This window comes from Sphingomonas kyungheensis (genome assembly GCF_037120395.1).
Taxonomy (GTDB): Bacteria; Pseudomonadota; Alphaproteobacteria; order Sphingomonadales; family Sphingomonadaceae; genus Sphingomonas; species Sphingomonas kyungheensis.
The window spans coordinates 1-54,365 of the sequence record NZ_JBBBDM010000006.1; the positions used below are offsets into that span (position 1 = coordinate 1).

At 69.5% G+C, this 54,365-nt stretch carries 58 protein-coding genes (1 of these 58 running past the window's edge); 25 read left to right on the top strand and 33 right to left on the bottom strand.

Annotated features, from left to right (window positions below; genetic code table 11):
- The coding region (locus V8201_RS12535) for a hypothetical protein (RefSeq protein WP_336545518.1) at positions 1 to 267 on the top strand (267 nt) is incomplete at its 5' end.
- 24 nt (positions 268 to 291) lie between these two features.
- The gene (locus tag V8201_RS12540; RefSeq protein ID WP_336545519.1) at positions 292 to 1,764 is read left to right on the top strand and encodes a lipopolysaccharide biosynthesis protein; all 1,473 of its coding nucleotides are present in this window, start codon (positions 292 to 294) and stop codon (positions 1,762 to 1,764) included.
- Here V8201_RS12540 and V8201_RS12545 read toward each other — a convergent pair whose 3' ends face one another.
- From V8201_RS12545 to hisS, 5 genes are all read right to left on the bottom strand, one after another.
- The gene (locus tag V8201_RS12545; protein ID WP_037536136.1) at positions 1,765 to 2,193 is read right to left on the bottom strand and encodes a CBS domain-containing protein; all 429 of its coding nucleotides are present in this window, start codon (positions 2,191 to 2,193) and stop codon (positions 1,765 to 1,767) included.
- A gap of 158 nt (positions 2,194 to 2,351) precedes the next feature.
- Positions 2,352 to 3,257 carry a DUF4167 domain-containing protein gene (locus tag V8201_RS12550; protein ID WP_037536133.1) on the bottom strand — a complete coding sequence of 302 codons (906 nt, stop codon included), beginning with the start codon at positions 3,255 to 3,257 and terminating at the stop codon, positions 2,352 to 2,354.
- A gap of 314 nt (positions 3,258 to 3,571) precedes the next feature.
- Positions 3,572 to 4,402: a peptide chain release factor N(5)-glutamine methyltransferase gene (prmC, locus tag V8201_RS12555; protein ID WP_336545520.1), complete on the bottom strand. Its 831-nt coding sequence runs from the start codon at positions 4,400 to 4,402 to the stop codon at positions 3,572 to 3,574.
- A 212-nt stretch (positions 4,403 to 4,614) separates the two neighbouring features.
- Entirely contained in the window at positions 4,615 to 5,694 is a 1,080-nt protein-coding gene (gene prfA, locus V8201_RS12560; protein WP_037536130.1) for a peptide chain release factor 1, read from the bottom strand.
- Positions 5,695 to 5,791: 97 nt separating this feature from the next.
- Entirely contained in the window at positions 5,792 to 7,036 is a 1,245-nt protein-coding gene (hisS, locus tag V8201_RS12565) for a histidine--tRNA ligase (protein ID WP_037536128.1), read from the bottom strand.
- Between the two features lie 49 nt (positions 7,037 to 7,085).
- Here hisS and V8201_RS12570 point away from each other — a divergent pair, with 49 nt between their 5' ends.
- From V8201_RS12570 to ppa, 3 genes are all read left to right on the top strand, one after another.
- Positions 7,086 to 7,748, top strand: coding sequence for a DUF1345 domain-containing protein (locus tag V8201_RS12570; protein WP_037536126.1), 663 nt, complete (start codon positions 7,086 to 7,088; stop codon positions 7,746 to 7,748).
- Positions 7,749 to 7,889: 141 nt separating this feature from the next.
- Entirely contained in the window at positions 7,890 to 9,803 is a 1,914-nt protein-coding gene (locus V8201_RS12575; RefSeq protein WP_037536124.1) for a M61 family metallopeptidase, read from the top strand.
- 32 nt (positions 9,804 to 9,835) lie between these two features.
- On the top strand, positions 9,836 to 10,414 hold the full coding sequence (ppa, locus tag V8201_RS12580; RefSeq protein ID WP_037536123.1) for an inorganic diphosphatase: 579 nt from the start codon (positions 9,836 to 9,838) through the stop codon (positions 10,412 to 10,414).
- Between the two features lie 18 nt (positions 10,415 to 10,432).
- Here the strand turns inward: ppa and V8201_RS12585 are convergent, their stop codons facing one another.
- The 5 genes from V8201_RS12585 to ispG are packed head-to-tail and all read right to left on the bottom strand — an operon-like array spanning position 10,433 to position 13,571.
- On the bottom strand, positions 10,433 to 10,909 hold the full coding sequence (locus V8201_RS12585; protein ID WP_336545521.1) for a GNAT family N-acetyltransferase: 477 nt from the start codon (positions 10,907 to 10,909) through the stop codon (positions 10,433 to 10,435).
- Positions 10,906 to 11,799 (bottom strand): DMT family transporter, encoded by an 894-nt coding sequence (locus V8201_RS12590; protein ID WP_037536121.1) that lies wholly within the window; start codon positions 11,797 to 11,799, stop codon positions 10,906 to 10,908. The genes V8201_RS12585 and V8201_RS12590 overlap by 4 nt, the downstream gene beginning before the upstream one ends.
- On the bottom strand, positions 11,796 to 12,176 hold the full coding sequence (locus V8201_RS12595) for a type II toxin-antitoxin system VapC family toxin (protein WP_336545522.1): 381 nt from the start codon (positions 12,174 to 12,176) through the stop codon (positions 11,796 to 11,798). Before V8201_RS12595 ends, V8201_RS12590 begins: the two co-directional genes overlap by 4 nt.
- On the bottom strand, positions 12,173 to 12,406 hold the full coding sequence (locus V8201_RS12600) for an AbrB family transcriptional regulator (RefSeq protein WP_336545523.1): 234 nt from the start codon (positions 12,404 to 12,406) through the stop codon (positions 12,173 to 12,175). Before V8201_RS12600 ends, V8201_RS12595 begins: the two co-directional genes overlap by 4 nt.
- Positions 12,407 to 12,428: 22 nt before the next feature.
- The gene (gene ispG / locus V8201_RS12605) at positions 12,429 to 13,571 is read right to left on the bottom strand and encodes a flavodoxin-dependent (E)-4-hydroxy-3-methylbut-2-enyl-diphosphate synthase (RefSeq protein ID WP_336545524.1); all 1,143 of its coding nucleotides are present in this window, start codon (positions 13,569 to 13,571) and stop codon (positions 12,429 to 12,431) included.
- A 58-nt stretch (positions 13,572 to 13,629) separates the two neighbouring features.
- Here ispG and V8201_RS12610 point away from each other — a divergent pair, with 58 nt between their 5' ends.
- From V8201_RS12610 to V8201_RS12620, 3 genes are all read left to right on the top strand, one after another.
- Positions 13,630 to 14,793, top strand: coding sequence for an acyltransferase family protein (locus V8201_RS12610; protein WP_336545525.1), 1,164 nt, complete (start codon positions 13,630 to 13,632; stop codon positions 14,791 to 14,793).
- Positions 14,790 to 15,719, top strand: coding sequence for an isoaspartyl peptidase/L-asparaginase family protein (locus V8201_RS12615; protein ID WP_336545526.1), 930 nt, complete (start codon positions 14,790 to 14,792; stop codon positions 15,717 to 15,719). The genes V8201_RS12610 and V8201_RS12615 overlap by 4 nt, the downstream gene beginning before the upstream one ends.
- 116 nt (positions 15,720 to 15,835) lie before the next feature.
- On the top strand, positions 15,836 to 16,696 hold the full coding sequence (locus V8201_RS12620) for a S1/P1 nuclease (protein WP_336545527.1): 861 nt from the start codon (positions 15,836 to 15,838) through the stop codon (positions 16,694 to 16,696).
- Between the two features lie 117 nt (positions 16,697 to 16,813).
- Here the strand turns inward: V8201_RS12620 and V8201_RS12625 are convergent, their stop codons facing one another.
- The 7 genes from V8201_RS12625 to V8201_RS12655 form a co-directional block, all read right to left on the bottom strand.
- Positions 16,814 to 17,695 carry an SPFH domain-containing protein gene (locus V8201_RS12625; RefSeq protein WP_336545528.1) on the bottom strand — a complete coding sequence of 294 codons (882 nt, stop codon included), beginning with the start codon at positions 17,693 to 17,695 and terminating at the stop codon, positions 16,814 to 16,816.
- Between the two features lie 109 nt (positions 17,696 to 17,804).
- Positions 17,805 to 18,326, bottom strand: coding sequence for a peptidoglycan-associated lipoprotein Pal (gene pal, locus V8201_RS12630; RefSeq protein ID WP_336545529.1), 522 nt, complete (start codon positions 18,324 to 18,326; stop codon positions 17,805 to 17,807).
- Positions 18,327 to 18,362: 36 nt separating this feature from the next.
- The gene (tolB, locus tag V8201_RS12635) at positions 18,363 to 19,754 is read right to left on the bottom strand and encodes a Tol-Pal system beta propeller repeat protein TolB (protein ID WP_336545530.1); all 1,392 of its coding nucleotides are present in this window, start codon (positions 19,752 to 19,754) and stop codon (positions 18,363 to 18,365) included.
- Positions 19,755 to 19,926: 172 nt separating this feature from the next.
- Positions 19,927 to 20,949, bottom strand: a complete 1,023-nt coding sequence (gene tolA / locus V8201_RS12640; protein WP_336545531.1) for a cell envelope integrity protein TolA — start codon at positions 20,947 to 20,949, stop codon at positions 19,927 to 19,929.
- Positions 20,949 to 21,389: a protein TolR gene (tolR, locus tag V8201_RS12645; protein ID WP_271299760.1), complete on the bottom strand. Its 441-nt coding sequence runs from the start codon at positions 21,387 to 21,389 to the stop codon at positions 20,949 to 20,951. Before tolR ends, tolA begins: the two co-directional genes overlap by 1 nt.
- A gap of 7 nt (positions 21,390 to 21,396) precedes the next feature.
- Entirely contained in the window at positions 21,397 to 22,089 is a 693-nt protein-coding gene (gene tolQ, locus V8201_RS12650) for a protein TolQ (RefSeq protein WP_037536101.1), read from the bottom strand.
- Positions 22,086 to 22,544, bottom strand: coding sequence for a YbgC/FadM family acyl-CoA thioesterase (locus tag V8201_RS12655; protein ID WP_037536099.1), 459 nt, complete (start codon positions 22,542 to 22,544; stop codon positions 22,086 to 22,088). Before V8201_RS12655 ends, tolQ begins: the two co-directional genes overlap by 4 nt.
- Positions 22,545 to 22,640: 96 nt before the next feature.
- On the opposite strand from V8201_RS12655, the gene V8201_RS12660 reads away from it, so the two are divergent.
- Complete coding sequence (locus tag V8201_RS12660) at positions 22,641 to 23,060, top strand: hypothetical protein (protein ID WP_336545532.1); 420 nt, start codon at positions 22,641 to 22,643, stop codon at positions 23,058 to 23,060.
- On the top strand, positions 23,057 to 23,260 hold the full coding sequence (locus V8201_RS12665) for a helix-turn-helix transcriptional regulator (protein ID WP_037536096.1): 204 nt from the start codon (positions 23,057 to 23,059) through the stop codon (positions 23,258 to 23,260). The genes V8201_RS12660 and V8201_RS12665 overlap by 4 nt, the downstream gene beginning before the upstream one ends.
- Here V8201_RS12665 and V8201_RS12670 read toward each other — a convergent pair.
- The 3 genes from V8201_RS12670 to V8201_RS12680 all read right to left on the bottom strand — a co-directional run bounded on the left by V8201_RS12670 (position 23,250) and on the right by V8201_RS12680 (position 26,393).
- Entirely contained in the window at positions 23,250 to 24,008 is a 759-nt protein-coding gene (locus tag V8201_RS12670) for a hypothetical protein (protein ID WP_037536095.1), read from the bottom strand. The two genes, V8201_RS12665 and V8201_RS12670, sit on opposite strands and share 11 nt — an antisense overlap.
- A gap of 91 nt (positions 24,009 to 24,099) precedes the next feature.
- Positions 24,100 to 25,086, bottom strand: coding sequence for an NAD(P)H-dependent flavin oxidoreductase (locus tag V8201_RS12675; RefSeq protein WP_271300804.1), 987 nt, complete (start codon positions 25,084 to 25,086; stop codon positions 24,100 to 24,102).
- Positions 25,087 to 25,115: 29 nt separating this feature from the next.
- Complete coding sequence (locus V8201_RS12680) at positions 25,116 to 26,393, bottom strand: aspartate kinase (protein WP_037536091.1); 1,278 nt, start codon at positions 26,391 to 26,393, stop codon at positions 25,116 to 25,118.
- A gap of 53 nt (positions 26,394 to 26,446) precedes the next feature.
- Here V8201_RS12680 and ubiG point away from each other — a divergent pair, with 53 nt between their 5' ends.
- From ubiG to V8201_RS12695, 3 genes are all read left to right on the top strand, one after another.
- On the top strand, positions 26,447 to 27,172 hold the full coding sequence (gene ubiG / locus V8201_RS12685) for a bifunctional 2-polyprenyl-6-hydroxyphenol methylase/3-demethylubiquinol 3-O-methyltransferase UbiG (protein ID WP_081793176.1): 726 nt from the start codon (positions 26,447 to 26,449) through the stop codon (positions 27,170 to 27,172).
- Positions 27,173 to 27,251: 79 nt separating this feature from the next.
- A complete protein-coding gene (locus V8201_RS12690; RefSeq protein ID WP_336545533.1) occupies positions 27,252 to 28,664 on the top strand; it encodes a glycosyltransferase family protein in 1,413 nt (470 codons plus the stop codon).
- A complete protein-coding gene (locus tag V8201_RS12695) occupies positions 28,661 to 29,380 on the top strand; it encodes a DUF2334 domain-containing protein (RefSeq protein ID WP_336545534.1) in 720 nt (239 codons plus the stop codon). Before V8201_RS12690 ends, V8201_RS12695 begins: the two co-directional genes overlap by 4 nt.
- A gap of 349 nt (positions 29,381 to 29,729) precedes the next feature.
- Here the strand turns inward: V8201_RS12695 and V8201_RS12700 are convergent, their stop codons facing one another.
- From V8201_RS12700 to V8201_RS12720, 5 genes are all read right to left on the bottom strand, one after another.
- Positions 29,730 to 30,914, bottom strand: a complete 1,185-nt coding sequence (locus V8201_RS12700; RefSeq protein ID WP_271299764.1) for a glycosyltransferase — start codon at positions 30,912 to 30,914, stop codon at positions 29,730 to 29,732.
- Positions 30,914 to 31,441, bottom strand: coding sequence for a DUF2141 domain-containing protein (locus V8201_RS12705; RefSeq protein ID WP_271299765.1), 528 nt, complete (start codon positions 31,439 to 31,441; stop codon positions 30,914 to 30,916). Before V8201_RS12705 ends, V8201_RS12700 begins: the two co-directional genes overlap by 1 nt.
- Positions 31,438 to 32,256, bottom strand: a complete 819-nt coding sequence (locus tag V8201_RS12710; RefSeq protein WP_271299766.1) for a hypothetical protein — start codon at positions 32,254 to 32,256, stop codon at positions 31,438 to 31,440. Before V8201_RS12710 ends, V8201_RS12705 begins: the two co-directional genes overlap by 4 nt.
- Positions 32,257 to 32,594: 338 nt before the next feature.
- Positions 32,595 to 33,248, bottom strand: a complete 654-nt coding sequence (locus V8201_RS12715) for a COQ9 family protein (protein WP_336545535.1) — start codon at positions 33,246 to 33,248, stop codon at positions 32,595 to 32,597.
- Complete coding sequence (locus V8201_RS12720) at positions 33,245 to 34,189, bottom strand: DMT family transporter (protein ID WP_051583653.1); 945 nt, start codon at positions 34,187 to 34,189, stop codon at positions 33,245 to 33,247. The genes V8201_RS12715 and V8201_RS12720 overlap by 4 nt, the downstream gene beginning before the upstream one ends.
- A gap of 50 nt (positions 34,190 to 34,239) precedes the next feature.
- Here V8201_RS12720 and V8201_RS12725 point away from each other — a divergent pair, with 50 nt between their 5' ends.
- Positions 34,240 to 35,313, top strand: coding sequence for an alkene reductase (locus V8201_RS12725; protein ID WP_336545536.1), 1,074 nt, complete (start codon positions 34,240 to 34,242; stop codon positions 35,311 to 35,313).
- Between the two features lie 68 nt (positions 35,314 to 35,381).
- Here the strand turns inward: V8201_RS12725 and ctaD are convergent, their stop codons facing one another.
- Together ctaD and coxB are read right to left on the bottom strand one after the other, a co-directional pair.
- Positions 35,382 to 37,043, bottom strand: a complete 1,662-nt coding sequence (ctaD, locus tag V8201_RS12730) for a cytochrome c oxidase subunit I (protein ID WP_336545537.1) — start codon at positions 37,041 to 37,043, stop codon at positions 35,382 to 35,384.
- Position 37,044: 1 nt separating this feature from the next.
- Positions 37,045 to 38,187, bottom strand: a complete 1,143-nt coding sequence (coxB, locus tag V8201_RS12735; RefSeq protein ID WP_037536076.1) for a cytochrome c oxidase subunit II — start codon at positions 38,185 to 38,187, stop codon at positions 37,045 to 37,047.
- Between the two features lie 200 nt (positions 38,188 to 38,387).
- On the opposite strand from coxB, the gene pyrE reads away from it, so the two are divergent.
- Both pyrE and V8201_RS12745 read left to right on the top strand, forming a co-directional pair.
- Complete coding sequence (gene pyrE / locus V8201_RS12740; protein ID WP_336545538.1) at positions 38,388 to 38,969, top strand: orotate phosphoribosyltransferase; 582 nt, start codon at positions 38,388 to 38,390, stop codon at positions 38,967 to 38,969.
- On the top strand, positions 38,966 to 39,697 hold the full coding sequence (locus V8201_RS12745; RefSeq protein WP_037536072.1) for a pyridoxine 5'-phosphate synthase: 732 nt from the start codon (positions 38,966 to 38,968) through the stop codon (positions 39,695 to 39,697). The genes pyrE and V8201_RS12745 overlap by 4 nt, the downstream gene beginning before the upstream one ends.
- A 203-nt stretch (positions 39,698 to 39,900) precedes the next feature.
- Here the strand turns inward: V8201_RS12745 and V8201_RS12750 are convergent, their stop codons facing one another.
- Positions 39,901 to 40,275: a c-type cytochrome gene (locus V8201_RS12750; protein WP_336545539.1), complete on the bottom strand. Its 375-nt coding sequence runs from the start codon at positions 40,273 to 40,275 to the stop codon at positions 39,901 to 39,903.
- A gap of 164 nt (positions 40,276 to 40,439) precedes the next feature.
- Here V8201_RS12750 and acpS point away from each other — a divergent pair, with 164 nt between their 5' ends.
- From acpS to V8201_RS12765, 3 genes are read left to right on the top strand one after another with little or no spacing between them, the layout of a single operon-like run.
- On the top strand, positions 40,440 to 40,850 hold the full coding sequence (acpS, locus tag V8201_RS12755) for a holo-ACP synthase (RefSeq protein ID WP_336545540.1): 411 nt from the start codon (positions 40,440 to 40,442) through the stop codon (positions 40,848 to 40,850).
- The gene (gene lepB / locus V8201_RS12760) at positions 40,847 to 41,803 is read left to right on the top strand and encodes a signal peptidase I (protein WP_051583652.1); all 957 of its coding nucleotides are present in this window, start codon (positions 40,847 to 40,849) and stop codon (positions 41,801 to 41,803) included. The genes acpS and lepB overlap by 4 nt, the downstream gene beginning before the upstream one ends.
- Position 41,804: 1 nt before the next feature.
- Positions 41,805 to 42,875 carry an AI-2E family transporter gene (locus V8201_RS12765; RefSeq protein ID WP_336545541.1) on the top strand — a complete coding sequence of 357 codons (1,071 nt, stop codon included), beginning with the start codon at positions 41,805 to 41,807 and terminating at the stop codon, positions 42,873 to 42,875.
- Here the strand turns inward: V8201_RS12765 and V8201_RS12770 are convergent.
- Positions 42,849 to 43,898 (bottom strand): glycosyltransferase, encoded by a 1,050-nt coding sequence (locus V8201_RS12770; protein ID WP_037536062.1) that lies wholly within the window; start codon positions 43,896 to 43,898, stop codon positions 42,849 to 42,851. The genes V8201_RS12765 and V8201_RS12770 overlap by 27 nt on opposite strands.
- 224 nt (positions 43,899 to 44,122) lie before the next feature.
- Here V8201_RS12770 and V8201_RS12775 point away from each other — a divergent pair, with 224 nt between their 5' ends.
- The 4 genes from V8201_RS12775 to V8201_RS12790 are packed head-to-tail and all read left to right on the top strand — an operon-like array spanning position 44,123 to position 48,374.
- Positions 44,123 to 44,398 (top strand): FeoA family protein, encoded by a 276-nt coding sequence (locus V8201_RS12775; RefSeq protein WP_037536060.1) that lies wholly within the window; start codon positions 44,123 to 44,125, stop codon positions 44,396 to 44,398.
- Positions 44,399 to 44,400: 2 nt separating this feature from the next.
- The gene (gene feoB / locus V8201_RS12780; RefSeq protein WP_271299771.1) at positions 44,401 to 46,254 is read left to right on the top strand and encodes a ferrous iron transporter B; all 1,854 of its coding nucleotides are present in this window, start codon (positions 44,401 to 44,403) and stop codon (positions 46,252 to 46,254) included.
- Positions 46,255 to 46,272: 18 nt separating this feature from the next.
- Positions 46,273 to 46,827, top strand: coding sequence for a single-stranded DNA-binding protein (gene ssb / locus V8201_RS12785; RefSeq protein WP_037536055.1), 555 nt, complete (start codon positions 46,273 to 46,275; stop codon positions 46,825 to 46,827).
- A 14-nt stretch (positions 46,828 to 46,841) separates the two neighbouring features.
- Positions 46,842 to 48,374, top strand: coding sequence for a PAS domain-containing protein (locus V8201_RS12790; protein WP_037536053.1), 1,533 nt, complete (start codon positions 46,842 to 46,844; stop codon positions 48,372 to 48,374).
- 1 nt (position 48,375) lies between these two features.
- Here V8201_RS12790 and V8201_RS12795 read toward each other — a convergent pair whose 3' ends face one another.
- The 3 genes from V8201_RS12795 to metX all read right to left on the bottom strand — a co-directional run bounded on the left by V8201_RS12795 (position 48,376) and on the right by metX (position 50,564).
- Positions 48,376 to 48,774, bottom strand: a complete 399-nt coding sequence (locus V8201_RS12795; protein WP_037536052.1) for a response regulator — start codon at positions 48,772 to 48,774, stop codon at positions 48,376 to 48,378.
- An 87-nt stretch (positions 48,775 to 48,861) separates the two neighbouring features.
- The gene (metW, locus tag V8201_RS12800; RefSeq protein ID WP_037536051.1) at positions 48,862 to 49,452 is read right to left on the bottom strand and encodes a methionine biosynthesis protein MetW; all 591 of its coding nucleotides are present in this window, start codon (positions 49,450 to 49,452) and stop codon (positions 48,862 to 48,864) included.
- Positions 49,449 to 50,564: a homoserine O-acetyltransferase MetX gene (metX, locus tag V8201_RS12805; protein WP_336545542.1), complete on the bottom strand. Its 1,116-nt coding sequence runs from the start codon at positions 50,562 to 50,564 to the stop codon at positions 49,449 to 49,451. Before metX ends, metW begins: the two co-directional genes overlap by 4 nt.
- A 141-nt stretch (positions 50,565 to 50,705) precedes the next feature.
- Between metX and hisC the strand changes: the two genes are divergently transcribed.
- Positions 50,706 to 51,800 (top strand): histidinol-phosphate transaminase, encoded by a 1,095-nt coding sequence (hisC, locus tag V8201_RS12810; RefSeq protein ID WP_336545543.1) that lies wholly within the window; start codon positions 50,706 to 50,708, stop codon positions 51,798 to 51,800.
- Positions 51,800 to 52,705: a prephenate/arogenate dehydrogenase family protein gene (locus V8201_RS12815; RefSeq protein ID WP_336545544.1), complete on the top strand. Its 906-nt coding sequence runs from the start codon at positions 51,800 to 51,802 to the stop codon at positions 52,703 to 52,705. Before hisC ends, V8201_RS12815 begins: the two co-directional genes overlap by 1 nt.
- A 569-nt stretch (positions 52,706 to 53,274) precedes the next feature.
- Here the strand turns inward: V8201_RS12815 and V8201_RS12820 are convergent.
- A protein-coding gene (locus tag V8201_RS12820) for a DNA polymerase Y family protein (RefSeq protein ID WP_336545545.1) crosses the window boundary here: on the bottom strand, positions 53,275 to 54,365 show its 3' portion. 340 nt of this gene lie beyond the right edge of the window; the window shows 1,091 of its 1,431 coding nt (coding positions 341-1,431); its start codon lies off the right edge, out of view — the gene reads right to left on this strand; its stop codon occupies positions 53,275 to 53,277.

The window sequence follows — 54,365 nt, forward strand, 5'->3', positions numbered from 1 at the left end:
CGCCAGACACCGACAAGCCGCCGCCCGCATGTCCCTTCATCAAATTACAATGTCAAAGAGCCGACAAAAACACCGGCGCTTCGTCAACCCTCTTTGTGGGAGGGTGACACCAGCACCAGATTTTCGGTGACCGAAGCAGCGAACCGTGTGGCCCGTCGCTGCGGTGACGCCCCTCTAGGCGGGGTGATCGGAGCCGTCAAACGCTTTTTGCATTTTTTCCGTCACAAATCGCGCGGCGACGGATTTCCGCGGGTTTACGCGATGTGAAGAAGCGCGCCACTAAGGGGAGCAATGTCCGTCAGCCGCCCCGATTCCACCGAATCCTTCGCCCAGTCCGTACGGCGCGCGGTGATCTGGCGCTCGGGCAGCCAGATCGGCGCGCAGCTGGTGCAATGGGCGGCGACCTTTCTCGTCATCCGCATCCTCGATCCGCGTGATTACGGCCTCTACGCGATGACCGGGGTGGTGCTGGTCTTCCTCAACATGCTCAACGGCTATGGCCTGGCGAGCGGGCTGATCCAGCGCGACGACGTCACGCCGCGGCAGGTGCGGCAGCTGTTCGGCATGCTCATCACGCTCAACCTGTCGCTCGCCGTGGCGCAGATCGCGCTCGCGCCGCTCGCGGCCGCCTATTACCGCCAGCCGGAGGTGGCGGCGCTGCTGCGCGTGCAGACGCTGATCTATCTGTGCACGCCCTTTTCCGCGCTGTCCTACGCCTTGCTCAGCCGCGGGATGGCGTTTCGCGAGCTGGCGACGGCGAATCTCGCCGCCTCGCTCGCCGGGGCGGTCACCGCGCTCGCCGGCGCGCGGGCGGGACTCGGCGTATGGACCTTGGTGTGGGCGCCGATCGCGCTCTATGCGGTGCGCGCGACGATGCTGACGATCGGCGCGCGGTCGCTGATCTGGCCGAGCTTCGACTTTCGCGGCGCCGGGCATCTCGCCCGCTACGGCGGGATGATGGCGGCGGGGCAGTTCTTCTGGTTCCTGCAAAGCCAGGCCGACGTGTTCATCGGCGGCCGGCATTTCGATGCGCACCGGCTCGGCATCTACACCACCGCGCTCTTCCTCGCGCAGATCTTCGTGTCGAAATTCGTGCCGCCGCTCAACGAGGTGGCGTTCAGCGCCTATGCGCGCATCCAGCATGACGGCGAGGCCGTCGCGCGCGGCTTCATCCGCGCGGTGCGGCTGATCATGGCACTGGCGCTGCCCTTCTACCTCGGGCTCGCGGCGACCGCCGAGCCGCTGGTGCTGACGATGCTCGATTCGAAATGGGCGGAGGTGGTGCCGGTGGTGCGGCTGATCGCGCTGGCGATGCCGTTCATGACGGTGCAGGTGCTGTTCTCGCCGGCGTGCGATGCGCGCGGGCGACCCGGGATCGGCGCGCGCAACGGCGCGACCGGCGCGGTGCTGCTCGGTCTCGCTTTCCTGGTCGGCGTGCGCTGGGGGCCGATCGGCCTCGCCGCGAGCTGGCTCGTCGCCTATCCGCTCTATCTGATCGCGAGCAGCCGCCGCTCGCTGCCGGTGATCGGCATCCGTGGGCGCGACCTGTTCGGCGCGGTCGCCGCGCCGGCGCTCGCCGCGCTGGTGATGGCGGCGGGCGTGCGGCTGGTCGACTCGCTGCTGCCGCCGCTCGCGCCGCCGCTGCGGCTCGCCGCGCTGGTCGCCACCGGGGTCGCGCTCTACGGCAGCGGGATGCTGCTGCTCGCCCGCCCGCTGATCCGCGAGCTGATCGCGCTGCTGCGCAAACAGCCGCTGCCCGGCTGATCAGCCGCGCTGGATATAGTCGCGCATCGCCGCGGCCTCCGCCTCGATCCGGTCGATGCGATGTTTGACGAGGTCGCCGATCGAGACGAAGCCGGCCAGCCGCGCGCCATCGATCACCGGCAGATGGCGGATGCGCCGCCGCGTCATCAGCGACAGCGCGCCGATCACCGGCTCGGATGGCGCGACCTGCTGCACCGGCTTAGTCATCACCTGTGCGAGCGGCGCGTCGAGCGCGGCGACGCCCTGCCTGGCGAGCGAATAGACGACGTCGCGTTCGGAGACGATGCCGACCACCGTGCCGTCGTCGATCACCGGCACCGCGCCGATCCGCCGTTCGGCGAGCAGGCGGACCGCCTGCCCCAATGTCGCATCGCTGGGCAGCGACACGACCTCGCTGCCCTTGTCACGCAGGATCGCCGCGATCGTCATCCATCCTCTCCTCGCTTCCCGACTCCGTCCGATGCGGAGTCGATGACACGGCAGGAGATCATGTTTGCAGCGACTTGGCAAAGCCGCCGGCACGCCGTCACGAAAAAGGCCGGCTCCTGGCGGAACCGGCCCTTCGACATGACGCGATCGACGGCGGATCACTCCGCGGCGGGTGCATCCACGGCGGGCGCGCGAACGCGGCGGCGACGCGGCTTGGGCGCCTCCTCCCCGTCGTTGGCCGCAGCGATGTTGAGCGACGGCGGCAGCCGGTCGGCATCGACGCCGTTGCTCTCCGCAACGGGCGCCGCCTCGGCGGGAGCGGCGGTCGCCTCCGCCTCGGGCTGCGCGTCGCGGCGCGGGCGGCCGCGGCGCGGGCGCGGCGCGAGCACCGGCGAATCGGCTTCCAGCACCGCTTCGGTGCGCTGCTGGAGATCCTCGCCCTCGGCGAGCGGATCGGCGCGGCGCTGGCCGGCGACCTCGACCGGCGTCTCGCTCTCGAAGCGTGGGCGGCGGGTGCGATCCTCGCGCTGCGGACGATCGTCGCGCGCGGCGCGTTCCTCGCGCTGCGGCTGGGCGCGCTCGTCGCGATTGCCACGGTCTTCCCACTGGCGCGGCTGGCGCTCGCCGCGGGCCTCGCGCTGGCCCTGGTCGTTCCGTCCCTGATCGCGCTGGTTCTGTTCGCGCTGGCCCTGCTCGCCGTCCTGATCGCCGGCGCGGATCGGTTCGCCCTCGTCGCCGTAATCGTCGTCGTCGTTGAGGTCGAAGGGCTGCTGCCGCTTGGGCTGATTGTCCTCGAACCGGCCGCGCTGATCGGCGATCACGCGGAAATAATGATCGGCGAACTGGAGGTAATATTCGGTATTGACCCGATCGCCCTGCCGCTGCGCCTCGCCGGCGAGATTTTTGTATTTCTCGAACAACTGGTTCGCGTTGCCGCGCGCGCGGCTGTCGATACGGTTGCCGTTGTCGGGCCGGCCCTGGCCGCCCTGGCGGGGGCCGTTATTGCCACCATTGTTACCGCCACGACCGCGACGGCGGCCGTTCTGCTGCCGATTGTTGATCAAGCTACTGTCCCATGATCAGAGTTAAATGGTCCCTGGACAACCAATCCGGTCGATCGCGGCCTGTCCGCATCGACCAGCCCGACCCGGCACATGCCGGTCGAACCAAGCGCCCTTCCGGGTCGCCGCGCGCCAAAGCAACGCTCGAGCCTGCCACGGCCACCGCGACGGTGGCGTCATGACGAAGGATGCGGGGTCAGCGCCTGACGGTGCGGCCAAAGCGAATGGCGAAAGCTGCTGCAACGTGCCCCGGCCCGACCAATAGCTGGCGCAAGGCCGCTCCGACAAGCGAAATATGCGGACGATGCGTGCCGATTTCAAGCTGCGGCGTCCTGCTCGACCAGCAGGCAGCGGTCGCGCCCGCCGAGATCGCGGTGCAATGTCGCCGTCAGCCCCGCCGCGGCGAACAGCGCGGCCACCGCCGCCGCCTGGCGATGACCAATCTCGACCGCGGCGCAGCCTCTCGCCGCGATCAGTCGCGGCAGCTGGCGGGCGAGGATCCGATAGTCGTCGAGCCCGTCGGCGCCGGCGAACAGCGCCGCCGCCGGTTCGTGTGCGCGCACCTCGTCGGGGAGCGGCTCGTCGCTGCCGATATAGGGCGGGTTGGCGAGGACGAGGTCGAACGCCGCATCGACCGCCGCCGCCCAGTCGCCGCGCACGAAACCGGCGCGCGACGCGAGGCCGAGCCGCGCCGCATTGGCGCGCGCATAATCGAGCGCGACCGGCGAACGGTCGATCCCCAGCCCGCGCGCCTGCGGCCATTCGTCGAGCGCGGCGAGCAGCAACGTCCCCGGCCCGGTCCCGAGATCGAGGATGGTGCGCGGCGTCGCGCCCCGCGCCAAAGCGGCGGTGAGCAGCGTCTCGCTGTCGGGGCGCGGCACCAGCACGCCGGGGCCGACCGCCAGCTCGATCGTCCAGAAGCCGCGCCGCCCGGTGATATAGGCGACCGGCTCGTGCGCCGCACGCCGTTCGACCAGCGCCGCAAAGCCGGGCGGCACGACGCGCGCCGGATCGAGCAGCAGCTGCGTCCGCTCGATCCCCAAGGCATGCGCCATCAGCAGCTCGGCATCGAGCCGTGCGGTCGGCGAGGCGAAGCGCGCCGCGGCGGCGGCGAGCGTCGCGTGCATCGTGCGGGCGAGGTCGGTCATGCGGGTGTCACCTGCGGCCCCTTCCCTGACCTTGTCTGTGACTTGGCCACCTTAGTTCGTCATCCCGGCGCAGGCCGGGATCCATGGACACGGTAACGACGTGAGACGCGCACCATCGGCCGCCCGTAACCATGTATCCCGGCCTTCGCCGGGATGACGAATCGAGGGTCGTGTCGAACGTGGAATACCACACCGCGCGCGCCGAACGCCCCTCACCCGTCGAGCGACGCGAGCCGTTCCGCCTCGTCCTGCGCGATCAGCGCGCCGATCAGTTCGTCCATCTCGCCTTCGAGGATCTCGGGCAGGCGATGCAGCGTCAGGTTGATGCGGTGGTCGGTCACCCGCCCCTGCGGGAAATTATAGGTGCGGATCCGCTCCGACCGGTCGCCCGATCCCACCATCGCCCGCCGCGTGCCCGAGCGTTCGGTGGCGAGCCGCTCGCGCTCCGCCTCATAGAGCCGGGTCCGCAGCACCTTGAGCGCCTTGGCCTTGTTCTTGTGCTGCGACTTCTCGTCCTGCTGGATGACGACGAGCCCGGTCGGCAGGTGGGTGATGCGCACCGCGCTGTCGGTGGTGTTGACCGACTGGCCGCCCGGCCCCGACGAACGATAGACGTCGATGCGCAGATCCTTCGCCTCGTCGATCCGCACGTCGACATCCTCCGCCTCGGGCAGCACCGCGACCGTCGCGGCGGAGGTGTGGATGCGCCCGCCCGCCTCGGTCGCGGGCACGCGCTGGACGCGGTGGACGCCCGCCTCGAACTTCAGCTTGGCGAACACGCCGGTGCCGGTGACCGAGGCGACCACCTCCTTGAACCCGCCCGCATCCGATGACGAGCCGCTGATCAGCTCGACGCGCCAGCCCTGCCGCTCGGCATAACGCTGGTACATGCGGAACAGGTCGCCGGCGAACAGCGCCGCCTCGTCACCGCCGGTGCCGGCGCGGATTTCGAGCATCGCCGCGCGCGCATCGGCGGCGTCGCGGGGCAGCAGCGCGAGCGCGAGCCGGCGGTCGGCAGCGTCGAGCGCGGTGCGATTGTCGCGCAGCTCCTCGGCGGCCATCAGCCGCAATTCCTCGTCGCCGGTATCCTCCGCCATATAGGCGAGGCTGTCGGCCTCCTGCCGCAGCCGCCGCACCTCGCCCGCCGCGATCGCGACGGGTTCGAGCTCGGCATATTCCTTCGACACCGCGACGAAGCGGTCGGAGGGCAGATCGCCCGTCGCCATCAGCGCCTGCAATTCGTCGCGCCGCGCCTCGATCTGCGCGATCCGCTCGGGGGAGATGGTGGTCATCGACCCATCCTCCGGGCGGTGGAGCGTGTGCGGAAGCCCCCCACCGTCAGCGCGCCGCGCTGCCACCTCCCCGTGCCGGGGAGGAAGTCCCCCGCGGTCATCGCAGCGCCTCGGCGAGATCGGCGAAGGCCACCTGTCGCTGCTCGCCGCTCGCCAGCGTCTTGAGCTGCGCGACGCCCGCCGCCAACTCGTCGTCGCCGAGGATGATCGCGGTGCGGGCGCCGAGCGCGTCCGCCTTGGCGAGCCGCTGCTTCATCTTGCCCTTATAGGCCATGTCGACCGCGACGCCGGCGCGGCGCAGCTCGGCGACGAGGCCGGTCGCCCGCGCTTCCGCCGCCGCGCCCATCGGCACGACCACCGCGTCGATCGAGGCTGCCGCCGGCTCCGCGAGCAACATCGCCAGCCGCTCGACGCCCGCCGCCCAGCCGACGCCCGCGGTCGGCGCGCCGCCGAGGCTCTCGACCAGCCCGTCATAGCGGCCGCCGGCCAGCACCGTCCCCTGTGCGCCGAGCCGGTCGGTGACGAACTCGAAGGCGGTGTGGCGGTAATAATCGAGCCCGCGCACCAGCCGCGGATTGCGCGTCCACGCCACCCCGGCCGCATCGAGCCCGGCGGTGACCGCGTCGAAGAAGGCACGCGCCTCGGCCGTCAGAAAGGCATCGATGTCGGGCGCGGCATCGGCGATCGGCCGGTCACGCGGATCCTTGGAATCGAGGATGCGCATCGGGTTCTTGTCGAGCCGGACGAGGCTGTCCTCGGACAGCGCGCCGCGATGCGCCTCGAAATGCGCGACGAGGCCCGCCCGCCACGCCTCGCGCGTCTCGGCATCGCCCAAGGTGTTGAGCTGCAGCGTCACACCCTCGGCGATCCCGAGTTCGCGCAGCAGCTGGTCCGCCATCACCAGCAATTCGACGTCCGCCGCCGGCTCGGCCGCGCCGAGCACCTCGGCATCGATCTGGTGGAACTGGCGATAGCGCCCCTTCTGCGGGCGTTCGTAGCGGAACACCGCGCCGCTCGTCGTGATCTTGAGCGGCGCATATTGCTGCCAGCCCTCGGTCAGGAAGGCGCGCGCGATCCCCGCGGTGAATTCGGGCCGCAGCGTCAGCGAATCGCCGCCACGATCGGGGAAGGTGTACATCTCCTTCGACACGACATCGGTGGTCTCGCCGATCGAGCGCGCGAACACCTCGGTCGCCTCGAACACCGGCAGGTCGACGCGGCCGAAGCAATACAGGCGCCGCACGCGTTCGAAGGTGTCGAGCACCTGCGCGAAGCGGCGTTGTTCGTCGCCAAAGATGTCCTGGGTCCCGCGCACCCGGCGCGGCGTTTCGATACGGGCCATATGCGGGCGCTATCTAGGCGAGCCCGCTGCCAAGCGCTAGCACCCGCGCATGAGCCATCCGCAACGTTTTGGGGGAATCGGCAGCCGCATCGCGCCGCCGCGATTCGCGCTGTTCGCCGTGGTCTTCGCGATCGGCCTGGCGGTGCTGATCCCGCGGCTGGGCGCGGGGCGCGGCGCGATGGCGTCGTTCGATACCGCCGCGATCGTCTTCCTGCTGTCCGTCTCGACGCTGTTCGGCCATGGCGAGGCGGCCCGGATGCGGCAGACGGCGCGCGACAATGACGCCAACCGCGCGCTGCTGCTGGCGATCACCGCGGCGACGATGGTGGTGATCCTGGTCGCGGTGGCAGGCGAGCTGAAGGGCCGCAACGATGCCTTTGCGATCGCGCTCGTCATCACCACGCTCGTGCTCGCCTGGCTGTTCTCCAACATGGTCTATGCGCTGCATTACGCGCATCTCTTCTACCTCGCCGATGGCGAGGATGCGGCGGCGGACGCCGGCGGACTCGAATTCCCGTCGTGCAAGGAACCCAATTACTGGGACTTCCTCTATTTCAGCGCGACGCTGGGCATGACCTTCCAGACCTCCGACGTGTCGATCACCTCGCGCCGCATCCGCCGCGTCGTGCTCGGCCATTGCCTCGCCGCCTTCGTCTTCAATCTCGGCGTGCTGGCGTTCACGATCAACGTGCTGGGCGGCGGCGGCAATTAGGCCGCCGACCGGGGCGTGACGGGGGATCCCGCCGGCGCTTCGCCACCCGCCGGTCCTCGCCGCACCGTCATCGGCAAAGGACTGGACGGGTGACCTTTTGGGCGCTTACACTTTCGCCATTCCTTCAGCTGAAAGCGCTCCATGATCCGCACGTCCGCCGTCGTCTTCCTGCTCTCCGCCGCCGCGCCCGCCTTTGCCCAGGTGCCCGCCGGCAACAGCGCGCCGCAGCCGGCGCCGTTCGTCGATACGATCCCCGCCCCGCGCGACGTCCCCTATCCCGGCACGCTCAAGGTCGCGGTCGATGCCACGGATACCGATCGCGGCATCTTCCGGGTCAAGGAGACGATCCCCGTCGCGCAGGCCGGCGCGATGGCCCTGCTCTTCCCCAAGTGGCTGCCGGGCGCGCATTCGCCGCGCGGCGAGATCGAGAAGCTCGCCGGACTGGTGATCCGCGGCAACGGCCGCATCCTGCCGTGGACGCGCGATCCGGTCGACGTCTTCGCCTTCCACATCGACGTGCCTGCCGCGGTGAAGACGCTGGACGTCGAATTCCAGTTCCTGTCGGCGACCAAGCCCGATCAGGGCCGCATCGCGGTGACCCCCAACCTCATCAGCATGCAGCCCAATTCGGTCAGCCTCTATCCGGCGGGCTATTTCACCCGGCAGATCCCGGTGCAGATGACGGTGACCTATCCGACCGGCTGGACCGCGGCGAGCGCGCTGCCGTCCAAGGCGGCGGGATCGACTTACACCTACGACAAGACCAATTACGAGATCCTGGTCGATTCGCCGATGCTCGCCGGCCGCTACGGCAAGACCTGGCCGCTCAGCCCGCGCGTCAACCTCAACGTCTTCGCCGATTCGCCAGACCTGCTCGCCGCCAAGCCCGAGCAGATCGACGCGCACAAGCGGCTGGTCGATCAGGCGGTAAAGACCTTCGGCGCCCAGCATTACGACCATTATGACTTCCTGCTGTCGCTGTCCGACCAATTGGGCGGCATCGGCCTCGAACATCATCGCAGCTCGGAAAACGGCTCGCGGCCGACCTATTTCACCGAATGGGACAGCAACGTCGCCGCGCGCAACCTGCTGCCGCATGAATTCACCCACAGCTGGGACGGCAAGTTCCGCCGCGGCGCCGATCTGTGGACGCCCGATTACCGCACGCCGATGCGCGGATCCTTGCTGTGGGTCTATGAGGGGCAGACGCAATTCTGGGGCTATGTGCTGCAGGCACGCTCGGGCCTGGTCAGCAAGCAGGATACGCTCGATGCCTATGCGGGCATCGCCGGCAATTACGACCTCGCCCCGGCGCGGCGCTGGCGCGACCTCGTCGACACCACCAACGATCCGGTGATCTCCGCGCGCAAGCCGAAGGGCTGGACGAGCTGGCAACGGTCGGAGGATTATTACAACGAAGGCCTGCTGGTCTGGATGGAGGTCGACGCGATGCTCCGCCAGCAGTCGGGCGGCACCAAGTCGATCGACGATTTCGCCCGCGCCTTCTTCGGCGTGCGCGACGGCGACTGGGGCGAGCTGACCTATCGCTTCGAGGATGTCGCCGCGACGCTCAACGCGATCCAGCCTTATGACTGGGCCGGCTTCCTCACCAAGCGGCTGACCGAGACCGGCCAGCGGGCACCGGTCGACGGTTTCGCGATGAACGGCTATACGCTCGTCTATGGTCCCGAGCCGACCAAATACTTCACCAATGCGGAAAAGAGCGGGACGATCAACGTCACCTATTCGGTCGGCCTGTCGATCGCCAAGGATGGCGAGGTCGCGCAGGTGATCTGGGATTCGCCCGCATTCAAGGCGGGGCTCGACGTCGGTACGGTAATCGCCGCGGTCAATGGCAATGCGTATAGCGGCGACGCGATGAAGGCGGCGATCGTCACTGCGCAAACGTCCAAGGATCCGATCCGTTTATTGCTCAAGAATGGGCCACGTTATCGTGAAGTTGCCATCGACTATCATGGTGGCCCGCGGTATCCGCACCTGCAGAAGACCGGCACCGGCGAAACCGGTCTCGACAAGCTTCTGATGCCGCGGTGAACCGCGGCCGACACGACTGACAAGGGAACTCCATGCGTATCGATCTGATTCCGGTCGGCAAGAACCCGCCCGACGACCTCAACGTCATCATCGAGGTGCCGACCGGCGGTGAGCCGGTGAAGTATGAATTCGACAAGGCGAGCGGCGCGCTGTTCGTCGACCGTATTCTGCACACGCCGATGCGCTACCCGGCTAATTACGGTTTCGTGCCGCATACGCTGTCGCCGGACGGCGATCCGCTCGACGCGCTGGTGATCGCACGCTCGCCCTTCATCCCAGGCTGCGTCGTCCGCGCCCGGCCGATCGCGGTGCTCAACCTCGAGGACGAGGCCGGCGGCGACGAGAAGCTGGTCTGCGTCCCCGTCGATCAGGTCTTTCCGTATTATTCGAACGTCGGCGGCCGCGCCGACGTGCCGGAGATCGTGTTCGAGCAGATCGAACACTTCTTCACGCACTATAAGGACCTCGAGAAGAAGAAGTGGGTGCGTGTCGGCACCTGGGGCGATCGCGACGAGGCCCGCCGCATCACGCTCGAGGCGATCGAACGCTATGACGCCGCCAAGGCGCAGGGCGAAGAGCCGCACAATCACGAAGTGCCGGGCCGCGAATAAGCCCGGGCAGGCGCCGGTTCAGCCGGCGCCTGCGGCAAGACGGGTCAGCGCCGCGCCGCTGACCCGCTGCACCGTCCATTCGTCCATGCCGATCGCGCCCATGCGGCGATAGAAAGCGATCGCGTCGCCGTTCCAGTTGAGCACCGACCATTCGAAGCGCGTACAGCCGCGCGCCACCGCCAGCCCCGCGACATGGCGGAGCAGCGCGCCGCCGACCCCGCGCCCGCGCGCCTCCGGCGTGACGTAGAGATCCTCCAGATAAACGCCACACCGACCGGTCCAGGTCGAGAAATTGTGGAAGAACAGCGCAAAGCCCTGCGCCACGCCGTCCGCCTCGGCGATCACCGCCTCCGCCGCCGGGCGCTCGCCGAACAGCGCCTCCGCCAGCAACTCCTCGGTCGCCACCACGGCATCGGGTTCGCGCTCGAACGCGGCCAGTTCGCGGACGAAGCGCAGGAGGGTGGCGACATCGTCGCGGGTGGCGGCGCGGATCATAAGGCAGCTTCCGTTTGCGGGGCGGGCGCCGGGCGGCGCACCGCGTAGAGACAGCCGGCGATGATGAACAGCGCACCGCCGACGGTATAGGGCGACACGCGCTCGCCGAAGACGAGCCAGCCGAACAGCGCCGACCAGATGAAGGCGGTATATTCGGTCGTCGCCAGGCTCTGCGCCTCGGCCCGCGCATAGGCCCAGGCGAGCGCCACCGCGGACACCGAGCCGAGTGCGGCGGCGAGCAGCACCGCCGGCAGCTGCCCCGGCTGCGGCAGGGTGCCGAACCACGGCGCGGCGAGCAGCATCCAGCCGCTCAGCACCAGGCTGGTGAACAGCGCCACCTCGATCGGATCGGCCGCCTGCGCCTGCTGGCGGAGCAGCACGAGGCTGACCGCATAGATCAGCGAGGCGGCGAGGATCGCGATGCTGCCCGCCACCACCGCGTCGGAGGCATGCGCCTGCACCTGTCCCGCCGCGATGATCAGCACGCCGAGACTGGCGACGAGCGACCCGGCGATCGCCGTGCGCCGGATCCGCTCGCCCAGCGCCAGCCCGGCGAGGAACAGCGCGATCAGCGGCGCCAGAAAGGTCAGCGCGACGCCCTGCGCCATCGGCACGCGGGCGAGCCCCCAGAAGAACAGCAGCACCGATGCGCCCCCGGTGCTCCCCCGCAGGACGTGCAGCCGCAGCGCGCGCCGCCCCGGCCAGCGCGTCCGCCGCGCGACGAACACCGGCGCGAGCAATGCCACCCCGACCAAAGACCGCCACAGCACAGCGGCATAGGCCCCGCTCGCGATCGACAGCCCCTTCATCACCGTGTCCATCGCCGAATAGACGGCGATCCCCGTCGCGGCGACGGCGAAGGCGGCATGGGTGGCAGCGGCGGGCTTCATCGGATCAGGCGGATGTCGAGGTCGAGACCGAGCTCGAGCCAGGCCCGATCGGCGGTCAGCACCGGAAGATTGCTGCGCATGGCGAGCGCGAGACAGGCGCGATCACCAAACGACAGGCCGCGACGACGCGTCAGCAGTCGCAAATCACCGACGATCCGCGCAAGCTCACCGTCAAAAGGATCAATGCTGAGCGGCAAGGCTGCCAGAAAGGCGTCGACATCGGCGCCCGCGCCGCCCCGTTCGAGGACTTTCGAATAGACCTCCCCCAGATTGACCGCCGAGAAATGGAAGGTTTGCCCTGGCCGGAGAAGCACCTCGCCGCCGACTTCGCCCAACAGGCCCGCCAACAGCACCGACGTGTCGACGACCTGGATCATTCTCCCCAGTCGGCGCGACGCTCGGCCAGGAACTGGTCAACGCTATAATCACGCATGGCTTCGCGCAGGCGATGGATCGCGTCCTGTCGTTCGTCTTCACGCCGCACAAACAATGTGCTGCCCGTCCGATCGACGCTGACCCGATCGCCCGGCGCCAGCCCAAGCTCCCGTGTCAGCTCGCCGGGAAGCGGCAGGCTGCCATCGGCAGCGAGTTGGGCGTGGTAGGTCATTGTGGGACCGTTGCCATATTTCTCACGCCGCGGCGACCGCCGGCACCGGCTGCGCCGCCGCCGCCGCCTCCGCCGCATCGATCTCGGCTGCCTTGGCCTCGACCAGCCGGACGATGTGGTCGATCATCCCCTCGTCCTGGACGTGATGATCGGTGACGCCGGACAGATAGACCATATGCTTGCCGTTGCCGCCGCCGGTGATGCCGATGTCGGTCTCGCGCGCCTCGCCGGGGCCGTTGACGACGCAGCCGAGCACCGACAGGCTCATCGGCGTGCGGATATGCTGCAGCCGTTCCTCCAGCGCCTGGACGGTGCGGATCACGTCGAAGCCCTGGCGCGCGCACGACGGGCAGGAGACGACGCGCACGCCGCGGTTGCGGATGCCGAGCGCCTTGAGGATCTCGAAACCGACGCGCACCTCGTCCTCGGGCTCGGCGGAGAGCGAGACGCGGATCGTGTCGCCGATCCCGTACCAGAGCAGGCTGCCGATACCGATCGACGACTTGACCGTGCCGCCGACGAAGCCCCCCGCCTCGGTGATGCCGAGGTGCAGCGGGCAATCCACCGCCTCGGCGAGCTGCTGATAGGCGGCGACCGCGAGGAACAGGTCGGACGCCTTCACCGCGACCTTATATTCGTGGAAGTCGTGGTCCTGGAGCAGCTTGATATGATCAAGCGCCGATTCGACCAAAGCATCCGGGCACGGCTCGCCATATTTTTCGAGCAGGTCCCTCTCGAGGCTGCCGCCGTTGACGCCGATGCGGATCGAACAGCCGTTCGCCTTGGCGGCGCGCACCACCTCGGCGACGCGCTCCGACGAGCCGATGTTGCCCGGATTGATCCGCAGGCAGGCCGCGCCGGCATCCGCCGCTTCCAGCGCGCGCTTGTAGTGGAAATGGATGTCGGCGACGATCGGCACGCGTGATCCGCGGACGATCTGCTTGAGCGCCGCGGTCGATTCGACGTCGGGGCAGGAGACGCGGATGATGTCGACGCCCGCCTCCTCGCAGCGGCGGATCTGATCGATCGTCGCGCGGATGTCGGGGGTGGGCGTGTTGGTCATCGTCTGCACGGTGACCGGCGCGTCGCCGCCGACGGGAACGGTGCCGACCATGATCTGGCGGCTCGGACGGCGGATGATATCGCGCCACGGACGTAAGGACATGGGGGATATATACAGCGTTCGGGTTGCGGTTCAAAGACGCTGGTGTAGGCGTCCCCCGGTGACGACGCCGCGCGCCCCGATCCCTCGCCACTATGGCCTCGACTGGCTGCGCGTCGCCGCCTTCGCGATCCTGATCGTCTATCATGTCGGCATGGTGTTCGTGCCCTGGGGGTTCCACGCCAAGAGCGCGCATGGCGCCGCCTGGGCGGTGCTGCCGATGCTCGCGGTCAATGCGTGGCGGCTCAGCCTGTTGTTCGTCGTCTCCGGCTATGCCTCGCGCGCGCTGCTCGGCCGTGCCGCCAGTCCCGGCCGCTTCCTGCGCCAGCGCAGCCTGCGCCTGCTCGTCCCCCTCGCCTTCGGCATCGCCGTCATCGTGCCGCCGCAACCTTGGGTCGAGCTGGTGACGCAGCATGGCTATGCCGGCGGCTTCCTTACCTTTTGGACGCACGATTACTTCCGGTTCGCGCCGCTCGGCGGGATCGTGCTGCCCGCGGTCAACCATCTGTGGTTCGTCCTCTACCTGTGGCTCTACACCGTCGTCCTCGTACTGCTCGTCATGCTGGTGCGCTGGCGCGGCGCCCAGCGGGCATTCGATACGATCTTCGGCGGGCCGGGACTGCTGGTGCTGCCGATCGCCTGGCTGGTGTGCATCCACGGCTGGTGGTTCCCGATGGGCTATGAGACGCAGAATCCGTTCGACGATGCGATGGCGCATTGCCTCTATCTCCCCGCCTTCCTGTTCGGCTTCGCGCTGGCGGGGTCGGCGCCGGTGATCGCCGCCTGCGTGCGGTGGCGGTGGCCGGCGGCGGCGCTGGCGCTCGCCGGCTATGGCGTCATCCTCGCCATCGAGCTCGGTCAGAGCCCGATCGCGCCGCGCTGGCTCTATCCCGTCTACGGCGCCGCGCATGCGGTGCAGCAATGGGGGGCGATCGTCGCGCTGCTCGGCTTTGCGGAGCGGCACTGGAACCGCGATTCGGGGCTGCGCCCGACGCTGACCGAAGCCGTCTTCCCCTTCTATCTCGTCCATCAGACGATCCTCGTCGTCGTCGCCTATTGGCTGATCCCGGCGGGCCTGCCGGGCGGCGTCGAATTCCTGTTGCTCGTCGCGGCGACGATCCTCGGCTGCTTCGCCTTCTACCGGATCGGCCGGCGGATCGCGTGGCTGCGCCCGCTGATCGGCCTGCGCCCGTTGCCCCACCCCAAGCCCGAGGTTGCCCCATGACCGCCACGCCAGACTGGTCGCTCGTCCTCCACGGCGGCGCCGGATCGATCGAGCGCCACCGGCTCACCGCCGCGCAGGACGAGGGCGTCCGCGCCGCGCTCGGCCTCGCGCTCGATGCCGGCGGCGCGATCCTCGCCGACGGCGGCAGCGCGCTCGACGCGGTCGAGGCGGCGGTGCGCGTGCTGGAGGAGGACCCGCATTTCAACGCCGGCCGCGGCGCCGCCTTCAGCCGCGACGGGACGATCGAGCTCGACGCGGCGATCATGGACGGGCGCAGCCGGGCCGCCGGCGCGGTCGCCGGCCTGACCGTGACCCGCTCGCCGGTCGGCCTCGCCCGCCGGGTGATGGAGGCGAGCCCGCATGTGCTGCTGAGCGGCGCGGGAGCCGAAGCCTTCGCCCGCGAACAGGGGATCGCCGCGGTCGACCCCGGCTGGTTCGCCACCGACGAACGCCGCCGCCAGCTCGACGAACTGCTCGCGCGCAACGCCGACGCCTTCGATGTCGACATGAAATACGGCACGGTCGGCGCGGTGGCACGCGACCGCGCCGGCAGCCTCGCCGCGGCGACCTCGACCGGCGGCGTCACCGGCAAGCGCTGGGGCCGGATCGGCGATTCGCCGCTGATCGGCGCGGGCACCTTTGCCGACGACCGATCGGTCGCGGTGTCGTGCACCGGATCGGGCGAATATTTCATCCGCATCGGCGTCGGCCATGAGATCGGCGCGCGCGTCCGCCTGTCGGGCGAGTCGCCGCAGGCCGCCGCCGATGCGGTGATGGCGGAGGTGCGCGCGCTCGGCGGCACCGGCGGCGTCATCGTCACCGCCCCCGGCGGCGAGGCGGTGTGGAGCTTCACCACCCCCGGCATGTACCGCGCCCGCGCCACCGCCGCCGGGCTGCGCGAGGTGGCGGTCTACGGCGACGAGTGACGCGGCTTGCCGCCTGTGCTGGTCCCTCCCGCCGGCTTCGAGCGCCCCTGCCCACCCGCATCGCATTGAGATAAGGCGCTTCTAGCCGTCGCGATCCGCCGCTATGGGCTACGCCCATGAAAATGCTCCGCTTTGTCGCCGCCGTGCTGCCGGCGCTGGGTTTCGCCGCGCCGGCGTCCGCCTATTGGGAATTCGGGCACCAGACGGTGGCGCGGATCGCTTATGCCAATGTCACGCCGCGCACGCAGGCGGCGATCCGCAGGCTGCTCGCCGAGACGCCGCTGCTCGACACGCCCGAATGTCCGGCGACGACGATCGAGGGGGCGAGCACCTGGGCCGATTGCGTCAAGCCGCTCAAGGGGCCGGACGGCAAGTCGCGCTTCGGCTATGCCTATAACTGGCACTTTCAGGACGTGAACATCTGCCAGCCGTTCACGCTCGAAGAGGCGTGCAAGGACGGCAATTGCGTCTCCGCGCAGATCACCCGCGACGTCGCGATCCTCAAGGATCGCCGCGCCCCCGCCAAGGCGCGCGCGCAGGCGCTCGTCTTCCTGATCCACTTCGTCGGCGATCTCCACCAGCCGCTCCACGCCGGCGAGAAGGGCGACAAGGGCGGCAACGACGTCGCCGCCGTCTATGGCGGCTATGGCCCGCGGCGCTTCAACCTCCATTCGATCTGGGACGGCACGCTCGCCGAGCGCGCGATCACCAGCGGTCCGTCGCTGGTGCGCCGCTACCCGGCGGCGGAGCGGCGCCGCATCGCCGCCGGGACCGTCACCGACTGGAGCCGCGAATCGTGGCAGGTCGCGCATGACGTCGTCTATGCGAGCGCGCTGCACGGCGACCCCTGCGCGCCCTCGCCTGCCAAGGTGAGGCTCGACGAGGCGACGATCGAGAAGATCGTCCCCGTCGCGCGGCTGGAGGTGGAGCGCGGCGGCCTGCGGCTGGCCAAGCTGCTCGATCAGGCGCTCGGCTGAGGCTGTCGCGCGGCGGCGCGGAGGGGGATGCGCGTGCGGCAGGCGCGGTCCGCCGCACGATTCGTCGCGGCTGACAAACCACAGCGCCTTGCGCGACGCTTCTGGGCGAACCCGAATCTAGGCCATCGCCCCCGCGCTGATCACCGGCTGCGTATCCTGCTCGCTGCACAGCACCACCAGCAGATTGGAGACCAGCGCCGCGCGCCGGTCGTCGTCGAAGGTGATGACGTTCTTGTCGGCGAGCTGCTTCACCGCCAGCTCGACCATCCCGACCGCGCCGTCGACCAGCGCGGTGCGCGCCGCGATCACCGCCTGCGCCTGCTGCCGGCGCAGCATCGCACCGGCGATCTCCTGGGCATAGGCAAGGTGGGTGAAGCCGCATTCGTCGACGGTGATCCCCGCCACCGCCAGCCGTGCGATCAGCTCGTCGCGCAGCGCGGCGCTGACCTGCGCATGGCCGGCGCGCAGCGTCACCTCATGCGGATCGTGATCGTCATAGGGATAGCGCGAGCCGATCGTCCGCACCGCCGCCTCGATCTGCACCTGCGTGAAGTCGCGGAAATAATCGACGTCGAACAGCGCCTGCGCCGTATCCGTGACGCGCCACACCACCTGCGCGGCGATCTCGATCGGGTTGCCGCGCAGGTCGTTGACCTTGATTTTCTCGGACAGGACGCTGTTCGCGCGGAGCGAGATCTTGCGGGCGGTCGCCCAGGGCAGCGTCCAGCGCAGGCCGGTGACGCGATCGGTGCCGTGATAGCGGCCGAACACGATGATCGCCGCGGCATGATTGGGCTGCAACATGTAGAAGCCCTTGGCGATGAAGATCACCCCGGCGACCGCCGCGATGAGAACGACATCGCCGATCACCGACCCGGCCGCCACCTGTGGCATAGCGACGATGCCGATCACCGCCAGCGCCGCGACGAGCGCGAGCATCGTGTAACCACCGGTCGCACCGGCCCGGCGCTCCTTCGAGCGCGTCAATTCCTGTTCCATCGCCGCCCCCGCGCTGCCCATCCTTCCTTATAGCGGCGGCGCAGGGGGCGAGGGCATCACGCCGGCAGATCGGGCGGGTCCGTCGAACCCGCCCCCACCGGCATGCGCGTCAGTTGAGCACCACCGTCACCGAGCGGCGGTTCTGCGCCCAGCTCGCTTCGTCCGACCCCAGCGCCACCGGGCGCTCCTTGCCGTAGCTGATCGTCGTCAGCCGCGACGGGTCGATGCCCCTGGCGACCAGATAGTTCTTCGCGGCATTGGCGCGGCGGTCACCCAGCGCGAGATTGTATTCGCGCGTGCCACGTTCGTCGGCATGGCCCTCGATCGTCGCCCGCACCTGCGGATAGCGCTGCAGCCACGTCGCCTGACTGTCGAGGATCGCGCGCGCCTCGCTGTCGATGTCGCTCTGGTCGAGGCCGAACAGAATCGTGTTCGAGCTGACCGAACGGCGGAAGTCGGCATCCGAACCCGGGACGATCGCGCCGACGGCATTACCGCTGGTGGCGGGCGGCGGCGTCATGCCGGCATTCTGATCGACCGGCGGCGGCGGCAGCTGCTTGGGCTTGTGCGCGCAGGCGCCGAGCGAGGCGAGCGCCGCAGCGGTCAGCAGGGTGTGGGTCAGTCTGGCCATCGTCGTATCTCCCGTGGATGATGAACGTATCGCGGATCAGGGGCGCAGCGGCCCCCAGGCAGGGTCCGACCCGTCGAGCGGCGTCGGGATCTTGCGTTCGACCTGTCCGGTCAGATCGACCATCCACAGATCCGCGCGCCCGCCGCTGCCCTGGCCGGTGCGATAGAAGGTGATGACGCGGCCGTTGGGCGACCAGCTCGGCCCCTCGTCCTGCCCGCCGGTGAGGATCTTCTCGCCCCCGCCGGACGGCGACATCGTGCCGATACGGAAGGCGCCGCCCAATTTGGTGAAGGCGATCAGGTCGCCGCGCGGGCTCCATACCGGCGTCGCATAGCGGCCGCCGCCGAAGCTGATCCGCTGCTGGCCCGATCCGTCGGCGTTCATCACATAGATCTGCTGCCCGCCCGACCGGTCGCTTTCGAAGACGATGCGCGATCCGTCGGGCGAATAGCTACCGCCGGTGTCGATCCCCGGCGAGGTGGTGAGCCGCTGCGGCGTGCCGCCCTGCGCCGAGACGCGGTAGATGTCGGTATTGCCGCCCTGCGCCATCGAGAAGAGGATCCAGCGCCCGTCCGGCGAGAAGCGCGGCGCGAAGGTCAGCGCGGCATTCTGCACCACCCGCCGCGGCCGCCCCGAGCCGAGATCGTAGACGTAGATCGACGGCCGGTCGTTCTCGTAGCTCATATAGACGATCGACTGCTGGTTCGGCGCGAAGCGCGGCGTCAGCACGATCGACTGACCGTTGGTGAGGAAACGGTGGTTGGCGCCGTCCTGGTCCATGATCGCCAGCCGCTTGATGCGCTTGCCCTTCGGCCCCGTCTCGCTGACGTAGACGACGCGGCTGTCGAAATAGGGGCCCTCGCCGGTCAGCCGCGCATAGACCATGTCGGCGCATTTGTGCCCGGCGCGGCGCCAGTCGGAGGGCGAGACGACGAAGCCCGAGCGGGTCAGCTCGATCTTCGACGACACGTCATACAGGTAGCAGCCGATCGTCAGATTGCCGTCGCCGGTGGCACGGACGAAGCCCTGCACCAGCGCCTGCGCCCCGGTGCCGCCCCAGTAATCGAACGCCGGCGCATTGACCTCCTGGAAGCCGACGGGCCGCAACTGCCCTGCGCCGAGCGGCGAGAACAGGCCGGAGTTCTTGAGATCGTTGGCGATGATCTCCGCCATCTGCCGGCCGAGCGCGTCGGTCGATCCGGCGGGGGTCGAGACGATCTGCGCGGTCGGCATCGCCGGGATCGCGATCGGCAGCGGAGCCGAGACGCCGCCGGTGACCGAGACCTCGAGCGGCGCCGCCTCCTGCCCCGCCGCGGTCGCCGGCTGCTGCGGCGTGGGGGCTGGCGCAGGCGCGGGTGCCGATGCGGTCTGGGCGAGCGCCGGCACGGCGGCGGTGACGGAAAGCGCGATGAGCAACGACCGGATCATGACCTCAAACCCTTTTCGCACCTGATTGTCCCGTGGAGACGCATGCCGTCCCCCTTAGCCCGTTCGCCCTGACCCTGTCGAAGGGCAGTGGGTCGCATGCGCCCGCCTCGGATCGCGCCGGCGGCTTCGACAGGCTCAGCCCGCCCGGTGGACGCGGACGCCTGCGCCCCCGTCATTGCAGCTTCCACTGGAAGTTGATGTTGTTCCAGCCGCCCGACGGCGTCGAATAATATTCCGACGGCAGCTTGAGCGGCGCACAGCCCTTGAACGCGGCGATGCCGAGATCGACGACGCGCTGCTTGTAGCGCTCATTCTCATCGGTGACGCCCGACTGGCGGACCATGCGCGGCGTCGCGGCGAGCGTGCCGTCCTCGTTGAGCCGCAGGTTGAGCGTCGTCACGATCTCGTTCGCGCCCGGCCCCGGATTGACCTGGCGATCGGCGCACGGCTGGATCTGGCGCGCGATCGCCTGGACGATCGAGGCCATGGCGCGGCCGTCGATCTTGGCGGCGCGCGGCGCGGTCGATTTGCTCGGCGACGGATCGCTGCTCAGCCCGGCAAGGAAATCGTCGCCGAGTCGCGAACCGCGCGGCCTGGCGGCCTTGGACGATTCACTGCTGCCCGATCCCTTGGCGGCGGCGGGCTTGGCCGGCTTGGCGGCGCTGCTCGACGGCTTGGCGGCGGATTTGGCCGGCGCGGCGGGCGTCGCCCTGGCGGGCTTGGCCGGCGCGGGCTTGGCCGCCGGCTTGGCAGGCGCCTCGGCCGGCCGCGGCTTGAGCTTGGCCGGCACCGGCTTGGGGGCCGGCGCGGGCTTGGGCGCAGGCTTCGGCGGCGCCGGTTTGGCCGGAGCGGGTTTGGCGGGCGCCGGCTTGGGCGGCGTCGGCTTGGGCGGTGCCGGCTCGGGCTGCGGCGCGGGCGGTGCGGGTTCCGGCTCGGGCGCCGGTTCCTCGGCGGGAGCGGGCGGCGCGGCATCCTCGGGCGCGCCGGCGTCGGGCGCGACCGATTGCGCCGGCGGCGTCACCGCCTGCGGCGCGCTCGCCTCGAGCGCGACGTCGGGGACGAGGCTCACCTCCATCGGCGTCTGCTGGAGCTTTTCCGGATTGGGCGTGGCGAGGAAGCCGACCGACAGCAGGCCGAAGAGCACGACGTGCCCGACGACCGCTATCCCCAGCCCGATCCGCTCCGCCCGATCCATCAGCGCGCGCTTCCGCCTTCGACGGTGAGCAGCGAGACGCGGTTGAGCCCGGCGCGGTTGAGTTCGCCCATCACCCGCATCACCCGCCCGTAATCGAGCGCGCGGTCGGCGCGCAGGAACACCTGCGGCGGCTGTCCGCCCGCCTGCACCGCGGCGATCTGTTCGAGCCGCTGCGGCAGCGCCGTCTCGCCGATCTCCTCGTCGTCGAGGTACAGCTTGCCCGCCGCGTCGAGCGACAATTGCACCGGCTTCTGGTCCTGGTCGAGCGCCTTGGCGCGGCTGTCGGGCAGATTGACCGGCACGCCCGCGGTGAGCAGCGGCGCGGTGACCATGAAGATGATCAGCAGCACCAGCATCACGTCGACCAGCGGCGTGACGTTGATGTCCGCCACCGGCGCGCGTCGGCCGCGACCGCGGTTGGAGGGCAGGTTCATGCTCATCGCCGGCTTACCGCCCCGAATCGAGCTGACGCGACAGCGTCGTGTGGAAACCGTCGGCGAAGCGATTAAGCGCCGCCTCGATCCGGTTCACGCCATGGCTGAAGCGATTGTAGGCGATCACCGCGGGGATCGCCGCGAACAGGCCGATCGCGGTCGCGAACAGCGCCTCGGCAATCCCCGGCGCGACCACCGCGAGCGAGGAATTCTGCGCCTGGGCGATGCCGGTGAAGCTGCGCATGATCCCCCAGACGGTGCCGAACAGCCCGACGAACGGCGCGACCGAGCCGATCGTCGCGAGGATGTTGAGCCGGTCGGAAATCGTGTCGATCTCCAGCGCCGCCGCCGCGCCCATCGCGGTGGCGAGCCGCTCGCGCGTGCCGCTTTTGTCGATCGCGCCGCCCGCGGTCGACCGGCGCCATTCCTTCACCCCGGCGACGAAGACCCGCGCCGAGGGCAGATCCTTGTCCGCCTCCGCCTTGTAGAAGGCGTCGATATCCTCGGCCTTCCAGAAGTCGCGCTCGAACCCCGTCATGCCCTTGCGGATGCGGCCGAGCCGCCGCCAGAAGGCGATGATCAGCGCCCAGGTCCAGATGCTGGCGAACAGCAGCCCCGCCATCACGACCTTCACCACCAGATCGGCCTGGAGGAAGAGCGCGACGGGCGACAGCGTCGCCGCATCCATGTTGAACACCGGATTCATGAGTTGGTCCCCTGCCAGATCAGGCGTTGGTAGATATCCGTCCAGGCGGCCGGCTGACGCGTCGGCCGCCCCGACGGCGCGACCAGCGCCACCGTGACCTCGGCCTCCGCCAGCACATGCGAACCGCGCCTGACTGTGTGATGAATGACGGTGCTGGCCGCGCGCACCCGCATCACCCGGCTGACGACGATCAGGGCATCGTCGAGTCGCGCCGGCGCGCGATAGCGGATGGCGAGATCGGCGACCGCATAGGCGCCGCCGCCCGATTCGTGCGTCGCGCGCTGGTCGATCCCGGCGAGCCGCAGCATGTCGGAGCGGGCACGCTCCATGTAGCGCAGATAATTGGCATGATAGACGACGCCCGACAGATCGGTGTCCTCGAAATAGACGCGCACGGCGAACCGGTGCTCGCGCCCCGCGAACCGTCCTGCCTGCGGCTGGTCCTCGTCCGTCATCGCGGCCGGCGTTAACCGAACCTTGCCGCCGGGGAAACCCTATTGACGGATGTAACGCATGGGTTACATGTCACCTGTAGGTTACAGGAGGGCGTGATGGACACGATCGAATTGGCGGAACGCACCAGCCGCGCCTGGGCGCTGATGCTGTACCTGATGGGAGCGATGCTGTTGCTCTCCGAACTTTGCGGCATGATCCTGCTGCGCCGCGACTTCGTCGACGGGTTCTGGCTGGGCGTCGCGCTGGTCTGCGCGCTCACGCTGCTGCCGTGGCGGCGATGGCTGAAGCCGAACAGCGCGCTGAACAAGGTGCTGGAAGACGAAGTGGTGCGCGAACAACGGCGGATGAGCTGCACCGCTGGCTTCTGGGCCAGCCTTGTCGCCGCGCTCGTCACTGCCCCGTTTGCGCATGACGCGATGATCGGCGGCTATGACGTCGCCCGCATCGTCGCCACCGCGGGACTGTTCGCCGCGATGATCAGCTTCGCCACACTCGAGCTGCGCGCCGCCCGGTGAGCGAGCTGCGCAACAGCCTGAAGGAGGAACGCGAGCGGCTGGGCCTGACCCAGGCGGCGCTCGCCGAGCGCGTCGGGGTCAGCCGCAAGACGATCAACACCGTCGAGAACGGCGTCTTCATCCCCTCGACGTTGCTCGCGCTCAAGCTCGCCGCGGCGTTGCAGCGGCCGGTCGAATCGCTGTTCCGAATCAGTTCGTGACGGTCGCCGCGCTTTCGGCGAACACGCTCGGATCGAGCGTCAGCCGGGGGCGCGGCGGCGGCGCGGCGGCGGGCACCGCCTGGACCGCGAGCACGCGCGGCGCCGGCGCGACCGGGGCGAGCGCCATCCGCGTCTCGGCGGCGCGTTGCGCCCGCCAGGCGTCGTAGGCGGCGTAGAAATCGGTGAACGGCTTTTCGAGCACCGCCAGCCGGCCCGCGGCGAAGGCCGGCAGATCCGCCGGCGCGATCGTCGCACCATCGGCGAGCGTCGCCGCCGCGGCGTTGCAGAAGGCCTCGCGCGCCTGGCTCTGCGAGAAGAAATTGTAGAGCCGCGTCATCTCGTCGTCATAGCGATCCTGCCAGTCGCCGCCGCCCGCCTTATATTCGGCCGTCAGCCGCGCCTGCGCCGTACCCAACCCGTCCTTCTGCCGCGCGAGCAAGGCGTTATAGCCGGCGATGATCGCCGCCTCGTCCGGCCCGCGGCAGGCGAGCGCCGCGACGTTGAGCGCGGCGCGCAGATGCCACACGGTTCCGTCGGCGGAGAGGTTGCGATTGGGCGTCGCATACCGGCCATCCGCCATCAGCGCCGGGATCTGCATGCCGACATAGGCGCCCCTGGGCATCGCCAGCGGCGCCGGCGTCGGTGTCGCCACGGGCTGCGGCGGCGCCACCGCGACCCGCTTGGGCCGCACCGCACAGCCCGCGAGCAAGGCCAGTCCGATCCCGGTAAGCGCTATGATCTGCCGCATCGCCTCGATTCCTTCCAGCCCCCCGGCCGGTCGGAATGTGCGCCCGCAATGGTTAACGGCTGGTAAGCATCCTTGCCGCGACGGGAAGGAATTATGCCGCGCGCTTGTCCAGTGCGTGCGCCGCCTCGTCGATCAGCGCGGCGATGATCTCGGCGATCGGCTCTTCCTTGGTGACCATGCCGACTGACTGGCCGGCCATCACGCTGCCATGTTCGACGTCGCCGTCGATCACCGCGCGGCGCAAGGCACCCGCCCAATAATGTTCGATCTGCAACTGCGCCTCGGTCATCGCGACGCGACCCTCGTCGAGCGACAGCGCCACCTCGCGCTGCTTGGCGGTGAACAGCTCGCCGCCCGCGTTCTTGAGCGCACGCACCGGGATCACCGGCAGCCGCGGATCGAGCTGGACGCTCGCCACCGCGTCGCGCGCGCTGGCGCGGATGAACGCCTGCTTGAACTTCGGATGCGCGATCGATTCGGTCGCGCAGACGAAGCGCGTGCCGAGCTGCACCCCCGCCGCGCCCATGTCGAGATAGCCCGCGATCGCCTCGCCGCGCCCGATCCCGCCGGCGACGAACACCGGCACCTGGTCGGCGATCTCGGGCAGCATCTCCTGCGCGAGCACGCTGGTCGAGACCGGGCCGATATGGCCGCCCGCCTCCATCCCCTCGATCACCAGCGCGTCGACGCCCGAGCGGATCAGCTTCTTGGCCAGCGCCAGCGTCGGCGCGAAGCAGATCACCTTGGCACCGCCCGCCTTGATCGCCTCGAGCGAGCCCTTGGGCGGCAAACCGCCGGCGAGCACGACATGGCCGACGCCGTGGCGCGCGCACACCGCGATCAGCTCGGTCAGCGCCGGGTGCATGGTGATGAGATTGACGCCGAACGGCTTGTCGGTCAGCGCCTTGGTCCCGGCGATCTCGGCATCGAGCAGCTCGGGCGTCATCGCGCCGCAGGCGATCACGCCGAAGCCGCCGGCGTTGGACATCGCCGCGACGAGATGGCGCTCGCTCACCCACGACATCGCGCCGGCCATGATCGCCACCTCGCTGCCGAGGAAGGCGGCACCGCGCGCCATGCGGCGGGTCAGCCGCTCCTGTCCGACGCTCACGCCGCGGCGTCCGCGGCGTCGAGGCCGTAGGCGGTGTGCAGCATGCGGACGGCGAGTTCGGTCTCGTCCTCGTGGATCAGCACGCTGACCTTGATCTCGCTGGTCGAGATCGCCTGGATGTTGATGCCGCGCTTGCCGAGCGTGGTGAACATCGTGCTGGCGACGCCCGCATGGCTGCGCATGCCGACGCCGACCACCGAGACCTTGGCGACGCGCGTGTCGTGGACCAGCTCGGCGAAGCCGATAGACTCGCGCGCCTGGTTGAGCGCCTCAAGGCTGCGCGCGAGGTCGGCGGACGGCACGGTGAAGGTGACGTCGGTCGAGCCATGGTTGTGCGCGATATTCTGGATGATCATGTCGACGTTGATGTTCGCCGCGGCGAGCGGTTCGAAGATCGCCGACACCGCACCTGGCTGATCGGGAACGCTGGTCAGCGTGATCTTCGCCTCGTTCTTGTCATGCGCGATACCGGTGATGAGCTGTCGTTCCACGTCGCCATTCTCCTGCTGGCCTGCCTCCTCCTCGCCCACGATCATCGTGCCGGGCAGCGTATCCGCCATCGGTGCATCCGGCCCGGTGAAGGACGAGAGCACCTGGACGCGGACCTGTTCCTTCATCGCCAGGCCGACCGACCGGGTCTGCAGCACCTTGGCGCCGACGCTGGCGAGTTCCAGCATCTCTTCATAGGTCACCTTGTTGAGCTTGCGCGCGCGCGGCACGATGCGCGGATCGGTGGTGTAGACGCCGTCGACGTCGGTGTAGATGTCGCAGCGATCCGCCTTGATCGCCGCCGCTACCGCCACCGCCGACGTGTCCGATCCGCCGCGGCCGAGCGTGGTGACGCGGCCGTCCTCCGCCAGCCCCTGGAAGCCGGGGATCACCGCGACCTCGCCCGCCGCCATGCTCGCGGCGAGCGCGTCGACCGCGATCTCGCCGATCCGCGCCTTGGCATGCGCCGCGTCGGTCTGGATCGGCAATTGCCAGCCGAGCCACGAGCGCGCCGGCACGCCCGCCGCCTGCAGGGCGATCGCGAGCAGGCCGCTGGTGATCTGCTCGCCCGCGGCGACGACGACGTCATATTCGCGCGGATCGTAGAGCGACGAGGCCTCGCGGCAGAAGCCGACCAGCCGGTCGGTCTCGCCCGCCATCGCCGAGACGACCACCGCGACCTGATTGCCGGCATCGACCTCGCGTTTGACGCGCGCCGCCACGCTCCGGATGCGCTCGATCCCGGCCATCGACGTGCCGCCGAACTTCATCACGATCCGTGCCATGCCGCGTCGCCAAACTCCTTGGGGTAAAGGGGCCGCACTGATAGGTAGCGGTCATGATGATGGCAAGCAGCACGATCGATCCGCGCGAGGCGAAGCATTTCGGCGCGATGGCGAAGGACTGGTGGGACCCGAAGGGCTCGTCGGCGATGCTGCACAAGCTCAACCCCGTCCGGCTCGGCTATATTCGCGCGGCGATCGACCGGCATTGGGACGGCGACGACACCAGCTTCACCCCCCTCGCCGGCCGCCGCGCGCTCGATGTCGGCTGCGGCGCCGGGCTGCTCTGCGAACCGCTCGCCCGGCTCGGCGCGGCGGTGACGGGGATCGATGCGGCGGCGGAGAATATCGCCGTCGCCACAGCGCATGCCGCCGAGGCGGGGCTGACGATCGACTATCGCGCGGTCGGGGTCGAGACAATGACCGGGACGTTCGACCTCGTCACCAGCCTCGAGGTGATCGAACATGTCGCCGATCCGGCCGGCTTCGTCCGCGGCCTTGCCGAGACGCTCGCCGACGGCGGCCTGCTGGTTCTGTCGACCCCCAATCGCACGCCGCTGTCGCGCCTCGCGCTGATCACGCTGGCCGAGGGCACCGGCCGCATCCCGCGCGGCACGCACGATTGGGACAAGTTCCTCACCCCCGACGAGCTCACCGACCTGCTCCGCCGCGCCGGCCTGACCGTCACCGACGTGCGCGGCCTCGGCTTCTCGCCCGCGACCGGCTTCACGCTGAGCGATTCGACGCAGCTCGATTATTTCGTGACCGCGAAGCGGGGATAGGGCGGGGACCGGCGCGATCCGCGCCTGCCGCCATTTCCCGAATTGGCACGCCGCGCACCCGTCGCTACCGCGGGTCGCCATGTCCCCCCTCGCCAATCCGCGGCTGCGCCTGCCGATCCTCGTCCTCGTCGCGATCGCGGCGCGGGCGCTGACCTTCGGCAACCCGGTCGTCCATGTCGACGAGGAATTCTATTTCGTCACCGCGCAGCGGATGTGGCAGGGCGCGCTGCCCTTCGTCGATATCTGGGACCGCAAGCCGGTCGGGCTGTTCCTGCTCTACGCGCTTCCCGCGAGACTCGGCGTGCCGGCGGGGATCTGGGCCTATCAGCTGCTCGCGCTGGTCAGTGCGATCGTCACCGCCTGGGGCATCGCCAAATTGACCGAGCGGCTCGGCTTCGCGGCCGGCGCGACCGCGGGCGGCATCGCCTATCTGCTGTGGCTCGACCTGCTCGGCGGTCAGGGCGGTCAGGCGCCGGTCTTCTACAATCTGCTGATGCTCGCGGCGGCGGCGCTGGTGCTGCGGCCGCGGCGCGCGACGCACGGCATCGTCGCGATGACTTTGGTCGGCATCGCATTGCAGATCAAATATTCGGTGGTGTTCGAAGGCATCACCTTCGGCCTCTGGCTGCTCGCCGATACGTGGCGTCGCCAGCGCCGGCCGCTGCGCCTGATCGCCTATGCCGCCGCGCTGGTCGTCGCGGCGCTGCTCCCCACCGTGCTCGCGGCCACATATTATGCCGCGGTCGGGCAATGGGACGCGTTCGCCTACGCCAATTTCCTGTCGATCCTGCACCGCAACCCCGATCCGCTCACCGATCTCGCGAGCAATCTCGGCCAGCTCGTGCTGATCGTCTCGCCGCCGGTCGCGCTCGCCATCGTCGCGCTGCTGCGCGGCGGCGCGTCGCGGCCGCGGACCTTCGTCGCGCTCTGGCTGGCGGGCGCGATCCTCGGCGTCGCGATCTTCCGGCCGTGGTTCGATCATTATGCGCTGCCGATCCTGCTCCCCGCCTGCGCCGCGGCGGCGGGGATGCTGGGGCGGCCCGGGTGGCAGCGCTGGCGTACCCCGGCGCTGCTGCTCACCGCCGCGTTCGCCGGGCAGATCGTGTTGATCGTCCAGCGTATCGGCCGCGGTGATGGCAAGCAGCTCGACGCGGTCGCGCACGCCATCGGTCGCGGGCCGGGCTGCCTCTACGTCTATTCGGGCAGCGACATGCTCTACAGCGCGACCGGCCGCTGTCTGATGTCGCGCTACCTCGTCCCCTCACACCTGATCCGCGCGCGCGAGGCGGGCGCGACCGGCGTCGATCAGGACACCGAGATCCGCCGCATCCTCGCCGCGCGGCCGGCGGTGGTGGTGGTCCGCCCCTTCTACAGCGGCGAGCGCCCGGCCGCGCATGCGCTGGTCGCCGCCGCAGTGGCGCGCAATTATCGGCTGACCGCGTCGCTGCCGATGGGCAACGAGATCATCCGCGTCTATCATCGCGCGCGATGAAACGCCTGTTCGCCTCGATCCACGACGTCTCGCCCCGGTTCGAGGGGCAGGTCGACCAGCTGCTCGATCATCTCGCCCCGCATGTCGGGCGGCGGCTGGCGATGCTCGTCGTGCCCGATCATTGGTCGAGCGCGCCGATCACCCCCGCCTATGCGACGCGGCTGCGCGGCTGGGCGGACGGGGGCGTCGAGATGTTCGTCCATGGCTGGACGCATCGCGACGACAGCGCCCACAGCGGCACGGCCGCCGCGCTCAAGGCCAGGCACATGACGGCGGGCGAAGGCGAGTTCCTCGGCCTCAGCCATGCCGAGGCGCTGGCGCGGATGCGGCGCGGCAAGGCGCTGGTCGAGGATATCACCGGCCGCGCCGCGACCGGCTTCATCGCGCCGGCGTGGCTCTATTCGGAGGGCGCGCGCGCGGCGCTCGCCGATGCCGGCTTCGCGCTCGCCGAGGACCATGCGCGCGTCTGGCGACCCGGTGGCGCGGTGGTCGCGCGCGGGCCGGTGATCACCTGGGCGAGCCGCACGCGGATGCGCCAGTTGAGTTCGCTCGCCGCCGCCGGCGCGCTGCGCCACGCGCTCCAGCCGACGCGCAACGTGCGGATCGCGGTCCATCCCGGCGACACGACGGTGCCGGCGCTGCTCACCAGCATCACCGCCACCTTCGCCGCCTTCCGCCGCCATCGCCCCGCGGCTTATGCGGAGCTGCTCGGCTGATCTTTGCGGCGGTTGGCGCAGAGGCACAAAGGACGCGCAGAGAACCCGCCGCGCCAGCGGCTCCCATCATCGCGCGGCAAGAGCTAGTCTGCGAACGCGGTCGCTCGCGAACCCCCTCCGCGTGAACCAGAGTTGATTGCCGCTCGCCCTCGCGTTGCGACCGCATCCGTACAGCGCCACCGGCGGGTAAGCCGAGGTTTCACGCGGAGGCGCGGAGAAGATGCGATCGCTGGAACGGCGGCGTGCCACTCGAACCTGTGATTGGCGGGCCGCGCTTGTCGCGAGCGAAGCCCTCTGCGTCCTCTGCGCCTCTGTGCGCGCCATTCACCGCCCGGCCAGAGGCCGGAATCTAGGCCCGCAACCGCCGCGCATCGCGCGCCGCGATCGCCGCGGCGTAATGCGCGACCAGATCGGCGGCATGTTCCTCGTCGTTGCGCACCCGCGTCGACGCCACCCGCGCGGCGCGGCGGACGAGCGCGCGGTCGCGCGCCAGCATCCGGCCGATCGCGTCGGCGCAGCTCTGCACGTCGCGCTGGGCATAGACTTCGGCGAACATCGGCTCGGCGATCTCGGCGGTGCCGCCGCCGTCCGGCACGATCAGCGGCGTGCCGCTCGCCAGCGCCTCGGCGGGGACGAGGCCGAACGTCTCGGTGCCGCAGCCGTGGATGTAGACATCGGCGCTCGCCATGATCGTCGCCAGCCGCCGCCGGTCATAGACGGGGCGGAACAGGCGGATATGCGGGCTCGCGCCGATATGCCGTTCGAGCGTCTTGGTATCCATGCCCTGGCCGAGGATCACCAGCCCGACCGGCGCCTGCGTCGCGACGCGATGCACCGCGTCGATCACCGTCGGCCAGCGCTTCTCGGGATGATGGCGGCCGACGCCGAGCAGCAGCGTCGCCTCGGGCGGCAGCCCGCATTGCCGCAGCAGTGCGGCGCGCAGCGTCTCGTCGCGCAGGTCGGGCGAGAAATGCGCCTGTTCGATGCCGAGCGGCATCGTCGCATCGACGCGGATGCCGCGTGCGGCGAGCTGCCGGGTCAGCGCCGGCCCGTTGGTCACCACCGTGTCGTAGCGGGCGAGGCAATGGTTGAGATAGCGATCGTACCAGGCGAAGGCACGCTCGATCCGCGGCTCGGAGGCGAGCGGCTTGAACCAGCGTTTCGGATAGGCCTCGAGATTGTCGTTGTGCATGAAATAGGAGCGCAGCGCCCGCCCCTGCCATTGCGCGACGATCCACGAGGATTTCCACGGCGAGCAATTCTCGACCACGTCGGGATCGAGCGCGTCGAGCCGCTGGTGGATCGGCGCGGCGTCCCAGAACAGCCCGTAATTGGCGTCGAACGGCATGCCCGGCGCCTTAATGTAATGGATCGCGCCGCCGCCGGGCCGTTCCTCGATCCGATCCTCGCGCCCCGGCGCGAGCACGATCAGCTCATGCCCCATGCCCGCCAGCACCTCGATCTTGCGATCGATATAGGTGCGCACCCCGCCGCCGGTCGGCGAGTAGATCTCGTTGACGTCGACGATCCGCATCAATCGTCCTTGGTCGGGGAGAAGCCGCCGAGGCCGTGCAGATATTGCATCCGGATCGTCCGGGTGACCGTACCCTCGCCGACGTCGACCAGCGCGCGCTCGACCTTGGGGCGGGACATGCCGATCTTGCCGGTACCGGGGAAGCCGGCGCCGTCGGCGAAGAAGTTGAACTTGTTCTTGTTATCCCGATCGTGCGTGACCAGCAGCGCATAGCGGCCGGGGCGCGGCACGCGGATGCACACCTGGATGCTGCCGGACTGCGGAATCGTCGTCCACACCCGGCGGAAGGTCTTGCCCGCCGCGATCAGCACCGAATCGTCAGCGAGAAAGTCGGTCTCGTTCGCCGGATAGAGTTCGAGCTTGATCCGCCCCTTTCGATCCTTGAGCCCGGCGATCTGCGCGAGGATCGCCGGCCCGCCGCCGAGCGAACAGGCCGCGGCATCGCTGCCCAGGATCTGTGCCTGCGCCGGCATCGCCGCCGCCATCGCCGCCACGGCGAGCGCCGCCCGGATCATTCGCGTGATCATGCCGGCTTCCGCGTCGCAAGATGGTGGATGCCGAAGCCGACGATGAGCAGCGCATGCACCAGCAGCACCGCCGCCGCGGTGAAGGCGATCAGCTCGGACAGCGCCTTGTCCTGGCCGATCATCAGAATCGCGAAATTGGCGAACAGCAGGTCCTTGTTGGGCAACAGCGGCAGGCGCGAGAACAGCATCCGCCCCGCCGACAGGAACAGCCAGGTGCCGATCGCCACGCTCGGCATCGCCAGCGCCCAGGCGAGCGCAAGGAAGAACCCGCCGAGGATCAGCCGCAGGCAGTGGATGCCGAAGATCGCCCACAGCTCGCCGCGCGACAGCGAGAACACCTTGCGCGAGAAGATCAGGAACGGCAGCGACGTGCCGAAGATCACCACCAGCGATCCGTAGACGTAGCGCATCATCTCGGGCGGGATGAGGTTGCGCCCGACCGGTAGCGCCACCGCGATCATCGCCAGCGTCACCGCATTGCCGGCGATCGCCGACAGGATCGACACGTCCTTGACCGCGCCGAACGGCGCCGCGACGGCCTGCGCCCGGCTGCGCGCCCAGGCGTAGAAATAGGCCTCGCCCGAATAGCCCATGACGACGTCGTTCGCGATCCGCTTCTTGATCAAGGCGACCAGCCCGCCGAGCGGGATGCGCCACAGGCGGCGGAAGATCCAGTAATCGGCCAGCGGCGGCACGAAATACAGCGCAGCAAAAGCCACGTAGAACAACGGGTTGCGCGGCGTCACACGGTTCAGCCCGGCGAGCCCCGAGCCGAGCAGCTCGTGCGCCAGTCCGGCGAGCATCGCCAGAGTCACCAACCCGCCGATGATCGCAGGCCACCGGCTTTTGATGGTTTTCAAGGGTTGAAGTCCCGCGATGTCGGGGGAGGGCGGCACGATCTCGACGAGACTGCGGCCGGCGGTGTGATCGATCTGCACCCGTTGATCCGAACGATGACGATGGGATCATTTAGCGTTAGTGCGCCAATGTTGCACATGAATTTCGCTTCACTGTCCCGTCACTCTGGCCGGCGGCGGCCATGACCGGGCCGGAGCAGGTGACGGACCGGAGCGGATCCGCTTCGATGAGGCGCCGATGGCGATCGAACAGGGTTGTGCCGACCGCCGATGCGCCGGACGCCGGCGCGCCCGCGCTAGAGCGCCGGGTAGCGCAACCGCCCGACGAAGCGCGACAGGCTCGGCCGATGCTCATAGCGCTTGCCGAACGCCGCCTTGGCCTTTTCGAAGCGCATGATCCCGTCGATGCGGCGGGCGAGGAAGGCGCGCGTCTCGGCATAGCCCTCGCTCTCGTCGTCGAGGAAGACGGTGATCGTCGCGGCATAGACGCCGAGCAGGATCGTGCGCTTGGTGTAATGATTATAGTCGGTCGCGGTATCGCCGGCCAACCGCCACATCAGGTCGACGCTGCGCCAGCCGAGCCGCGCCGCCTGCGCCACGTTCTGCGGCAGCGCGAGGATCGCGCGCGCCCGGCGCAGCGATTCACGATCGGGCGCGACGATCGCGAGCCGCGCCTCGACCAGAGCGGAGATGCGCGCGCGAATCTTCATCGCCGCGAGCGTTTCGGACGGCAGCCGTTCTGCCATCCGCCGGTCGATCGCCGCGAACCAGGCATCGATCATCGCCACCGCGCCGTCGGCGAAGGCGAGCCGCGCGACGTCGCGATCGATCCCCGCCGCCTCCGCCGCCATGTCGCGCGCGGCGTCGCCCCAGCCGTCGAACGCGGCATTGGCGGCGATGCCCTCGGCGAGCGCGTCGCGGATCTCATCGAGCGTCAGGTCCTGCGTCATGCCTCTACCTCCTGCTGCGCCTCCTGCGCCGCCGCGCGCGCCGGTGCAACCTCCGCGCGCCGCACCAGCACCAGCGCGAGCGCCACCAACGCGACGCCCAGCCAATCCGGTCCCTGCAACCGCTCGCCATAGACGATCCAGCCAACCGCGCCGGCGACCACCGGCTGGATCAGCAAGGCGATGCCGATCACCAGCGGCGACAGCCGGCCGAGCGCGTAGATCATGCACCCCTGACCGATCACCTGGCTGACCAAGGCCAGACCGAGCAGCGGCGTCCATTGCTGCGGCAGGATCGCCTCTCCCAACAGCCCGGCGAACAGCAGCAGCGGCAGCGCCGTCGCGGCGCTGGCCAGCGCCAGCGTCGGCAGCGGGCGCAACGCGCGGCGGACGCGCGCCATCATCACGATATAGACGGTGTAGAGGATGCCGGCGAGGATGCAGAGCAGGTCGCCCGCGAGATTGCGCGAATCGAGCTGGTACGATCGTCCCATCAGCAGCGCCGCGCCGAGAGCTGCGAGCAGCAGCGCGATCCCCTGCGTCCGCGTCGGCCAGATCCGCGCGACGAGGAATCCGTAGAGCGGATAGATCAGGATCGCCGAATTGCCGAACAGCGTCGCATTGGCCATCGTCGTGCGGACGATGCCGAGGTGCCAGCTGGCGAGATCGGCGGCGAAGGCGATGCCGCCGGCGACGATCAACACCCAGAGCAGCGGCCCGATCCGCCCCGGCCGCGCGCCGCCGCCGAGCGCGAGCGCGGCGAGGATCGGCACCGCGAGCGTGATCCGCCAGAAACCGGCCGCGACCGGGCCGACGTCGGCGAGCCGCACGAACCACGGGCCGAAGGCGAGCGCGACATTGGCGACGACCAGCGCGACGAAGGCGGTTCCCTGATCCTGCGTTGGCGGCACGACAGATTTTCTTGGCGACGGCGGCCGATGCATGCCGCGCTGTAGCGCCCTATCTTGAGCGCGTCAGGTCCTTTGGAGCATCTATGCCAAGTCTCTTCGATCCCATCCAACTCGGCGATATCCCCGCCGCCAATCGCATCCTGATGGCGCCGCTGACCCGCGGCCGCGCCACCGACGATCACGTACCGACCGATCTGATGATCGACTATTACCGCCAGCGTGCCGGCGCCGGGCTGATCATCAGCGAGGGCACCGGCGTCAGCCGCCAGGGGCTCGGCTGGCCCAATGCGCCGGGGCTGTGGACCGAACCGCAGGTCGAGGCGTGGAAGCCGGTGACCGACGCGGTCCATGCCGCGGGCGGGCGGATCGTCGCGCAGATCTGGCATATGGGCCGGCTGTCGCGGCCGGAGGTGATCGGCATGACGCCGCTGTCCTCGTCGGCGACGCGCGCGCCCTATCACAAGGAGGACAATCCCTATGTCGAGGCGCAGGCGGCAACGCTCGACGATATCGCCCGCGCGCAGGACGATTATGCGACCGCGGCGCGCAACGCGATCCGCGCCGGCTTCGACGGCGTGCAGATCCACGGCGCCAATGGCTATCTGATCGACCAGTTCCTGCGCGACAACACCAACCTGCGCGACGACGACTATGGCGGCAGCCCGGAAAACCGCATCCGCTTCATGCGCGAGACGGTGGCGCGCGTCGCCGATGCGATCGGCGCGGGGCGGACGGCGATCCGCCTGTCGCCCAATGGCGAGACGCAGGGCGCCGACGACAGCGATCCGGCGAGCGTCTTCGTGCCCGCCGCGGCGGCGCTCGACGCGCTCGGCATCGCCTTCCTTGAGCTGCGCGAACAGGCGCCCGACGGCACCTTCGGCCGGACCGACGTGCCCAAGCTCAGCCCGCAGATCCGCGAGGTGTTCAAGCGGCCGCTGATCCTCAACCAGGATTATTCCGCCGAGGCGGCGGCGGCGGATGTCGAATCGGGCCGCGCCGACGGCATCGCCTTCGGCCGCAAGTTCATCGCCAATCCCGATCTGGTCGAGCGTCTGCGCCGGGGTGCGCCGCTCGCCGAGGACAATCCGGCGACGTGGTACACCAAGGGGCCGGAGGGTTATACCGACTATCCGGCGCTCGAGGCGGAGGCCGCCTGAGCCGGTCGGCCTCGCCGCGGCGCAGGGCCAAATAAAAAGCCCCGGGGGAGACCCCGGGGCTTTTTTCGTCAGTCGATCTTCGGCAGCGTTTCGAACTGGTGATAGGGCGGCGGCGAGGACAGCGTCCATTCCAGCGTCGTCGCGCCCTCGCCCCACGGATTGTCGGGCGCCTTCGGGCCGGCGATCAGCGAGTAGATGACGTTGACGAAGAAGATCACCATGCCCGCGGCCATGATCTCATAGCCGTGGCTCGCCAGCGCGTTCCAGTGCGCATAGGCGTCCGGATAGTCCGGATAGCGCCGCGGCATGCCCTGCAGCCCGAGGAAGTGCATCGGGAAGAACAGCAGGTTCACACCGACGAAGAACACCCAGAAATGCAGCTGGCCGAGCAGCTCGTTGTACATCTTCCCGAACATCTTCGGGAACCAGTAATAGAAGCCAGCGAACAGGCCGAACACCGCGCCGAGGCTGAGCACGTAGTGGAAGTGCGCGACGACGTAATAGGTGTCCTGCATGTAATCGTCGATGCCGCCGTTGGCGAGCACGACGCCGGTGACGCCGCCGACCGTGAACATGAAGATGAAGCCGATCGCCCAGACCATCGGCGTCTTGAAGCTCAGTGAGCCGCCCCACATGGTGGCGATCCAGCTGAAGATCTTGATGCCGGTCGGCACCGCGATGACCATCGTCGCGGCGGTGAAGTACATCTTCACGTTCACCGACAGGCCGGTGACGAACATGTGGTGCGCCCAGACGACGAAGCCGACCACGCCGATCGCGACCATGGCATAGGCCATGCCGAGATAGCCGAAGACGGGCTTGCGGCTGAACGTCGCGATGATCTGGCTGACGATGCCGAAGCCCGGCAGGATCATGATGTACACTTCGGGGTGACCGAAGAACCAGAACAGATGCTGGTAGAGGATCGGATCGCCGCCGCCGGCCGGATCGAAGAAGGTCGTGCCGAAGTTGCGGTCGGTGAGCAGCATGGTGATCGCCGCGGCGAGCACCGGCAGCGCGAGCAGCAGCAGGAAGGCGGTGACCAGCACCGACCAGACGAACAGCGGCATCTTGTGCAGCGTCATGCCCGGCGCGCGCATGTTGAAGATGGTGGTGATGAAGTTGATCGCACCGAGGATCGACGAGGCACCGGCGAGATGGAGCGCGAGGATCGCCATGTCGACGCTCGGCCCCGGCTCGCCATAGGTGGAGAGCGGCGCGTAGACCGTCCAGCCGGTACCGGCGCCGCCGAAGAAGGGCGAGGCGAGCAGCAGCGTGAACGCCGGGATGAGCAGCCAGAAGCTGACGTTGTTCATCCGCGGGAAGGCCATGTCGGGCGCGCCGATCATGATCGGCACGAACCAGTTGCCGAAGCCGCCGATCATCGCCGGCATGACCATGAAGAAGACCATGATCAGGCCGTGCGCGGTGATCAGCACGTTCCACAGGTGGAGCGCATGGTCGAGCCCGCCGTCGCCGCCGGGCAGCCAGTTCGCCCAGCCGACCAGATACTGGATGCCCGGCTGCGCGAGCTCGGCGCGCATCAGGCCCGAGATCGCGCCGCCGATGATCCCCGCGATGATCGCGAAGATCAGGTACAGCGTCCCGATGTCCTTGTGGTTGGTCGACATGAACCAGCGCGCGAAGAAGCCCGGCTTATGGTCCGCATCGCTATGGGCATGATCGCCGTGCGCGACGAAGGCATGGGGGTGGAGGGCGGTATCGGTCATCTTACTGTCCCGCGTTGCCGGTGGCCGGATTGCCGGTTGCACCCTGCGAAGAGGAAGGAGCGGCGGTCGTCACATTCTCGACCGGGCCGGTGGCGGCGTCGGCGGCATTGCCCTCCGCCTGCTTGGCGGCGGAGCCTTCGGCGCCCGGCTGCGGGATCACCTTGTCGGACGGCTTGCCCGGGGTCGGCATCGTGCCGCCCTTGGCGCGCACCCAGGCGGCGAATTGCGCCGGCGGCACCGCTTCCACCGCGATCGGCATGAAGGCATGGCGCGCGCCGCACAATTCGGAACACTGGCCGAAGTAGAGGCCCGGCTTTTCGATCGTGAAGCTCGTCTCGTTGAGCCGGCCCGGCACCGCGTCGAGCTTGATCCAGAAAGCGGGCATCGCCCAGCTGTGGATCACGTCCTGCGAGGTGGTGATCAACCGGATCGGCACGCCGACCGGCAGCACGACGCGATTGTCGGCGGCGAGCAGGCGCGGGCCGTCGGCATCGGTGCGGAACCGCTCACCCTTGGCGACCTGATCCTTTTCCTTGAGCATGTTGGCGGTGATCTCGAAACCGCCGTTGTCGGGATATTGATAGGACCAATACCATTGGTTGCCGATCGCCTTCAGCGTCACCGCGCCCGCCGGGGCGGGCTTGAACTGCGCCTGGAGCAGTCCGATCGACGGCACCGCGATCAGCACCAGGATGAGCACCGGCGCCAGCGTCCAGATGATCTCGATCGCGGTATTGTGACTGGTCTTCGACGGCACCGGATTGGCCGCCCGGCGGAAGCGGAAGACGACCCAGAGCAGCAGCAGCAGCACCAGCACGCAGATCGCGACGATCAGCGGCACCAGGATCGAATCGTGGAACCAGTGGGCGAACCGGCCATTGTTGGTCACCTGCGGCTGCAGGCCGTAGCGGCCGGCGACGGGATGGCCGATGCCGGCCTCCGCGGTCATCGCCGGCGCACCGTCCATCGCCAGCAACGGCGAGGTCGGCGCGGCCGGCGCGGTGGCACTGGCGGTGGTCGGCGCGATGTTGGATACGCCGGCCGGCGCGGCGGCGCCCTGCGGCGTGGGAGCGGCGGCGATCGGCGCGGCCGCGGCGAGCGCGAGCCCGGCAGCCAGTGCGATCCCATGTAAGCGTCTGCGCATGTGTGTCGTCACCCCGTCCAGATCCCCTCGCCGCCCGGCCAGAGGGCCGATGTCAGGCGTAAGGTACGCCCCTTTTGCCACGACCTATACGCGGGGGGTGGCCCGGCCTCAAGCGCCCATCTTTATCGTCCCCGCCCGCTTGGCGGCGGCGCGGCGACTTTCTATGAGCGGCGGCATCCGATCACATCCCGGGACCGCCGATGACCGACGACGACGTGCTGGCCGAATTCCGCGCCGCCGATGCGCTGCTCGAGGGGCATTTCATTCTCTCGTCGGGACTGCACAGCTCGCGCTACCTGCAATGCGCGCGCGTGCTGATGGACCCGCGCCGCGGCGCGCGGCTTGCCGAGGCGCTCGCGGCGCGCATTCCCGACTCGATCCGCACACGGATTGCGGCGGTGGTGTCGCCGGCGATGGGCGGGGTGATCGCCGGCCATGAGATGGCGCGCGCGCTCGGTGTCGAGGCGATGTTCGTCGAACGTCCGACCGGCACGTTCGAGCTGCGCCGCGGCTTCCGCCTCGCCGCAGGACAGGAGGTGCTGATGATGGAGGACGTCGTCACCACCGGCCTCTCCTCGCGCGAGGCGATCGGCGCGATCGCGGCGGCGGGCGGCACGGTGATCGCCGGCGCGGCGCTGGTCGACCGGTCGAACGGCAGCGTCGATCTTGGCGTGCCGTTCTTTCCGCTGATCCGGCTCGACGTCCCGACCTATGCCGCCGACGCACTGCCGCCCGAGCTCGCCGCCGTCCCGGCGAGCAAGCCGGGGAGCCGCGCGGCGTGAGCGCGCCGCTGCGCCTCGGCGTCAACATCGATCACGTCGCGACGGTGCGCAACGCGCGCGGCGCGGGCTATCCCGATCCGGTGCGTGCCGGGCTGCTCGCCGCCGAGGCGGGGGCGGACGGCATCACCGCGCATCTGCGCGAGGATCGCCGCCACATCACCGACGACGATATCGCGCGGCTGTCGGCGGCGCTGACCATCCCGCTCAACTTCGAAATGGCGGCGACCGACGAGATGCTGCAGATCGCGCTGCGCCATCGCCCGCATGCCGCCTGCATCGTCCCGGAAAAGCGCGAGGAGCTGACCACCGAGGGCGGACTCGACGCGGCAGGCCAGCACAACCGGCTCGCGCCGCTGGTCGGCGAACTCGGCGCGGCGCGGATCCGCGTCTCGCTGTTCATCGAACCCGATCCGCGCCAGATCGAGGCGGCGATCCGGCTCGGCGCGCCGGTGGTCGAACTCCACACCGGCCGCTACGCCGAACTCGATGGCGAGGCGCGCACCGCCGAGCTGCGCCGGCTGTCCGACGCCGCGGCACTGGCGGCGAAGAACGGCATCGAGGTCCATGCCGGCCACGGCCTCACCTTCGACAATGTCGGGCCGATCGCCGCCATCCCGCAGGTGCGCGAGCTCAACATCGGCCACTTCCTCGTCGGCGAGGCCCTGTTCGTCGGCCTCGACGCGGCGGTCCGGCGGATGCGCGAGGAAATGGACGCGGCGCGAGGGTGACGACGGACTGACGTTTAGCGCTGCTCGGTATTCCCCCCGTATCCGCACCGGGCAAAGTCCTCGCCCTTCCTCCGCGTGTTCGGTCGTCTTGCGGAGATGCACCAGCAGAGGCGAGGCGTAGCGTGCGGGCACGAAGAGGGTTCACGCGGAGGCGCGGAGGCGCGGAGGAAGAAGCTGGGCCGGTTTGCCGGAAAGGCTGCGCGTCACCGGTGCTGGCGGAGGTAGCCCCTGATATAGGCGTCGACGGCGCGCAGGTCGTCGGCGGTCCAGCGATGCGGCGGGATGTGGACGTTGTTCTCACGCAGCACCCGCGGGATCAGGTCGCCATTCGGGCGCAGCACGACCGAGGCGACGATGACGCCGGGATAGGTGGCCAGCCGCCGCCGGAAGGGCGGCGCGGTCAGGTCGATGGTCGGCGGGTTGCTCTTGTGCGCGAGCGGGCCGGTGCCGCGCAGGTCGGCACCGTGGCAGATGGCGCAACGCTGTTCGTACAGCTGCCGCCCGACATCGCCCGTCCCGGCCAGCACCGGCGTCGGCATCAGCAGCGCGATACAGGCCGACAGCCACCCCGCCCGCATCCTTGAGCCCCCCCCTGCCGCGATCCTTCACCCTTATAGCGGCAAGCGGCGGCGAATAACGCGGATGCGCTGCTTTCCCTGCCGACCCCCGCCGCGTAAGAGAGCAACATGATGCGCGCACCGTTCCGCCCGGCCCCATCGTCCCGCCGCTCGGGCGGCGCGGCATGATCGTCGGCCTCGGCTCCGACCTGTGCAACATCGAGCGGATCGCGGCATCGCTCGACCGGTTCGGCGAGCGGTTCGAGGCGCGGGTGTTCACCGACGCCGAACGCGCGCGCGCGGCGCGGCGGCCGTTCACCAAGGCGGGCACGCTCGCCAAGCGCTTCGCCGCCAAGGAGGCGTTTTCCAAGGCGGTCGGCACCGGGTTCAAGGCGGGCGTGTTCATGAAGGACATCGGCGTCGTCAATGCCGCTTCGGGCGCGCCGACGCTGGCGCTGACCGGCGGCGCGAAGGAACGGCTTGACGCGATGATCCCCGAAGGCCACGTCGCACGCCTACATGTGACCCTGACCGACGATCATCCATGGGCGCAAGCCTTTGTGATCATCGAGGCAATTGCGAACCCCAAGCCATGAAGGAAGCGGTGTTGGACGGCAGCAAGTCCACCGAGGCGGCCCCGATCGCGCCGGCTACGCCCGCGCCGGCAGCGCCGACGACGAAGAAGACGGACTGGTGGGGGGAGATCAAGGGCATCTTCTGGCTGATCCTGATCGTCCTCGGCTTCCACAGCTTCATCGCCAAGCCCTTCTATATCCCCTCCGAATCGATGCTGCCGGGCCTGCGCATCGGCGACCGGCTGGTGGTGTCGAAATTCGCCTATGGCTGGTCGTTCGTCTCGCCGACGATCCCCAATCCGGTGGCGATCTTCAAGGGCGTGGTGCTGCGCCAGCCCGAGGAGAGCTGGAGCGTCGGCCTGCCCTTCATCCACGGCCGCCTGTTCGGCAGCCTGCCGACGCGCGGCGACGTGGTGATCGTGACGCCGCCGGGAACGCGCAACGACTATATCAAGCGCGTCATCGGCCTGCCGGGCGATACGCTCGCGGTGCGCGGCGGCGTCGTCATCCTCAACGGCAAGCCGATCGCACGCGGGCCGATGCATTACGTCGACCTGCCGGTGGACACCAACAGCCCGTGCAGCGACCGCGACTATTACGGCGCGCGCCGGCCGGCGCCGGGCGGCGGCTATGTCTGCCATCTGCCGATCGTCACCGAGACGCTACCTAACGGTCGCCATTACGACACCGTCGACCTCGAGCCCGACAGCCCGGGCGACAATTATCCGCAGGTGACGATCCCCGCCAACCACGTCTTCCTGATGGGCGACAATCGCGATCGCTCGGCGGACAGCCGCTTCCCGCTCGCGCAGCTCGGGCTCGGCGGGCCGGTGCCCTATGAGAATCTCGGCGGGCGCGCCGAATTCCTGACCTTCAGCCTCGATGGCGATGCGACACTCAACCCGCTGACCTGGTGGGGATCGCTCCGCGCCGATCGCGCCGGCCTGTCGCTCCACCCGGCAAGCGGACAGTAAGATGAGCGGGACGCCGCGTGCGCCGAGCCCGGCCGAACTGCGTGACCCGTTCGTCCGCCGCGAACTGACCCGGGCCGCGGTGTGGCTCGGCCTCGCCGGCGCGATCGCGCTGGTGGTGCTGCTCGTCCAGCCGCTGCTGATCATCTTCGCCGGGCTGGTCTTCGCCGCGCTGCTCGACGGCGGGGTGCGGCTGCTCGGGCGGGTGCTGCCGATCGGACGCGGCTGGCGGCTGCTGATCGTCGTGCTGCTGACGGTCGTCTTCCTGCTCGGCACCTTCTATCTGACCGGCGTCCAGGTCGCCGAGCAGTTCGCGCAATTGCGATCGACGCTCGAATCGCAGGCGGGCAAGCTCGCCGGCTGGCTCGGCCGGCAGGGCCTGATGCCCGGTGCGTCCGACGTCAGCGGCATCGCGCGCCAGGCGCTGGGATCGGTCGGGCGGATCACCGCCTGGGTCGGGACGGCGTTCGGCGCGCTGACGACGATGTTCATGATCCTCGTCATCGGCCTGTTCGTCGCGATCGATCCCGGCACCTACCGGCGCGGGATGGAATGGCTGGTGCCGCGCCGCCACCGTGCGGAATTCGCGACGGTGACGGGGCGGATGGGGCAGACGTTGCGCCGGCTGCTCGCCGGGCGGCTGCTCGGCATGGTCGCGGAGGGCGTGCTGACCGGCATCGCGCTCCGCATCGGCGGCGTGCCGATGGCGATGATCCTCGGCATCCTCACCGGGCTGCTTGCATTCATCCCCAATATCGGCGCGTTCATCAGCGGCGCATTGATGATCGCGGTCGGGTTCTCGGCGGGGACCGAGGTCGGCTATTGGGCGATCGGCACCTATGTCATCGTGCAGGGATTCGACGGCTATGTGCTGCTGCCGATCGTCGCCAAGAAGACGGTCGACCTGCCGCCGGCGCTGACGCTCGGCGCGCAGATCCTGGCGAGCGCATTGTTCGGCATCCTCGGGCTGGCACTCGCCGATCCGATGACCGCGATGATCAAGAGCGCACTCGAACGCAGCAGCGAGCGCGAGGGCGAGCGCGACGGATCAGGCGAGCCGGTCGAACAGCGCTAGATAGCGTGCGGCCGAGTCGGCGCCCGGCTGCGGCACCGGCGCCGGGCGAGGCGCATCGAGCCAATGGTTGAGCGCGGCGGCAAAGCCCGCCGCATCGTCGCAGGCGACGACGCTGCCGAGCCGCGCGTCGCCGACGATCTCGCGCACCGACGGGCTCGACGCGGTCGCGACGACCGGCGTGCCGACCGACAGCGCCTCGCGCAGCACGCCGGGCACGCCCTCGTAATCGGACGGCAGCGCGAGCAGCGCCGCCTGCGCCATCGCCACCAGCGGATCGGCGACATGGCCGGGCAGGCGTACGCGATCGCCAAGCCCGGCGGCGGCGATCTGCCGTTCGAGCGCGTCGCGCATATCGCCCTCGCCGAGGATCACCACCGTGACGTCGGCCGGCAGCGCCGGCACCGCGGCGATCAGCCGGTCCCAGCGCTTCTGTGCGACCAGCCGCCCGACGCCGAGCACGATCCGCCCCGCCGGCAGCGCGATCCCCGGCGCGCCGGGCGCGGGCGGGGCGGGCGGATTGGGGATGACGCTGGTGCGTCGCTCCATCCGCATCGCCCGCGCCGCGACCGCCGCGGTGGCCGGCGTCATCGCGACGAGATGATCGAGGAAGCGGCCATGCTGCGCGAGCCACAGCCGATGCCCGGCATCCATCACCCGGCCGTGATCGGCGCGATCGATCGCATTCGACAATTTGGCGACGATCGGCGGGCAATCCGCACCGAGCCGCCAGCGCAGCCACGCGGCGACCAGCGTATAATGGTTGCCGGCACAGAAGATCACGTCGGGCCGCAGCCGCCGGGTGATCGCGGCGAGGCGATATTGGGCGAGATAGTTGCGCTGGCCGAGCGACTCGACGTCGATCCCCGCCGGCACCTCCGCGGCGAGCGGTCCGCGCGCGTCGCCGACCACGAGCGTCACCCGCCGCCCCGCCGCCAGCCATGCGCCTGCGAGGCGGAGCTGCGCCCGCTCGACGCCACCGCCAGCCAGGTCCTGAGCAAAGGTAAGGATATGATCGGCCGGCATTTGCGGCAACCGCCCTGCCATAGACCCGCTGCGGGTGGAAGGCCGGCGATAGGGCGGCGGCGAATCGCGCCGCGATCGGAGCCGGCAGAAAAAGCCGCTGGCTTCGACTGCCCTTCCCGCTCACGCCTCTATAAAAGATTAATCGTCCACCGGACGCTTTCCATCGGTCGAATCCGGCCACCGCCACTTTACTCTCCCCTGGGTAAATGATAATCACTTGCATCATGGATATGTCGCGCACCGTCGTTCCTGCCCTCGACCTCGTCTCCCTGCCGCGCCGTCAGCGCGCGACGGTCGCGGCGATCGACTGGACCCGTCTCGCGCTGCCCGAAGCGCGACGGTTGCGCGAACTCGGCTTCGATGAGGGCGTGCCGGTCGAGGTGCTGCATCGCGCCTCGCTGGGCAGCGGGCCGATCGCCTGCCGGATCGGCCGGATGACCGTGGCGCTGCGTCGCGCGGTCGCCGGCGCGGTGCACGTGGCGCCAGCCACCGCCGACTAATCGTGCATGCAGCCCCGCTGGTCGCGCTGGTCGGCAATCCCAATGCCGGCAAGAGCGCGCTGTTCAACGCGCTGACCGGCGCGCGGCAGAAGGTCGGCAATTATCCCGGCGTTACCGTTGAACGCCATTCGGGCCGCTGGGTGCTCGATGACGGACGGCCGGTCGAGCTGATCGACCTGCCCGGCGCCTACAGCCTTGAACCGTCCAGCCCCGACGAGCGCGTCACCCGCGACGTCGTCACCGGCGCGAGCACGCTCGAACGGCGACCGGACGCGCTGGTCGTGGTGGTCGATGCCGCCAATCTCGACAATCATCTGCGCTTCACGCTCCAGCTGATCGCACTCGGCCTGCCGGTGGTGGTGGCGCTCAACATGGTCGACCTCGCCGAGCGCGACGGGCTGACTCTGGATGCCGCCGTGCTCGCCCGTGAACTCGGCGTGCCGGTGGTGCCGACCGTCGCGGTCCGGCGGCGCGGGCTCGACGATCTGCGCGCGATGGTGGCGGACGCGATCGGCAGCGCCGCGCGTCCGGCGGCGGCGGGCGCGGGAACGCAGGACGATATCGTCGCGCTGCAACGCCGCGCGCGCCAGATCGCCGCCGCCGCCACCGTATCAGAAACCGCGGCGCGGCGCTGGGCGAACTGGCTCGACGCGGTCGCGCTGCACCCGATCGCCGGACCGCTGCTGCTCGTCTCGATCCTGTTCGTCATGTTCCAGGCGGTGTTCACCTGGGCGGCGGTGCCGGCCGATGCGATCGACGCCGGCTTCGCCGCCTTGCAGGGCGCGATCAAGGCGGCGATGCCCGACAGCTTCCTGCGCTCGCTGCTCACCGACGGGTTGATCGCCGGGGTCGGCGCGGTGATCGTCTTCCTGCCGCAGATCCTGATCCTGTTCCTGTTCATCCTGATCCTCGAATCCTCCGGCTATATGGTGCGCGCGGCGTTCCTGATGGACCGGCTGATGGCGACGGTCGGCCTGTCGGGCCGCGCCTTCATCCCGCTGCTGTCGAGCTTCGCCTGCGCGGTGCCGGGGATCATGGCGACGCGGGTGATCGAGGACGAGAAGGACCGGCTGACGACGATCCTGATCGCGCCGCTGATGACGTGCAGCGCGCGCTGGCCGGTCTATACCCTCATCATCGGCGCGATGATCCCCAACACGCCGCTGCTGCCCTTCGTGCGGTTGCAGGGCGTGGTGATGTTCGGGCTGCTCGTCATCGGCATCGCCGGGGCCTATGTCGCGGCGCTGGTGCTGCGGCGCACCGTCACCAAGGGCGCCTCGTCGGGCTTCATGATGGAGATGCCGAAATATCAGGTGCCGCTGCTGCGCGACGTGCTGCTCGGCCTGTGGCAGCGCGCAGTGATCTTCCTCAAGCGCGCCGGCACGATCATCGCCGCGACGACGGTGGTGCTGTGGCTGCTGCTCAGCTTCCCCAAGCCGCCCGAGGGCAGCGGGATCAGCCCGGTCGACTATTCGGTCGGCGGGCGCATCGGCCACGGCATTGAATATGTCGTCAAGCCGATCGGCTTCAACCGCGACATCGCGCTGGCGCTGCTGCCGGCGATGGCGGCGCGCGAGGTCGCGGTGTCGGCGATCGGCACCGTCTATGCGATCGACGACAAGGACGGCGGCACCGACCGTATCACCGACCAGATCCGCGGCCGCTGGACGCTGCCGACCGCGCTCGCCTTTCTGATGTGGTTCGTCTTCGCACCGCAGTGCATCTCGACGATCGCGGTGACCCGGCGCGAGACCAACGGCTGGAAATGGCCGCTGTTCATGGTTGGCTATTTGTTCGCCGCCGCCTACATCATGGCCGGGATCACATATTGGCTGGCGGTGTTCGCCGGCCTGTAGGCATTTTCGGGGCAGTTCATGGCGGGTAGCGTCAACAAGGTCATTCTCGTCGGCAACCTGGGGCGCGACCCCGAATCGCGGTCGTTCCAGAACGGCGGCAAGGTGGTCAACCTGCGCATCGCGACGTCCGAATCCTGGAAGGACAAGAACAGCGGCGAGCGCAAGGAGAAGACCGAATGGCATTCGGTCGCGATCTTCAACGAAGGGCTGGCCAATGTCGCCGAGCGCTTCCTGCGCAAGGGCTCCAAGGTCTATATCGAAGGCGCGTTGCAGACGCGCAAATGGCAGGACCAGCAGGGCAACGACAAATATTCGACCGAGATCGTGCTGCAGGGCTTCAACAGCGTGCTGACGATGCTCGACGGTCCCGGCGGCGGCCAGGGCGGCGGCGCCGGCGGCGGCGGTAGCCGCGGCGGTGACGATTATGGTGGCGGTGACTTCGGCGGTGCGTCGGGCGGCGGCTATGGCGGCGGCAACCGGACCGGCGGCGCGTCGGGCGGCAGCCGCGGCGGCGGCAGCTTCGGCCAGACGGGAGGCTTCGCCGACGATCTCGACGATGACGTGCCGTTCTGAGCGATCCTGCATCCCTGCCCTGCGCCACGCCGGCAGCCGGCTGGTGCGTCGACGAGGCGACACGCCGCGCCGCGATCGAGGCCTATGATCTCGACTCGCTGCGCGACGGCGCGGCGCTGCGCCAGATCACCGACTTCGCCGCGGCATTGTGCGGCACGCCGGTCGCGCTGGTCAGCCTGGTCGAGGAGCACGAACAGGTCTTCCTCGCGCGCACCGGGCTGACGCTGACCGAGACGCCGCGCGAGATGTCCTTCTGTCAGCATGCGATGCTGCAACCGGATATCATGGTCGTGCCCGACGCGACGCAGGATCCGCGCTTCATCGACAATGCGCTCGTCACCGGCGATCTGCACCTGCGCTTCTATGCCGGGGCACCGCTCGTCTCGGACGACGGCGTGCCGCTCGGCTCGCTATGCGTGATCGACACGATTCCGCGTCGGGGACTCACGGCATTGCAGCGCCAGGGGCTGCGCGTGCTCGCCGACAATGTCATGGCGCGGCTGCGCGACAGCCGCGACGCGGCGGCCTGGCGGGCGACCGAGCGCGCGACACGCCGCCAGCTCACCGACAGCGAGGATCGCTTCCGCACGCTCGCCGATACGATGCCGCAGATGGTGTGGTCGACGCTGCCCGACGGCTATCACGATTATTACAATGCGCGCTGGTATGAATTCACCGGCACGCCGCCCGGCTCGACCGACGGCGAGGGCTGGAACGACGTCTTCCACCCCGACGATCAGGCGCGCGCCTGGGCGGTCTGGCGGCAGTCGCTCGCCAGCGGCGATCCCTATCAGATCGAATATCGGCTGCGCCATTTCGACGGCACCTATCGCTGGGTGCTCGGCCGTGCCCTCCCGATCCGCGACGCCGCCGGGCAGGTTACCCGCTGGTTCGGCACCTGCACCGACATCCACGAACAGAAACTGGCACTGCACGAACGCGAGCTGATCAGCCAAGAGCTGTCGCACCGGATCAAGAACATCTTCGCGGTGATCTCGGGACTCATCTCGTTCGCCGCGCGCAGCAAGCCGGGCTTCGCGCCGATCGCGGCCGATCTGCGCGAGCGGATCACCGCGCTCGGCCGCGCGCATGACTTCGTCCGCCCGCACAGCCCCCAGTCTCGGCCGAACGCGCAGCAGGACAGTCTGCACGGCCTGCTCGGCGAATTGTTCGAACCCTATCGCCGCGACGACGCGCCGCCGATCCGCATCACCGGCGACGAGATCGCCATCGACGACCGCTCGGCGACACCGCTCGCGCTGCTGTTCCATGAGCTCGCCACCAATGCGACCAAATATGGCGCGCTCGCCACCGACGCCGGCACGGTCGAGGTCAGCATCCGGCGCGGCGCCGACACGGCCGAGCTGTGCTGGACCGAACGCGGTGGCCCGGAAGTGACCCCGCCCACCGGTGCCGACGGCTTCGGCAGTCAGCTCATCGAACTGTCCGCGGTGCGGCAGCTCGGCGGCAGCATCCGTCGCGACTGGCAGCCCGAAGGTCTGGTGATGACGGTGACGGTGCCGCTCGCCGCCTTCCGGCGGGACTGAGCTAGGCGCGATCCCGTTCGGTCACGACGATATCGTCGTTGGCGGGCTTCTGCCCATCGGCCGCATAGGCCGCCGCGGCAAGAATAGCTGCCTCGCTGAACGGCTTGCGGATGTAGCCGAGCGCGCAGTCGAGCCCCTTGTCGATCTGTGCCGGGTTGGCGGTGACGAACACCACCTTGACGCCATGTTCGCGGGCGATCTGCTCGGCGATCCCCGGTCCGGTCGCCCCGTCGCGCAGGTTGACGTCGACGAAGGCGAAGCCGCATTGCGGCGCCGCGGCGAGCGCGCTCGTGGTGTCGGCAGCGATACCCGCGACCGTATAGCCCGCGTCGAGCAGGATACGCTCGAGGTCGAGTGCCACGAAAATCTCGTCTTCGACAATCAGCACGGTCTTGGTCATCGTACGTCCCGGTATTGGCAAGGCCAAACCTCTGTTCCATCGGATTGTTCCCGCCTTAACCCTGTTACGGCCGAAATGAACCGACCTTTAGCGTCGCAGCAGGAATATCGCATGCTGGGCGAGCAGATTGGCCGCCGCCGAACTGCGCTGGCGATCGCCCGACAGAAACCATGCCCCCTCGACCGTGATCCGCCGGTCGCGCAGGAAGGCGCGGAAATCGTCGATCGTGACATGGTGGATGTTGGGGGTGTCATACCATTGTTCGGGCAATTGCCGCGTCACCGGCATCCGCCCGCCCCACAGCAACGACACGCGCACCCGCCATTGCGCGAAATTGGGAAAGCTGACGAACGCGCGCCGGCCGATGCGCAGCAGATGGTCGAGCACCACGTCGGGCGCGCGCGCGGTCTGCAACGTCTGGCTGAGGATCGCATAGTCGAAGCTCTGGTCGGGATAGCCGGCGAGATCGACGTCGGCATCGCCCTGGATCACCGACAGGCCGCGTGCCACCGCCGCGGCGACGTTGCCGGGATCGATCTCCAGCCCGCGCGCGTCGCAGCCATGCGCGTCGCGTAACGCCGCCATCAGCGCGCCGTCGCCGCAGCCGATGTCGAGCACGCGACTGCCCGGCGCGACATGATCGGCGATCACCGCAAGGTCGGGGCGCAGCATGCTCATCGCCCGCCGCGCAGGAAGCCGTCGACCACGCGGTTCATCTCGGGCGCGTCGAGCAGGAAGGCGTCATGGCCATAGGGACTCGTCAGCTCGACGAAGCTGACCGGCGCGCCGGCGGCGTTGAGCGCCTGCACGATGTTGCGCGATTCGAGGGTCGGATACAGCCAGTCGGTATCGAAGCTGACCAGGCAGAAGCGCGTCGTGCCGCCGCGGAAGGCGTTGGCGAGCAGCCCGCCATGTTCCTCGGCAAGGTCGAAATAATCGAGCGCGCGGGTGATGTAGAGATAGGAATTGGCGTCGAACCGGTCGACGAAGCTCAGCCCCTGGTGGCGCAGATAGCTTTCGACCTGGAAGTCGGCATCGAAGCCGAAGCTCTTCGCCTCCCGCGCCTGTAGCCGGCGGCCGAACTTCTCGGTGAGCCCGGCCTCCGACAGATAGGTGATATGCGCCGCCATCCGCGCCACCGCGAGGCCGGCGGCCGGCGGCTCGCCGCCATAATAGTCGCCGCCGTTCCACTTGGGGTCGGCCATGATCGCCTGTCGCCCGACCTCGTGGAAGGCGATGTTCTGCGCCGAATGGCGCGCGGTCGAGGCGATCACCACCGCCGCCGCGACGCGATCGGGAAAGGTCGCCGCCCAGCTCAGCGCCTGCATACCGCCCATCGATCCGCCGACCACCGCCTTCAGCCGCGCGACGCCGAGATGATCGAGCAGCATCGCCTGCGCGCGCACCATGTCGCGGATGGTGATGACCGGAAAGCGCATCCCCCACGGCCGCCCGGTCGCCGGATTGACGCTCGCCGGCCCGGACGATCCCATGCAGCTGCCGATCACGTTGGTGCAGATGACGAAGTCGCGCGCCGGATCGATCGGCTTGCCCGGCCCGATCAGCCGCGTCCACCAGCCCGGCTTGCCGGTGCGCGGATGCGCGGAGGCGACATGCTGGTCACCGGTCAGCGCATGGCAGACAAGGATCGCATTGCCACCGTCCGCCGCGAGCGTGCCATAGGTCTCATAGGCGATCTCGACCGGCGACAGCAGCACGCCGCCGTCGAGTCGCAGCGGCCCCGGCAGCGTCGCCAGCCGATTGCATCCGAAACGGTCGTCCGCGGTCATCCCCCGGTCGCTACGGCGCTGCGCCCGACAATACAACCGCCGTCTCTGGGCACGGGTGCAGGCGGTTTGTGCGCGCAAGGCGCAGAGCCGGTGCAGGCCACAGGATTGGCTTGCCCGCCATTCCCGCTTACAGCCACGCGCATGACCGCACCTGCTCCCAAGCCGTGGATTCTCGGCATCGCGCCCTATGTTCCCGGCCGCGCCACCAGCGAGGACGGCCGCAAGGTCGTCAAACTCTCGTCCAACGAGAATCCGTTCGGCACGCCCGAGCCGGCGCGCGCCGCCTATCGCGCCGCCGCCGATCACCTCGAACGCTATCCGGACGCCGCCGCGGTCGACCTGCGCGCCGCGCTCGCCGCGCATTACGGCGTCGAGGCGGAGCGGCTGATCTACGGCACCGGATCGGACGAGGTGCTCCACCTCGCCGCCGGCACCTTCGCCGGGCCGGGCGACGAGATCATCCACGTCCGCTACGGCTTCGCGGTCTATGAGATCGCGACGCGCCGCGTCGGCGCGACGCCGGTGATCGTCGCCGACCGCGATTATGCCACCGATGTCGACGCGATCCTCGCCGCGGTCACCGAGCGGACCAAGGTCGTCTTCGTCGCCAATCCCAACAACCCGACCGGCACCTATGCGACGGCTGCGGAGATCGCGCGGCTGCACGCCGGCCTGCCTGCCTCGGTGCTGCTGGTGCTCGATCAGGCCTATACCGAATATCTCGATCCCGAGGATGATGACGGCGGCCTCGAACTCGCGCGCACCGCGTCCAACGTGCTGGTGACGCGCACCTTCTCCAAGATCTTCGGGCTCGCTTCCGAACGCGTCGGCTGGGGCTATGCCGCGCCCGAGATCATCGCGGCGATGCATCGCATCCGCGCGCCCTTCGCGTTCAGCATCGGCGCGCAGGCGGCGGCGATCGCCGCGCTCGGCGACCATGGCTTCGTCGCGCGCAGCCGCGAGCACAACCGCGCGTGGCGGCAGTGGTTCAGCGATCAGGTCGATGCCATCCCCGGCCTGCGCGCGGTGCCGAGCAAGGCCAATTTCGTGCTGGTGCTGTTCGAGGGCCTGCTCACCGCGGAGGATGGCTATAAGGCGCTGATGGCGGCGGGCTATGCGACGCGCTGGTTGCCCGGCCAGGGCCTGCCGCAGGCGCTGCGCATTACCATCGGCAGCGAGAGCGAGATGCGCGACGTGGTCGCGGTGCTGCGCGCCGAGGTCGAGCGCGCCGGCTGATGCTGCCCTTCGCGCGCGTCACGATCATCGGCCTCGGGCTGATCGGCTCGTCGGTCGCCCGCGCGGTGCGGCAGGCGATGCCGACGGTGCGGATCACCGGCTATGACGCCGATCCCGCGGTACGCGCCACCGCGGTGCGCATCGACCTGACCGACGATGTCGCCGACAGCGCCGGCACGGCGGTGATCGATGCCGATCTGGTGATGCTCTGCGTCCCCGTCGGCGCGATGGGCGCGGTCGCCGCGGAGTTCGCCGACGACCTGCCCGCCGAGGCGATCGTCAGCGACGTCGGCGGATCGAAGGCGAGCGTGATCGCGGCGCTGCGCGCGGTGCTGCCACAGGCGACGATCGTCCCCGGCCATCCGGTCGCCGGCACCGAGCATAGCGGGCCGGAAGCGGGCTTCGCGACGCTGTTCCGCGGCCGCTGGTGCATCCTGACGCCCGAGGAGGGCACCGCCGAGGCACCGGTCGCGCGGCTGCGGGCGTTCTGGGAGGCGCTCGGCGCGCAAGTGGAGATCATGACGCCGCGCCACCACGACCTCGTCCTTGCGGTGACCAGCCACGTGCCGCACCTCATCGCCTATTCGATCGTCGGCACCGCCAGCGACCTCGAAGGCGTGACGCAGAGCGAGGTGATCAAATTCTCCGCCGGCGGCTTTCGCGACTTCACCCGCATCGCCGCCTCCGACCCGGTGATGTGGCGCGACGTCTTCCTCAACAACCGCGAGGCGGTGCTGGAGATCCTCCAGCGCCTGACCGAGGACGTGACGATGCTGCAACGCGCGATCCGCTGGGGCGACGGCGACCAGTTGTTCGACCTGTTCACCCGCACCCGCGCGATCCGCCGCTCGATTATCGAACAGGGCCAGGACGACGCCAAACCGGATTTCGGCCGGACGCACTGACGGCGCCTGCGGGCGGATCGTTGGCGCGCGTAGACGGTGCAGCCCGTATCGGAGCGCGTGCTGTCTCAGGCGACGGCACCGGATGGGTTCGCGCGGAGGCGCGGAGAGCAACCGTCCGGGGCCGGCGTCGGACTGCCTTGCGATGGCCTTGGGCCCGGCGAGCCAGCCCGCCTTCGCTCCGCGCGACCAACGACCAAGTGGCTCACGCGCGCCACGTCCACTTCGACGAGACCTCTGCGACACACTCTCTGTCATGCCGGACATGTTCCGGCATCCACGGTTCCGCATGTGCGGAAGACGGTATTGTCGCGGCACGGTGGACCCCGGCACAGGTCCGGGGTGACGACGCACTTTTGGGTGAGGCCGAGCGTGCCGCCGGCGTATCGCTGCTGATCAAGCCGACCGCTCGCTGCGGCGCAGTCGTTAGCAGACGCCCCACCATGAACGTGGCCACCCAAGACCCACCTGATTCGCCGAAGACGATCCGAACGTCTCGCCGCTCCCCTCCGCGCCCTCCGCGCCTCCGCGCGACATCTACCTGCGGAACGCGACGATCGCGCACGCCCCCCTCAGGCGAACACGCCATGCACGTACCACGCCCGCGCACCCTCGTCGGCGGCGTGGAAGATCCACAGGCGGCGGCCGCGGCGATCTTCGATGCGATAATAATCGCGCAGTCCGGCGGCGTCGTGCCGCCACCATTCGCCCGCGATCCGCTCCGGCCCGGCGGCGCGTGCGACGTCATGCACGCGCCGGCGCCAGCGGAAGCGCAGCGGCGCGCCCTCGGGCGAATCGAGCACGCCCTCGATCCGCTGCGGCGGGTCGAACAGATGGATCGGCCGCGCGTCGCTCTCGGCGATCGCCCCCACCGGCGCGGCGGCGGGCAGCAGCAGCAGCTCGGCCTGCCCGTCGACCAACCGCCCGCCGCCACGCGCCTTGCGGCGGGCCGGCGGCACCGGCGCCCCCGCGTCGCCGCCATCGAGCCGCAGCAGCGCCGCATCGAGCCGGTCGGCGAGCGTCACCTCCAGCCGCACGAGATCATAGCCCGGCTCGATTCCGGCCCCGCCAGTCCCGACCTGCTCGGCGAGACGACGCGCCACCGACGCGACATCGCGCGCCGCCTCGCTTTCCGCGTGCAGCCGTCGCACCGGCCCGTCGGACCGGAACAGCCAGGCCTGCCAGCGTCGCCCGCCCTGCCCGCGCGCCGCCAGCATCGCCGCCGCCTCGTCCGCCAGAGCCGCGAGCGCCGCCGCCACCGCCGCCCCGGCGAGCGGCGCGTCGAAGCGCCGGTCGAGCGACGACACCGCCCGCCGCATGCAGGGCCGCGCCGGCGCATCGAGCGCGTGCAGCGCCGTGATTACCTCCGCACCGAAATGCGCCGCCAGCTCACGCGCCGGCCGCGCCATCACCTCGCCGATCGTGCGCAGCCCCGCCGCGGTGAGCGCCGCCGCCGTCTCCGCCTCGAGCCCCAGCGCCGCGACCGGCAGGCGGCGCACTGCGCGCGTCTCGTCGGGGGCCGGCGCACCGGCATGGCGGGCGAGGGCGCAGGCGATCGCAGGCGTATCGCCGAGCGCCACCCGCGCCGCGATGCCGCGCCGCGCCAGCCGCGCCTCGACCTCGGCGAGCAGCGCCCGCTCGTCCGCGCCGCGAATCACCACTA

What these genes read in the sequence shown, in the direction of transcription:
- V8201_RS12540 (WP_336545519.1), top strand. Translation starts at nt 292, where the DNA reads ATGTCCGTCAGCCGCCCCGATTCCACCGAATCCTTCGCCCAGTCCGTA.
- V8201_RS12545 (WP_037536136.1), bottom strand. Translation starts at nt 2,193, where the DNA reads ATGACGATCGCGGCGATCCTGCGTGACAAGGGCAGCGAGGTCGTGTCG.
- prmC (WP_336545520.1), bottom strand. Translation starts at nt 4,402, where the DNA reads ATGACCGACCTCGCCCGCACGATGCACGCGACGCTCGCCGCCGCCGCG.
- prfA (WP_037536130.1), bottom strand. Translation starts at nt 5,694, where the DNA reads ATGACCACCATCTCCCCCGAGCGGATCGCGCAGATCGAGGCGCGGCGC.
- hisS (WP_037536128.1), bottom strand. Translation starts at nt 7,036, where the DNA reads ATGGCCCGTATCGAAACGCCGCGCCGGGTGCGCGGGACCCAGGACATC.
- V8201_RS12570 (WP_037536126.1), top strand. Translation starts at nt 7,086, where the DNA reads ATGAGCCATCCGCAACGTTTTGGGGGAATCGGCAGCCGCATCGCGCCG.
- V8201_RS12575 (WP_037536124.1), top strand. Translation starts at nt 7,890, where the DNA reads ATGATCCGCACGTCCGCCGTCGTCTTCCTGCTCTCCGCCGCCGCGCCC.
- ppa (WP_037536123.1), top strand. Translation starts at nt 9,836, where the DNA reads ATGCGTATCGATCTGATTCCGGTCGGCAAGAACCCGCCCGACGACCTC.
- V8201_RS12585 (WP_336545521.1), bottom strand. Translation starts at nt 10,909, where the DNA reads ATGATCCGCGCCGCCACCCGCGACGATGTCGCCACCCTCCTGCGCTTC.
- V8201_RS12590 (WP_037536121.1), bottom strand. Translation starts at nt 11,799, where the DNA reads ATGAAGCCCGCCGCTGCCACCCATGCCGCCTTCGCCGTCGCCGCGACG.
- V8201_RS12595 (WP_336545522.1), bottom strand. Translation starts at nt 12,176, where the DNA reads ATGATCCAGGTCGTCGACACGTCGGTGCTGTTGGCGGGCCTGTTGGGC.
- V8201_RS12600 (WP_336545523.1), bottom strand. Translation starts at nt 12,406, where the DNA reads ATGACCTACCACGCCCAACTCGCTGCCGATGGCAGCCTGCCGCTTCCC.
- ispG (WP_336545524.1), bottom strand. Translation starts at nt 13,571, where the DNA reads ATGTCCTTACGTCCGTGGCGCGATATCATCCGCCGTCCGAGCCGCCAG.
- V8201_RS12615 (WP_336545526.1), top strand. Translation starts at nt 14,790, where the DNA reads ATGACCGCCACGCCAGACTGGTCGCTCGTCCTCCACGGCGGCGCCGGA.
- V8201_RS12620 (WP_336545527.1), top strand. Translation starts at nt 15,836, where the DNA reads ATGAAAATGCTCCGCTTTGTCGCCGCCGTGCTGCCGGCGCTGGGTTTC.
- V8201_RS12625 (WP_336545528.1), bottom strand. Translation starts at nt 17,695, where the DNA reads ATGGAACAGGAATTGACGCGCTCGAAGGAGCGCCGGGCCGGTGCGACC.
- pal (WP_336545529.1), bottom strand. Translation starts at nt 18,326, where the DNA reads ATGGCCAGACTGACCCACACCCTGCTGACCGCTGCGGCGCTCGCCTCG.
- tolB (WP_336545530.1), bottom strand. Translation starts at nt 19,754, where the DNA reads ATGATCCGGTCGTTGCTCATCGCGCTTTCCGTCACCGCCGCCGTGCCG.
- tolA (WP_336545531.1), bottom strand. Translation starts at nt 20,949, where the DNA reads ATGGATCGGGCGGAGCGGATCGGGCTGGGGATAGCGGTCGTCGGGCAC.
- tolR (WP_271299760.1), bottom strand. Translation starts at nt 21,389, where the DNA reads ATGAGCATGAACCTGCCCTCCAACCGCGGTCGCGGCCGACGCGCGCCG.
- tolQ (WP_037536101.1), bottom strand. Translation starts at nt 22,089, where the DNA reads ATGAATCCGGTGTTCAACATGGATGCGGCGACGCTGTCGCCCGTCGCG.
- V8201_RS12655 (WP_037536099.1), bottom strand. Translation starts at nt 22,544, where the DNA reads ATGACGGACGAGGACCAGCCGCAGGCAGGACGGTTCGCGGGGCGCGAG.
- V8201_RS12660 (WP_336545532.1), top strand. Translation starts at nt 22,641, where the DNA reads ATGGACACGATCGAATTGGCGGAACGCACCAGCCGCGCCTGGGCGCTG.
- V8201_RS12670 (WP_037536095.1), bottom strand. Translation starts at nt 24,008, where the DNA reads ATGCGGCAGATCATAGCGCTTACCGGGATCGGACTGGCCTTGCTCGCG.
- V8201_RS12675 (WP_271300804.1), bottom strand. Translation starts at nt 25,086, where the DNA reads ATGGCGCGCGGTGCCGCCTTCCTCGGCAGCGAGGTGGCGATCATGGCC.
- V8201_RS12680 (WP_037536091.1), bottom strand. Translation starts at nt 26,393, where the DNA reads ATGGCACGGATCGTGATGAAGTTCGGCGGCACGTCGATGGCCGGGATC.
- ubiG (WP_081793176.1), top strand. Translation starts at nt 26,447, where the DNA reads ATGATGATGGCAAGCAGCACGATCGATCCGCGCGAGGCGAAGCATTTC.
- V8201_RS12690 (WP_336545533.1), top strand. Translation starts at nt 27,252, where the DNA reads ATGTCCCCCCTCGCCAATCCGCGGCTGCGCCTGCCGATCCTCGTCCTC.
- V8201_RS12695 (WP_336545534.1), top strand. Translation starts at nt 28,661, where the DNA reads ATGAAACGCCTGTTCGCCTCGATCCACGACGTCTCGCCCCGGTTCGAG.
- V8201_RS12700 (WP_271299764.1), bottom strand. Translation starts at nt 30,914, where the DNA reads ATGCGGATCGTCGACGTCAACGAGATCTACTCGCCGACCGGCGGCGGG.
- V8201_RS12705 (WP_271299765.1), bottom strand. Translation starts at nt 31,441, where the DNA reads ATGATCACGCGAATGATCCGGGCGGCGCTCGCCGTGGCGGCGATGGCG.
- V8201_RS12715 (WP_336545535.1), bottom strand. Translation starts at nt 33,248, where the DNA reads ATGACGCAGGACCTGACGCTCGATGAGATCCGCGACGCGCTCGCCGAG.
- V8201_RS12720 (WP_051583653.1), bottom strand. Translation starts at nt 34,189, where the DNA reads ATGCATCGGCCGCCGTCGCCAAGAAAATCTGTCGTGCCGCCAACGCAG.
- V8201_RS12725 (WP_336545536.1), top strand. Translation starts at nt 34,240, where the DNA reads ATGCCAAGTCTCTTCGATCCCATCCAACTCGGCGATATCCCCGCCGCC.
- ctaD (WP_336545537.1), bottom strand. Translation starts at nt 37,043, where the DNA reads ATGACCGATACCGCCCTCCACCCCCATGCCTTCGTCGCGCACGGCGAT.
- coxB (WP_037536076.1), bottom strand. Translation starts at nt 38,187, where the DNA reads ATGCGCAGACGCTTACATGGGATCGCACTGGCTGCCGGGCTCGCGCTC.
- pyrE (WP_336545538.1), top strand. Translation starts at nt 38,388, where the DNA reads ATGACCGACGACGACGTGCTGGCCGAATTCCGCGCCGCCGATGCGCTG.
- V8201_RS12750 (WP_336545539.1), bottom strand. Translation starts at nt 40,275, where the DNA reads ATGCGGGCGGGGTGGCTGTCGGCCTGTATCGCGCTGCTGATGCCGACG.
- acpS (WP_336545540.1), top strand. Translation starts at nt 40,440, where the DNA reads ATGATCGTCGGCCTCGGCTCCGACCTGTGCAACATCGAGCGGATCGCG.
- lepB (WP_051583652.1), top strand. Translation starts at nt 40,847, where the DNA reads ATGAAGGAAGCGGTGTTGGACGGCAGCAAGTCCACCGAGGCGGCCCCG.
- V8201_RS12765 (WP_336545541.1), top strand. Translation starts at nt 41,805, where the DNA reads ATGAGCGGGACGCCGCGTGCGCCGAGCCCGGCCGAACTGCGTGACCCG.
- V8201_RS12770 (WP_037536062.1), bottom strand. Translation starts at nt 43,898, where the DNA reads ATGCCGGCCGATCATATCCTTACCTTTGCTCAGGACCTGGCTGGCGGT.
- V8201_RS12775 (WP_037536060.1), top strand. Translation starts at nt 44,123, where the DNA reads ATGGATATGTCGCGCACCGTCGTTCCTGCCCTCGACCTCGTCTCCCTG.
- ssb (WP_037536055.1), top strand. Translation starts at nt 46,273, where the DNA reads ATGGCGGGTAGCGTCAACAAGGTCATTCTCGTCGGCAACCTGGGGCGC.
- V8201_RS12795 (WP_037536052.1), bottom strand. Translation starts at nt 48,774, where the DNA reads ATGACCAAGACCGTGCTGATTGTCGAAGACGAGATTTTCGTGGCACTC.
- metW (WP_037536051.1), bottom strand. Translation starts at nt 49,452, where the DNA reads ATGAGCATGCTGCGCCCCGACCTTGCGGTGATCGCCGATCATGTCGCG.
- metX (WP_336545542.1), bottom strand. Translation starts at nt 50,564, where the DNA reads ATGACCGCGGACGACCGTTTCGGATGCAATCGGCTGGCGACGCTGCCG.
- hisC (WP_336545543.1), top strand. Translation starts at nt 50,706, where the DNA reads ATGACCGCACCTGCTCCCAAGCCGTGGATTCTCGGCATCGCGCCCTAT.
- V8201_RS12815 (WP_336545544.1), top strand. Translation starts at nt 51,800, where the DNA reads ATGCTGCCCTTCGCGCGCGTCACGATCATCGGCCTCGGGCTGATCGGC.